Genomic DNA, 56,392 nt, shown 5'->3' on the forward strand with positions numbered 1-56,392 from the left:
TTTCCTTCTGGTTGTCTTTTTTTTATTGGTGTTCTGTATCCTTATTTTGTGGGGGGGGGGGGGGGGGGCGTCCCCCCCCCCCCCCCCCCCCCGGGGGGGGGGGGCCCCCCCGCCCCCCCCCCTTCCCCATGTCGTCAGGCGACCGGGGCGAAGCCGGGCAGCCAGCGCTCCAGGATGCTCCGGTAGGGGGCCTTCGCCTCCAACTGGCAGAGCACCCCGATCGACCCGAGCGTCACCCGGTGGATCAGCAGGTACGACGGTGGCAGGTTGAGCTGCCTGCTCAGCTGGTACGTGGGGGAGCGCGGGCTGGCCAGTCGGCCCGCCTCGGCCCGTAGCCAGGCCCGGGTGAACCGGAAGCCGTCCGCCGCGATGGGCTCCAGCATGGGGCGGATGAAGTCGAGCACCCCTTCGGCGTCGATCTCCTCGGCCGAGCCGATGAACCCCTCGGACCGCAGCCCCGCCACCACCTCGTCGGCATCGCCGCGCAGGGCCGTCGCGGCGATACGACCGATCGGCTCCGGGGTGCCCTCCGGCATCCGGGCCACCGCACCGAAGTCGATCACCCCGAGCCGGCCGTCGGGCAGCAACCGGAAGTTTCCCGGGTGCGGATCGGCGTGCAGCAGCCCGGCCCGCTGCGGCGCGGAGAGGTGCAGGGTGGCCATCAACCGACCCGCCTCGTCCCGATCCTCCTCGGTGCCCTCGCGGATGATGTCGGCCAGCGGGGTGCCAGTCACCCATTCGGTGACCAGCACCCGGGGCGAGGCATTGACCACCTCCGGGATGTAGATCTCCGGGTCGTCGGCGTACGCGGCGGCGAAGGTGCGCTGCGACTCGGCCTCCAACTCGTAGTCCAACTCCTCGGTGATCCGTTCGCGCAGCTCGGCCAGGAGCGGCTTGACGTCCAGGCCGGGCTGGATGGCCCGGAACATTCCGCCCAGTCGGGAGAGCTGCTTGAGGTCGGCGAGCAGGGCGTCGCCGGCCCCCGGATACTGGATCTTGACCGCCACGTCGCGGCTGTTCGGTTCGCCCGACTCGTCGAAGCCCGGATCGCGCCAGCGCGCCCGGTGCACCTGGCCGATGCTCGCGGCGGCGGCCGGAACGTCGTTGAACTCGACGAACAGGTCCCGCCAGTCGGGGCCGAGCTGCTCGGCCAGCACCTTGTGCACGCTGGCGACCGGCAGCGGTGGCGCAGCCTCCTGCAACTTCGTCAGCGCCTGCCGGTAGGGCGCGGCGATCTCCTCCGGCAATGCGGCCTCGAAGACCGACAGTGCCTGGCCGAACTTCATCGCCCCGCCCTTGAGCTGGCCCAGCACGCTGAACAGCTGCTCGGCGGTGCGCTGCTGAATCTCCGCGGAGATCACGTCGGAGGCCAGCCCGGTGACGCGCTTTCCCATCCCGAGAACGGTCCGGCCGGCGAAGCCGAGCGGCAGGGCGGCGAGCTTGGCGGTGCGGGACACGGCGCGGCGCGGGATGTCGGTCACCCGGTCATTGTTACCGACCGGAGGGCCCCGCTGCTGCTCTGCGGCCGGGCTGGTGCGGACACTCGGCCTCGCGAGCACCCACACGCCGGGTGTGGCGGCCAACCCCGACGACGGAAACAGCCGGCACCGGTGATCTCCATGGCACTACCCAGCGTCTCCGGTTGGCCGCCGTCCAGCTGCGTCAGCGCCTCGGCCAGGGCGTACCCGCAGGCGACGAGCAGCGTGCCTGTCGTTGCGGCGGCCGTCGGGTCGGCGGCGGCGAGTTGCGCGGCGAGCCGGGGCCAGTCCGGGTCGCGGTCGGCCCGGTGCAGCTCGACGCAGTGCAGGCAGGGTCCGGCGGGTGGGCGGACCAACGGCCCGATCACCGGTACGCCCTCGCGCAGCGTGACCAGCAGGTGTGGCTGCCGGCGCTGGGCGAGACCGGCGGCGAGCAGCGCCGGAGGCCGGTCCGTGCCGAGCTGGATCACCAGGTCGATCCGGCCGGCGCGGCTCGGATGGGTGCCGGTGCCCGGTGCGACGCGGTTGACAGCAGCCCGCACCGCCGGTGCCAGCGGCCGACCGAGTTCGGCGGCGGGGATGCCGGTGCCGATCAGGTCGACGGGGCGTACCGGGCCGGTGAGCTGGGGAATCACCTGCCCCACACCGGACTGGGCCAACGCCACCGTCAGCGGCCCGCCGAGCGCCCCGGCGCCGGTGAGCAGGACGCGGGCCGTCCGCCGCCTACGCAGGACCTGCGCTGGGGTGCCGGGCAGCCGGGCGGCGGCCAGGGCCAGCGCGCCGGCCTCCGCCGCGAGCCGGGCGCGGACCGGGCCGGTCAGGTCGCGGGGGAGCAGGCTGTGCGCGGCCACCAACAGGCCGGCGGCCCGCAGGGTGTCGAGCAGGGTACGCGCGTCGTCGGCGCTGACCTGGGCGGACGCCGCCTCGATCAGCACGGTCCGCTCGCTGCGGGTGCCGTCGAGCAGGTCGAGCAGGTGGGCGGCGCGGGGGTTGGCCAACTCCAGTAGGGCGGCCGGCCCAGGGCCGACGCCGAGTTGGAGGGTGTGCCGGTCCCGCCAGAGCCGGTTGAGGCCGGGCAGCAGGGTGGGGCGGGCTAATACGGTGCGGCTCATGGTCACGAATCGTGACCGCATCTTCGCGTTCAGTCGATCGTTGTCCACAGGCGGTCAGGCCGCTGTCCAGCGCTATCCACAGGATTTGACAGGTTTTCCACAGCCCCTCGCGCTCGTTGTCGGTCACCCGACAGGGGCTACCGCAGCGGTGGCACGTACTCCCGATCCGGCAACGGGGGTGGGGGGGGGGGGGGGGGGCCCCCCCCCCCCCCCCACCCCCGTTCACCCGTTCGGGTCAGACCTTGGCCTTGCCCAGGATGCGGTTCACTGTTGTACCGCATACCGGACACTTGCCCTTGGCCATGTTCATTCCGGTCTTCGAGACCTCGACGTGCCCCTCGAAGTCCCGCTTCTCCTTGCACTTCACGCAGTAACCGTTGTAGGTCGTCTGGGCCTGGTCGGCCACGGTGCCCTCCTCGTCTCGTCCGCCGGTCAATGCCGTCCCGGCGGGGTGCCCGGCGGCGGGCCACACGGGGCGCCGGCGCTGGGTCTCACTCCGCGGCCACCTTCGTGACCGCTGGTCCGCGGACCCTACCCAGGTCTGGGCGGTTCCATGTCAGCTGTGCATCGGCCTGTGAGCAAGTCGACGTCGAGAGTGTGCATGGCGAAATAGGTCGGATAAGTCAGTTTGGCGGGGACACGCCGACCAAACCCTGACAGCCACCCGTGCGAGTGCCCCTGCGGCGGCATTCGGGGCGGTGATCACCTACGGTGGAGACGTGCCGCGCACCGGCGCCATCGGCGTTCACCAAGGGTGACGAGATGGCGCGATGGCGCTACGGTCAAGAAATTTTCGGGACGCCTGGCGACCAATCACCATTTTCTGGGCGCGTGTCGTGCGGTTGACTCTTGCGGACCCCTGGTCAGTGGGCATTAGCTTTCCTTCGTGACACGTAGTCGAGGCTGCGCGGGCCAGTGATGGCGGGGACGCGCAAGCCGGTCGTCGAGGTGCGGCGCAGTCAGCGTCGACGACGCACGGTGTCCGCGTACCGTGACGGTGAGCGAGTGGTCGTCCTCATCCCCGACCAGTTCTCCCGTGCCGAGGAGAGCGAGTGGGTCGACCGGATGCTCGCCCGGCTCGCCGCCCGGGAGGGGCGCCTCGCCCGGTCCGACGCCGAGCTGCTGGAACGCGCCAATCGGCTCATCGACCTCTACCTCGCCGGATATGCCACGAAAGCGGTGCCGGCCAGCGTCCGATGGGTCACCAACCAGAACGGCCGGTGGGGCTCCTGCACACCGGCGGACCGCAGCATCCGAATCTCGCACCGCGTCCAGGAGATGCCCGAATGGGTGATCGACTACGTGTTGCTGCACGAGTTGGCGCACCTCATCGTGCCCAGCCACAACGCCCGGTTCTGGGCGCTGGTCGGTCGCTACCCCAAGTCGGAACGTGCCCGCGGCTACCTCGAAGGTGTCGCCGCCTCCTCCTGCGCACCGCTCCCCACCTGACCCACACCCCCCCGAGGCGCTGGCGCAGCCCGTCGAACCTTTCGGACGAGCGTCGTGTTCTTCGGGCCCCGCGTTCTTCGGGTGCCGCGCTCTTCGGGCGTCGGGCTTTTCGGGCCCTGCGTTCTTCGGGCCCTGCGTTCTTCGGGCCCTGCGTTCTTCGGGCCCTGCGTTCTTCGGGCCCTGCGTTCTTCAGGCGTCGCGCGTCGAGCCCCTGGGCGCCGCGCCGAGCGCCGACTGCTGTCTGACGCGCGATCGGCCTAGATCCACTCGCCTTCCTGAAAACCGCGCTGTCCAGGCTGCCGGGACACCGCGACTTCCATGAAGCCGAGTCGATCATGATGCCGAGCCGCACCGGGCCGCTCGGGGTGGGGTCGAATTGTCCGGGTCGGATGGTTTGCGTCGGGTTGGTCGGCCACGGGTTGGTGGGCCGGCGGGTTGATCGCCCTCGGACGGGTGGGCCCGCGGGTTGGTTGGCCCCGCCTAGGTGGGCCGGCGGGTTGGTTGATCTCGGGTGGGGTGGGCCGGCAGGTTGGTTGGTCTCGCGTGGGTGGGTCGGAGGGTTGGTTGGTCTCAGCTACCTGGGTCGGGCCGGGTGGGTGGGGTGGCCGGGTGGGGTGGCCGGGTTGGGCGGGGCGCTAGGGTCGGGGGATGGCGCGACGGGTGGTGGTGGCGATGCTCGGGCCGGTGCACTGGTCGCCGCCCGGGGTCGACCTGGCGCAATGGCGAGCGGCGCTCGCGGAAGACGTCATCGACCTGTTCGCCACGCTCAACGAGGTGGAGGTCGCGGTCGCGGTGACCCCGGCCGACCGGGCCCTGGCCTATGCGCTGGTGTGGCCCGGTACGGCGGTGTACGAGGTGGCCGAGCCGACGCCGAATGCCGTGTTCGCCGTGCTGGAGGGGTACGACCAGGCGGCAGTGCTGGTCGGGGACGTGCCTGACCTGCCCGCGCTGACCGTCGGCAAGCTGCTCCGCCCACTCAGCAGCAGGCCGGTCGCTGTGGCTCCGGTCGAGGGAGGCGGCAGGGGTCTGCTCGGGGTCGCAGTACGACTGCCCGCGCCGGAGTGGCTGCCGACGCTGGAGCTGGACACGGCGACGCCGGCCGAGGCGCGCGCCAACGCCCCGCGCCCGGGTGATGTGGCGGTCACCACCGGCTGGCGACGACTGCGCGGCCCGGCTGACCTGGCCACGCTGGACCCGGCCTTCGAGGGTTGGGAAGCGACCCGCGCCCTGCTCTCCGGGTCGGGCCGACCCACCTGAACGGTCGGCGTCGCCCGAACGCTGAACGGTCGGCACCGCTGAACCGTCGGCATCGCTGAACCGTCGGCATCGCTGAACCGTCGGCATCGCTGAACCGTCGGCATCGCTGAACGCGCCGCGGGTGCCCGCTGTGGATCTGTGGGCACCCGCGGCGCGGGCAGTCGATGGGCGGGGGTCAGGACTTGGCGTCGCCCTCGCCGTCGGTCTCGTCGGACGGACCAGGCTGACCCGTCTGACCCGTCTGACCCGACGGACCGGACTGACCCGACGGACCGGACTGACCCGACGGACCGGACTGACCCGACGGACCGGACTGGCCGGGGGCCTTCTCCTCCACTCCGCCGGGTGCGGTGAAGTCGAAGCTGTCCAGCTCGCTGAGGTCCATGTCGTTCATCGCGAAGGCGACCGGGTCGGCGAAGTCGTCGTCAGACGGGAGCAGGTCCGGGTGTCCCCAGACGGCGTCGCGGCCCTCGATGCCACGGTGCTGGGTGAGCGCGGCCCAGAGCGCGGCGGCCTCGCGCAGTCGGCGGGGGCGCAGTTCCAGACCGACCAGCGCGGCGAAGGTCTGCTCGGCGGGACCGCCGGCGGCCCGGCGACGGCGGAACGCCTCACCCAGCCGGACGACGTTGGGCAGCCGGTCGCTGGCGGCGCTGTCCACGACGTGGCACACCCAGCCCTCGACCAGGGCGAGTGCGGTCTCGAGGCGGGCCAGCGAGGCCTTCTGCGCCGGGGTGTCCTCCGGGGTGAAGATGCCCTCCAGGGCGATCGCCTGCATCGACTCGGGGTCGGTCGGGTCGACCCGGCCCATCGCCTCCTCGATCGCCTCCCGGTTGACCCGGATGCCCGAGGCGTACATCTCGACGGCGCTGAGCACGTGCCCACGCAGCCACGGGACGTGCTGGAACAGCCGCTGGTGAGCGGCCTCGCGCAGCGCCACGTAGAGGCGGACCTCGTCCTCGGGCAGTTCCAGGCCTTCGCCGTACGCCCGGATGTTGGCCGGGATCAGCGCGGCCGTGCCGGCCGGGCCGAGCGGCAGCCCGATGTCGCCGGCGGAGAGCACCTCGGCGGCGAGCGAACCGAGGGCCTGGCCCAGCTGACCGCCGAAGAGCGCGCCACCGAGGGAGGCCACCATCGACTGCATCGGGCCGAGCTGGGCGCGCGCCTCCGGTGGCACCAGGTCGCCCATGGCACCGACCATCCGGCTGGCGACGGGGTCGCACAGCTTGCGCCACACGTCCAGCGTCTTGAAGATCCACTCGTTGCGGTTCCACGCAACGGGGTTCTGGATGCCGGAGGGCCACGCCGAGGCGGGCTCCAGCCACAGGTCGGCGAGGCGCAGCGCCTCCTCGACCGCGTTGCGCTCGTACATTGAGACTGCCGGGTCACCGGCGGCCGCGAGCTGGCTGGCTGCTACCTGCCGGGCCAGGTCCCAGTTGACCGGCCCGCTGCCCGGCGCGGAGAGCAGGTGCTGCAACTGCGACATGAACTGCTGCATCTGCGCGGGATCGTTGGGGTCTGGTGGCTGCCCACCCGGGAGCGCGAAACCGAACGGAATATCAGGCACGACATCTACGGTACGCGGACCGCGCCCCAGGTAGCCGCCGCTGGCGTTGCGCTGAGGGCGAAGTCGCGCGGCGCATCCGGCGGATGACCCGCAGCTGGTCGGTACGCTCTGCGGCATGAGACGTCGTGGCCTGACGGTCCTGCTCGGTGCCCTGTTCACCGCCCTGCTGAGCATCGGGGTGCTCCGGGTGCCGATTCCGTACGTGGTGCTGGGCCCAGGGCCGACGGTGAACACCCTCGGCACGACCGACGGTAAGGAGGTCATCCAGGTCTCCGGTCGGGAGACCTCGACCTCGGCCGGCCAGTTGCGGCTGACCACGGTGGGGGTGCAACCCACTGTGCGGTTGCGGGGGGCGATCGCGGGCTGGTTCTCCGACGACGAGGCGGTGGTGCCGCGTGAGCTGGTCTACCCGCCGGGGGAGTCGACGGAGCAGGTCGAGCAGCGCAACGCCGAGGACTTCAAGGCGTCGCAGACCAGCGCGGAGACCGCCGCGCTGCGGGAGTTGGGCTTTCCGGTGCAGGTGGTGATCAAGACGGTGGCCGGGGACGGCCCGGCGGCCGGTGCGCTGAAGGCCGGCGATCTGATCACCTCGGTCGACGGCCAGCCGGTGCCGGTGGCGGCGAAGGTCACCGAGCTGGTCCGGGCCAAGCCGGCGGGCACGGCGTTGAGTATCGGCTACACCCGTGACGGTGTGCCGGCCACCGCGACGGTGACCAGCCAGGAGCAGGACGGCCGACCGCGGATCGGTGTCGAGATCGATCAGCAGCAGCCGCACCCGTTCACGCTCGGCATCGACCTGGGCGACATCGGTGGGCCGAGCGCTGGTCTGATGTTCGCCCTGGGGATCGTGGACAAGTTGACCCCGGCCGACCTCACCGGCGGCAAGGTCATCGCCGGGACCGGCACCATCGACGACGAGGGGGCCGTCGGCCCGATCGGCGGGATCGCCCAGAAGCTGGTCGGCGCCAAGCGCGCCGGGGCGAAGGTCTTCCTGGTCCCGGCGGACAACTGCGCGGAGGCGGTCCGCAACCCGCAGCCCGATCTGCCGCTGTTGCGGGTGGGCTCGTTGGACGAGGCGATGACCGCTCTGGAGACGTTGCGTACGGGTGGTCAGCCGACGCGTTGCTGACCGGTGTGACCGTGCCCCGACACGCTCAGGAACACCCCGTACTCTGGGTGCCTGGTCGGAGCCGATCATATCGAGCGTGCGGAGCCAACAGTGGTCATGCGTAGCAGCAGCCCCCTCCCGAGGATGAGCCGGCGCGGGCGCGTCACCATCGCGGTCCTGGTCGGGGTGTTCGTGCTCTTCACCCTGCTCGGCTGGGGCGTCCAGGCGTGGACCGACTGGCTCTGGTTCGACGAGGTCCGCTACACCGAGGTCTTCACCGGCGTCCTGCTCACCCGGCTGGTGCTCTTCCTCGCCATCGGCCTCGGCATGGCGGTGATCGTCGGTGGCAACCTCTGGCTGGCCTACCGGTTGCGCCCGCGACTGCGTCCGCACTCGGTGGAGCAGGCGACCCTGGAGCGCTACCGGATGGTGCTCAGCCCGCGGCTCGGCACCTGGATCTCGCTGACCGCAGCGGTGGTCGGGCTCTTCGCCGGTCTCTCCGCACAGAACCGGTGGAACCAGTGGCTGCTCTTCCGCAACGGCGGTGACTTCGGCATCAAGGACCCGGAGTTCGGTGTCGACATCGGCTTCTACGTCTTCCAACTACCGTTCTGGCGTTACCTGCTCGGGGTCGCCTTCACCGCTGTGGTGCTGGCCGTGATCGGCGCGCTGGCGGTGCACTACCTCTTCGGCGGGGTCCGCCTGCAGGGCGTCGGCGACCGGATGAGCAACGCGGCCCGCGCGCACCTGAGCACCCTGGTCGCGGTCTTCGTGCTGTTGAAGGCGATCGCGTACGTGTTGGACCGGCGGGCCATGCTGCTGGAGTACAACGAGGGCGCCAAGTTGTACGGCGCCGGTTACGCGGACGTCAACGCGTTGCTGCCGGCGAAGGAGATCCTCGCCTACATCTCGATCGTGGTGGCCATCGCGATCCTCGTGTTCTCCAACGCCTGGATGCGGAACCTGGTCTGGCCGGGGATCTCGCTGGCGCTGCTCGGCGTGTCGGCGGTTGCCATCGGCGGCATCTACCCCTGGGCGGTGCAGACCTTCGAGGTCAAGCCGAGCGCCAAGGACAAGGAAGCGCCGTACATCCAGCGCAGCATCGACGCGACGCGCGCGGCGTTCGGGTTGGGGGCCACCGAAACGACCCCGTACGCGGCGAACAACCTCACCCCACCGGGGAACCTGGCCACCGACACCGCTGTGGTGTCGAACGTGCGGCTGCTCGACCCGCAACTGGTCAGCGAGACGTACACCCAGCTCCAGCAGGTGCGTGGCTTCTACGACTTCGGTCCGAAGCTGGACATCGACCGGTACGGGGTGAACGGCAAGGTCTCCGACTACGTGGTCGGCGTCCGGGAGATCAACTACGGCGAGCTGACCGACCAGCAGAACACCTGGATCAACCGGCACACCGTCTACACCCACGGGTACGGGCTGGTGGCCGCCCCGGCCAACCAGGTGGTCTGCGGAGGGCAGCCGTTCTTCGTCTCCGGGTTCCTCGGCGAGAAGACCCAGGAGGCGTGCTCCTCGCAGACCGAGCAGATTCCGGCCAAGCAGCCGCGCATCTACTACGGCGAGCGGATGGCGGCCGACGACTACGCCATCGTCGGGCAGTCCGACCCGAACAAGAAGGCCGAGTTCGACAGGCCGGTCGGTGAGGGCGGCGGCGAGTCCTACACCTACACCGGTGAGGGCGGTGTGGAGATCGGCTCCTTCACCCGGCGACTGCTGTACGCCATCAAGGAGCAGGAGTCGAACTTCCTGCTCTCCGAGGCGGTCAACAAGGACTCCAAGCTGCTCTACGTGCGCAACCCGCGCGACCGGGTGGAGAAGGTGGCGCCGTTCCTCACACTGGACGGCGACCCGTACCCGGCGGTGGTCGACGGTCGGGTGCAGTGGATCGTGGATGGCTACACCACGGCGGCCTCCTACCCGTACGCGGAGAAGGTCAACCTGCAGACCGAGACCACCGACGAGTTGACCAACCGGGGCACCTTCCAGCTGGCCCGGGAAGACGTCAACTACATGCGCAACTCGGTGAAGGCCACTGTCGACGCGTACGACGGCACTGTGAAGCTCTACGAGTACGACGACACCGACCCGGTGCTCAAGGCGTGGAACAAGGCGTTCGGCGGTGACCTGGTGCTGCCGAAGGCGGAGATCCCGGTCGAGTTGAGCGAGCACCTGCGCTACCCGGCGGACATGTTCAAGGTGCAGCGCAACCTGCTGACCAAGTTCCACGTGACGAACCCGGGTGACTTCTACTCCGCACAGGACTTCTGGCAGGTGCCCAACGTGCCGGACGCCCCGGACAGCGGTCAGAAGCAGCCTCCGTACTACCTGTTCACCCAGTTCCCGGGGCAGGAGAGCCCCCGGTTCCAGCTCACCTCGGCGGTCACCCCGAACGGCCGGCAGAACCTCGCGGCGCTGATCTCCGGGTCGTACGTCGACGGGAAGCCTCGGCTGGAGGTGCTGGAGTTGCCGGATCAGACCCGGATCTCCGGCCCGGTGCAGGTGCACCAGCAGATGACGAACAACGCGAACATCCGTCAGCAGCTCAACCTGCTCTCCAGTAACCAGGCGCAGGTGCAGTACGGCAACCTGCTCTCGTTGCCGTTCGCCGACGGGATGCTCTACGTCGAGCCGGTCTACGTGAAGAGCAACCAGCAGGACGCGTACCCGCTGTTGCAGAAGGTGCTGCTCTCGTATGGTGACGGCGGCTCCTTCGTGGCTCTCGCCGACAACATCAACGATGGCATCAAGCAGTTGGTCGAGCAGGGGAAGAAGGCCGGGCAGGGCACGTCGCCGCCGCCGACGACAGGGGGCAACCCGACGACGCCCACGCCCACGCCGACGCCTTCGGGCTCGGCGACGCCGACGCCGACCCCGAGCGCCGGCACCCCGCCGCCGGCAGGTGACCTGGCTGCCGCCGCGGACCGGGTGCAGACCGCGATCACCGAGGTCCGGGCCGCGCAGACGTCGGGCGACTTCGAGCGGTACGGGCGTGCGCTGAAGGCCCTCGACGAGGCGCTCACCGCGTTCCAGCAGGCGCAGCAGGCTGCCGGTGCGCCTGGTGCCAGCCCGAGTGCTGGCGGCTGACCCGGCACCGCACGCAGTTCCTCCCCGAGCCCTCGTCGCTTGGACCGCATCAGGTCCGAGCGGCGGGGGCTCGGCCGTTGTCCTGATCTGTGGGTATCTGTCACGTCACCGACAGCACCGCCCAGGCCCGCAACCTGCGGCGCCGGTCCGCCGTCCTCATTGCAACGGGGTGGGGACGAGGGGGAACAGTCGTGCGGGACGCGCAGAGCTTCGATGACTTCTACCGCAGCACCGCCCGGCGGACGCTGCGGTACGGCTATGCGGTCGCCGGCGACCACAGCGAGGCGCAGGACCTGGTGCAGGAGGCGTACACCCGGGCCTGGCGGCAGTGGGGGCGACTGTCGTCGCATCCGGCGCCGGAGGCGTGGCTGCGGCTCGTGGTGGCCCGGCTGGCGACCGACCGCTGGCGGCGCCTGCACCGTTGGCGGGTGGTGCTGAGCCGCACCGGACCGCCGGCGGTGGCACCCCCGCCCAGCGAGGACGGGGTGCTCCTGGCCGGAGCGCTCCGGCAGTTGCCCGCCACGCACCGGCAGGCGCTGGCCCTGCACTACCTCTTCGACATGTCCGTCGAGGAGATCGCCCGGGAGACCGACGTCCCGGTCGGCACCGTGAAGTCCTGGCTGTCCCGAGGCCGGTCCCGGCTGGCCGCGCTGCTGCCCGACCTCAGCGCAGTGGAGTTGGAGGCGAACGATGTCAGTTGAACTCTCTGACCTGTACCGGTCGCTCAGCACCGTCGCGGACGGGCACGAGCTGAGCCATCCCGAGTCGCTTCGGCGGTTCGCCGACCGGCGGGCCCGGGCCCGGGTTGCCGGCTCGACGCTCGCGGTGGCCCTGCTCGTGGGCGGGGTTGTCGTCGGTGGCCGACTGGCGTACCCGGCGGACGGCTCCGCACCGCTGCCGCCGCCCGCCGACACCCCGGGCCCGCCGCCGACCGGGGCGACCGCGACCTCCCGGCCGTCACCCACGCCGACCCCGGCGTCGACGCAGTCGTCCCCGCCGCCGTCGCGGACCACCCCGAGCGGTACGCCGTCGCAGCCGGTCACCGGACCGGCGGTGCCTCGGCCGCCCACCTCGATTCCGGACCGCGCCTTCTTCCTGCTGGCGGCCCCGAATCGGACCGGACTGGAATCCTCGGGGGAGGGCCCGGCACTGCCGACGCTGTGCGGCGCGCGCCTGCCCAGCGACTCGGCAATGGTCCACCGCCGTGGTCGCTACCTGGCCTACAAGTTTTCGGAGACGCCGACGGGGCACGTGCCGGACGGCAGCTACCGGCACACCATCACCATCTACCGGGCGGGCCGTGCCGACGACGCGTTGCGGGAGTTGCGGCAGGCAGTGCGCGGCTGCCCCGACCAGAAGCTGCCCGGCGACAACAGGACGTGGCGACAGCGGCTGCTGGCCTCTGAGGTGTATGGGGACGCGTCGGTGCTGTTCGAGATGCGGGCCCCGATGCCGGACGGGATGGGCGAGCCGGGTACGGAGGAGGTTCGGCTGGTCCGGGCGGTCCGGGTCGGCGACGTGGTGACTGTGCTCTGGGAGCAGGGTTGGGAGCACACGGCGGCCGTTCGGTCCCAGGTCGACGCCGACAGTCGCCGGGCTGTCGCGGCGATCGAGAACTGGCTCGACTGACAACGCCCAGGTCAGAGCTGTCCGTGTCGGCGGTATCGGAGTCGCTTTGCGGTGTCCCGGGTCGGTGCGCTACGGTTATCGAACCGACGCGGGGTGGAGCAGCTCGGTAGCTCGCTGGGCTCATAACCCAGAGGTCGCAGGTTCAAATCCTGTCCCCGCTACGAGAGAAACACCAGTTCGAAGCCCGTCTCCGGTTCACCGGAGGCGGGCTTTCGACATTCCGGGATGCCGGCCACAGCGGATGCCGACCCCACTGATCATCGCCCGGAACGGGTGAGTTAGTCTTAACCAGTCGACGCGGGGTGGAGCAGCTCGGTAGCTCGCTGGGCTCATAACCCAGAGGTCGCAGGTTCAAATCCTGTCCCCGCTACCACTGAAAGTGATATGAGTCCGGCCCCCACAGTGTGGGGGCCGGACTTGTTTGGTGCCGCTGTCGTGATGAGGGGCCCGCAGGGGCCGGCACCTCGTCGGCGCCGGCCCCCGGCGGGTTCTACCGCAGGCCGAAGGCCCGGGTGACGGTCTGGGTGACGCCGCCGCCGTTGCGCTGCTCGGCGGTGACCCGGATCGACACGAAATCGGCAGAGCGTGGTGCGTTCAGCGACGCCTGCCAGGTTCCCTTCTTCTCCCGCAGGTCCTGCCGCCGCCAGGTCGCCCCGTCGTCGTAGGAGATCTCCAACCGGAGTGACGACACCGCGTCGCGGGCAGCGGTGCTGCCCACCACCACCGGCGTGATCGAGAAGTCGGTTCGGCGCTTCGTCCGACCCGCGACGTCCACGTCCGTTCCGTAGTCCAGTTGGACCAGCGGGATGGCCTGCACCTCAGTGCTGCCGCCGGAGACGAAGCTCCACTCGGTGTGCGTGGCGGTCGAGTACGGGCTGAACTCGGGCTTGCCCGTGGTCTCGACGACCAGCCGGTACGGCAGCTTCTCCGGTGACAGGTCACCCGCGCCGACCTCCGGCCAGCCGTTGAACTGGGTCAGCTGCTTGTCGCCCTGATAGAACGTGGCGATCTGCGACATGCTGGCCCCGCCGCTGTGGGCGGCGCCCGCGTCGCCGAACCCCTGGATGTAGGCGCTCATGGCGGTCTCGCCACGGAACGGGATCTCGGTGCTGAGCAGACGCGGCCGGGTGATGGGTCCGAACCAGCGGTCCTTCTGGACGCTGCCCGGCCGGTAAGCGATGGCCTCCGTGTTGGAGCGCGCCCAGTCGGCGACGTCGGCGTACTGCATCCACTTGATGCCGCCGCCCGCGGAGACCCAGTCGGTGCGTGGCCCCGGCGCGACCGGCTCGAACGGGAACGGCCGTGCCGCCCCGTACTCGTACGGCGGGAAGTCCATCCGGGTCTCGCTGGACTGCTTCCCCGGGGGCGGGGAGAAGGTGAGATCGATCCGGGCGAGGTTGCGCGGGTCGGTCTTGGCGGACGGGTCCTTCGGCACCCCGCCACTGTGGTAGTCCACCAGGTCGTACAGGTACTTCGCCCTGGGGTGGGCGACGACGACCAGTCGTAGCGGCGTACGGCCGGCAGCGCTGATCTTCTGGATCAACGCCTCGCCCTCGTCCATGGTCACCGAGGCCACCGGGACCGGTCCGGTCGTCACGGCGTCGGGGTTGCCGTACCAGTCGCTCTTGCGGCCCGCGCGGTCGTTGACCACGACGAGCATCGCCGCACCGGCGGTGTGCGCCGCCGCTGCCTGGTCCGTGGGGGGCACCGATTCGTTGCTGCGGACGACCACGGCCCTGCCGCGGGCGGAGACACCGGCGTAGTCGGCGTCGCCGCCGGCTCCCGCGAAGACGGCGTCCAGGCGTGAGGTGCCGTCGGGCAGCGGCAGGGCACCGGGCTGCGCGAGCGGGGCGCTGAGGTGCCGACCGTGGTAGCTGATCGCCAGCGGCGTCTGCTCGGCACGGATCCGGGTGGTGAAGACGAAGCTGCCCTTGCGCACCTTGCCACTGGTCGGCAGGGCCCACAGGCTGTCGTAGGCGGCGCCCGGCCAGAACGTCTCGCGCAGTGCGCTCCAGTCGGTGGGTGTCGGCTCGCTCGAGGTGAAGGAGCGGTAGACGTCGATTCTGCTGTTGACGACGGCGGTCGGCTGGGGAGTCGCCACCTTCACCTGGCGGGCCCGCGCCGCGTCGAGTTCCACGACCCGGTTGGTGGTCAGGTCGACCTCGGGGGCCGTCAGCATCGCGAGTCCGAGAGAGTGGGGCCCGTGCAGACCCTCCACGTCCGCCCCCGTGACGACTGTGTAGGAGCCGGGCGCCAGGCGGGCGGTGAGCTTTCCGTCCGGCACCCACATGAAGGCGGAGCCGGTCTCGGCGTTGACAACCTCGACCTCGCCGCTCATGGGCCGGCCGGCGCGGTCCTTCAGGTGGATGGTGAGGTCGTACTTCTTGGACTCGACGGCGACCCCGACGGCCGTGTGCACCTCGCCGGCGGCGAAGCGGGCCGTGACCTGGGCGGAGTACCTGCCGGCGGGAAGGCCGGCCGGGGCCACCACGACGTCGACCGTCGCGCTGGCCCGAGCGGGCACCGTGACACGGTCGGCGGTTGCCGTGAACGTCTGCGCCGGGGCGGTGCCGTGGTCGACGGAGACCTCCACCGCGATCGGGCTGTCAGTGGTGTTCGTGTAGGTGATCGTCCGCTTGATGGGTTGTGGTGCGGTGCCCCAGCCGACGAGCCCGGCGTCCACCGACCCGGACGCGATGACCTGGTCCTGGTGGTAGGCGGCGGCGACGTTCAACCGACCGCTACCGGCCTGGTAGGCGTCGTAGTCGGGCGTACGGGCGCTGGTGCTCATCAGCGCGTCCTTGATCTGCCGCGCGCTCCAGGTCGGGTGCTTCTGCACCAGCAGGGCGGCCGCCCCGGCGACGTGCGGCGCTGCCATCGAGGTGCCACTGTCGACGTAGTAGTAGCCCTCACCCCAGGAGATGTGCTGCGAGCGTGCCGCCAGCACGTCCACCCCGGGAGCGGTCATGTCGGGCTTGAGGGCCTCGTCGTTCATCCGGGGCCCGACGCTGGAGAAGCCCGCCAGGTGGTCGGAGGTGTCCACCGCGCCGATTGTCAGCGCGGCGTCAGCGGTACCGGGCGCACCGAGCGTGTACGGGTCTGGTCCGCTGTTGCCGGCGGCCACGACGAAGAGGGCGCCCGTCTCGGCGGTCAACTGGTTGACGGCCTGGCTCAGCGGGTCGTCCTGGGTGTGCCACGCGCTCACGCCGAGGCTCATGTTGATCACTTTGGCGTGCTCGGCCCGTGCCGCCCACTCCATGCCCGCGATGATCCCCGAGATGGACCCGCTGCCGTACTCGTCGAGGACCTTGCCGATCACCAAGTCGGCGTCGGGGGCCACACCCCGTTCCCTGCCGCCGGAGGCGGCGCCCGTCCCGGCGACTGTGGACGCGGTGTGGGTGCCGTGCCCGTTGCGGTCGATCACGTCCTGACCGGGGATGAAGCTCCGGGAGGCCACCACCTGATCGGCGAGATCCGGGTGGGTGGTGTCCACCCCGCTGTCCAGGACGGCGACCCGGACACCGCTGCCGGTGCCACCCGCGGCCCACGCGGCGGGCGCGCCGATCTGGGCGGTGGTGTCGGCCAGGGCGGCCTTCGCCTTGCCGTCGAGCCACACCTTGTCGATGCCGGCCGCGAAGGAGGGCGCCGGGGTGGCAGCGCTGCGGCCGGTCGTCGACCGTCCACTTGTGAGGGCTGACCAGAAGTCCGCGGCCTGCGATCGGCGGGTGCGGATCGCCTCACCACTGACGGAGGGAAGCGCCAGCGTGGTCTGCGCGCCCGGCAGCGTGGTGCCGGCCCTGAGCTTCGCCGCACCCGCCGTGCGGGTGACGATCAGGGGGAGTTCGGCGGTACGGGCGTCGTCGTAGCCCTGGGCGATGAGCTGGGTGACGTCGAACAGTTGCTTGTCGAGTCGACCGGTGGCGAGGTACGGCAACGCCTCGTCCGGGTACACGTAGGTGTCCCGACCCTCAGTGGAGACGCGTACGGCGCCGGTGGCGCCCGGGGCGCGCTTGACGTCCACCGAGGGGGTTGCGTCGTGGACGCCCGGGGTCACCGTCACCCGGTCGCCGGTGATCAGCGTGACAGTGACGGGTGTGCGGTCCGCGTTGCCGCTCGGGGTGGGTCCCGTCGGCGGCGGTGGGGGCGGTGGGGCGCCGCGCGCCGCCGTGGGGGTGAGGAGAGCGGCGACGATTGTGACGCCTACCGCTGCCGCCGCAGATCTTCGGGTGCGAGAGATCCGCGCACTGTCTACAGAGTTGGGCATGAGGCGAATCCGATCACCTCGAGAGATTCATGTAAAGATCATCATCTTTGCCGGGACGTTGCGAGCGCGTTGCGCGTCGGCCGGAGAGCTTCCGGACCATCCGGTCCCGTGATTCGGCGTGGACCGACGTGCCGAGGTTGCGCCCTTCGGCGAGGATGGGCACATGTCTTCATTCGGTAAGTGGTGGGGCCGCCTGAGCGCGGTCTTCGGTGCGGTCGTACTGGCGGTCTTCGTGCCCGTCGCGGCCTGGGCGTCCACGGGCACCGGCGAACTCGTGGTGGAGGCCGCCCGGCGGCGAGGCCGCAGCGGCTTCGGGGTGCTCCCGCTGCTCTGCTGCCTGGTGGTCGTCGCGATCGTCGTGTTCCTGGTGCTGCGGCTGATGCGCAACCGGCGAGGTGGCCCGCCGCGCTGACCGGGCCCGAGGCGCCGGCGGGTCACCAGCGGCCGGCTCCGGGCTGGCCGCCGGTGCTCCCAGCCGCCAGGGCCGCGATGGCCTGGGACAGGAAGCGCGCGGTGGCCTCGCGGGTGCCATCGCGCTTGACGCGGATGCGCTCGGCGGCGGTGACCAGCAGGGTGCGTACCTTGGCGTGCCCCTGGGGCGGCGGCGCCGGCGCCGGTCCGAGCAGGTCGGCGATGCTGGCGCCGAACTCGGCCGCTCGTCGCTGGGCCGGGTCGGTGATGCTGCCCTCGGTGTAGCGGCGGACCGCGGCGCTGGCGTTCAGCCCACGTTCGTGGCCGAGAACGGCGCCGGCCTCACCATTGGTGGTCAAAAAGTTGATCACGTCGGCGACCGCGGCCGGGTGGCGGGTGCCCCGGAACGCCGCCCAGTACATCGACGCTCGCGCCCACTGAGCCCCCGTCGGGCCGGGGAAGCCGACGATGCCCAACTCGGACTCGGTGAGTCGTTGCAGCTCCGGCAGCTGGTGCGACCAGGCGAAGGACGCCGCCGTCACCCCGTTCACCACGAGTTGCCGGGCCGGCTCGCCGCTGTCGGCCTGCTCGACCAGGGCCGCGCTCGGCGTGGCTCGGCCCCGGCGGGCCCGCTGCCACAACTCGAACCAGGCAATCAGCTCGTCGGCGCCGAAGCCGAGCTGGTTGCCCCGGTAGAACTCGCCGCCCTGCGACCGCAACCAGAGCCAGAGCGCCCGGTAGTCGCCCGACCCGTCCATGGTGCCGGCCACCCGGCGGTCGCTGGCCTCGGTGACCTGCGTGGCCCAGGAGATGTAGTCGGGCCAGGTCATCCCGGCGCGGGGCTCCGGCATCTCCAGCTCCCGCAGCAGGTCCCGGTTGAACACCACCACCGCGTGGGTCTGCCCGGCGGCCACCGCCATCGTCCGCCCCTCCACGGTGCCGTAGCGGATCAGACCCTCCGGCAGGCCCCGAAGATCCAGGTGGTGGTCGGTGAGATCGAGGATGACCTGACGCTGGGTGTACTCGGTCAGCATGGCGTCGTCGATCTGGATCAGGTCCGGTACGTTCCCGCCGCCCGCCTGGGTGGCCAGCCGGTCGTAGTAACCTTCGGCGCCCTGCCAGGTGACCCGGAAGGTGACCCGGGGGTTGCGATCCGAGTAGAGCCGCAGCGCCTTCTCGGTGAGCTCGGCCCGCTTGGCGCCACCCCACCAGAAGACCGACAGCTCGACGGGCCCGTCCTGGGTCGAGGTGGCGGCGCCGTCGCTGCACCCCGCCAACCCGCCGGACGCGAGCAGAGGCGCGCCGAGCAACGCGCCGAGCAGTCGGCGTCGGCCCGGGTCCGCGCCGAGGCGGTCGATCGGGGGTCGAACAACGGGCACGGCGCTCTCCTGGACCTACGGCGGTGGCGGTCGGACCATTCACGCAGGCAGCGCACGAAGGTGTCAACGTCCGTCCGGTCACCCTCGGCCGGGTGGTCGAATCAGGCCCTCCCATCTCGCGTGGTGTACTAGGGCGCGTGGAACTTCTGCACTCGGGCAAGGTCCGGGACGTCTACGCCGACGGCGACGACCTGATCCTGGTGGCCTCGGATCGCATCTCGATCTACGACGTGGCGCTGCCGACGCCGATCCCGGACAAGGGTCGCCTGCTCACCGCGCTCTCGCTCTGGTGGTTCGAGCAGCTCGCCGACCTGGTGCCGAACCACGTCATCTCGGCCACCGACGTGCCCGCCGAGTTCGCCGGGCGGGCAATCCGCTGCCAGCGGCTGGACATGGTCCCGGTCGAATGCGTCGCCCGCGGTTACCTGACCGGCGGCGGCCTGCGGGAGTACGAGCAGACCGGCGCGGTCTCCGGCGTGCCGCTGCCCCGCGGGCTCGGTGAGGCGTCGATCCTGCCCGAGCCGATCTTCACGCCGTCGAGCAAGGCGCCGGCCGGCGAGCACGACGAGCCCATCACGTACGACGACGTGGTGGCCAAGGTGGGCCAGGCCACCGCCGAGCGGCTGCGGCAGATCACCCTCGACGTCTACCGGCGCGGCGCCGAGCTGGCCGCCGACCGGGGCATCCTCATCGCCGACACCAAGATCGAGCTGGGTTGGGCGCCGGACGGCACCCTGGTCCTCGCCGACGAGCTGCTCACCTCCGACTCGTCACGGTTCTGGCCCGCCGAGTCGTACCAGCCGGGGCGGGTGCAGTTCTCCTACGACAAGCAGTACGTGCGGGACTGGGCCACCGGCAGCGGATGGAACAAGCAGGAGCCGGCACCGGACGTGCCCGTCGAGGTCGTCGAGGCGACCCGGGCCCGCTACGTCGAGGTCTACGAGAAGCTCACCGGCAACCGCTGGGAGTGATCGCCGCGGCGGCCGTCACTCCACCCAGTCGAGGGTGCGCTGCACCGCCTTGCGCCACTGGCGCAGCTCCTGATCGCGTAGCTCCGGTGCCATCGTCGACTCCCACTGCGCGTCGGAGCGCCACTGCGCACGCAGGGTGGCCAGGTCCGGCCAGAAGCCGACCGCCAGACCGGCCGCGTACGCCGCGCCCAGGCAGGTGGTCTCGGTGATCCGGGAGCGGACCACCGGCACGTCGAGCACATCGGCGAGGAACTGCATGAGCAGGCCGTTGGCGGTCATCCCGCCGTCCACCCGGAGACGGCGCAGCGCCACGTCCGAGTCGGCGTCCATCGCGTCGACCACCTCGCGGGTCTGCCACGCCGACGCCTCCAGCACCGCCCGCGCCAGGTGGCCCTTGGTGATGTAGCCGGTCAACCCGGCGATCACCCCGCGGGCGTCACTGCGCCAGTGCGGGGCGAACAGCCCCGAGAACGCCGGCACCACGTAGCAGCCGCCGTTGTCGTCGACGGTTCGGGCCAACTCCTCCACCTCGGCGGCCGTGGAGATCAACCCGAGGTTGTCGCGTAACCACTGCACCAGCGAGCCGGTGACCGCGATGGCGCCTTCGAGGGCGTACGCCGGTGGTTGGTCCTTGATCCGGTAGGCGACAGTGGTGAGCAGGCCGTGCGTCGACGGGACAGCTGTGGCGCCGGTGTTGAGCAGCAGGAAGCTGCCGGTGCCGTAGGTGCACTTCGCCTCACCCGGCTGGAAGCAGGTCTGCCCGAACAGGGCGGCCTGCTGGTCGCCGAGCGCACTGGCCACCGGCACTCCGGCGAGCACCCTGCCGGCCGTGCCGTACACCTCGGCGGAGCAGCGGATCTCCGGCAGCATGGCCGCCGGGACACCCATCGCGTCCAGCAGCTCCGGGGCCCAGTTCAGGCTCGTGAGGTCCATCAGCATGGTCCGGCTGGCGTTCGTCACATCGGTGACGTGCTCGCCGGTCAGCTTCCAGATCAGCCAGCTGTCCATGGTGCCGAAGAGCACCTCGCCGCGCTCGGCGCGCTCGCGCAGGCCGTCGACCTCGTCGAGCAGCCAGCGCAGCTTCGGCCCAGCGAAGTAGGTGGCCAACGGCAGGCCCGTGCGGGCCCGGAACCGCTCCTCGCCGTACGCCGACGCGAGCTCGCGCAGCAGCGGCCCGGTCCGGGTGTCCTGCCAGACGATGGCGTTGGCCACCGGGCGACCGGTGGCCCGGTCCCAGACGACAGTGGTCTCCCGTTGGTTGGTGATGCCGACGGCGGCCAGCCCGGACGCGTCGGTGCCGGCAGTCCGCAGCGCCTCGGCGACCACCTGCTCGACGTTGTCCCAGATCTCCTCGGCGTCGTGCTCCACCCAGCCCGGTCGGGGGAAGATCTGCCGGTGCTCGCGCTGGGCCACGGCGACGATGTCCCCGGCGGAGTCGAAGACGATGCACCGCGAGGAGGTGGTGCCCTGGTCGATGGCGGCGACGTACTGGGGGGTCACCGCAGCACCGTACCCGGGCGGCGGTGCGGCGCGACAGGCGTTCACCGCGGGTTCCGGCCCGCCGCCGTCGGCGGCCGTCGACTTCCCCTACGATGTGCGAACGTGCGCGACATCGCAGTTTTCAGTGGAACCGCCCATCCCGACCTGGCTGCCGAGATCTGCGCCCACCTGGGGGTGCCGCTGCACCCGGTGCGGGTCTCCCGGTTCGCGAACGACTGCCTGGAAGTCCAGTTGCAGGCCAACTGCCGGGAGCGGGACGTCTTCCTGATCCAGCCGTTGGTGCCGCCGGTGCAGGAGCACCTGGTCGAGCTGCTGCTGATGATCGACGCCGCCCGGGGCGCCTCCGCCGGCCGGATCACTGTGGTGCTGCCGCACTACGCCTACGCCAGGTCGGACAAGAAGGACGCGCCACGGATCTCGATCGGCGCTCGGCTCGTCGCTGACCTGCTCACCTCGGCCGGGGCGGACCGGGTGCTCGCGATGACCCTGCACTCGCCGCAGGTGCACGGCTTCTTCAGCGTCCCGGTGGATCACCTGCACGCGCTGCGGGAGCTGGCCACCCACTTCCGGCGCTACGACCTCAGCAACACTGTGGTGGTCTCGCCCGACCTGGGCAACGCCAAGGAGGCCGCGGCCTTCGCCCGGCTGCTCGGCACGCCGGTGGCGGCCGGGGCGAAGCAGCGGTTCAGCGACGACCTGGTCAAGATCAGCGCAGTGATCGGCGACGTGACCGACCGGGATGTCATAGTGCTGGACGACGAGATCGCCAAGGGCAGCACCGTGGTCGAGCTGATGGAGCATCTGCGCGGCCTGAAGGTCCGGTCGATCCGGCTCGCCTGCACGCACGGCCTCTTCTCCGGCGACGCGTTGCAGCGGCTCAGCGACCAGGACGGCGTCCTGGAGATCGTCTGCACCAACACGGTGCCCATCCCGGCCGCCAAGCGGGTCCCCAAGTTGCAGGTCCTGTCGGTGGCCCCCGCACTGGCCGAGGCGACGCGCCGAATCCACAACGGAGAATCCGTCTCCGCCCTCTTCGCCTGACCCGCCCCCGCCCCCGCCCCCGCCCCCGCCCCACGCCGCGCCCGCCTCCGTCGATCTTGCAGTTTCGGTCGTCAAAAAGCGTGGAATACCCCTTATGTCGGGGCACTAAGTGCAAGATCGCGGTGAGGTCCGGTCGATCATGGAGTTATGGTGCCTGGTTTAGGGCTATGCGGGGAGTTTGTCACCCACCACAACTCCATGATCGGCGGGGCGAGGTGCGGCGCGGGGCGGGGCGGGGCGGGGCGCGGGGCGGGGTGGGCGGCGCGAGGGGGTTAGCGGGGGGTGTGGTTGCGGGTCGTCAGGCCGGTGGAGATGCGGACTGTGGTGCCGGCGGTGCCGGTTGCGACCTCCATCGCGTCGGTCAGCTCGCGGGCCAGCCAGAGACCCCAGCCGCCGGCGGTGTCCGGGGCGGGCCGACTGCGGTCGCGCAACCGTTGCGGGGTGATCCCGTGCCCGTGATCGGCGACCTCGCAGACCAGCGCACCCGACTCGCGCCAGAGCCGCAGCCAGCCGCGCCCACCGCCGTGTCGCACCGCGTTGGTGATCAATTCGTTGATCGCGAGCACGAAGTCGTCAAGCCGTTGGCCGCTGAGACCCGAGGCATGCGCGCAGGAGGTGACCGAGTGTCGAATCTCGGTCACCTGGGCCTGGTCAAAGGCTTCGGCGATCAGGAGGGCAGGTTCGATGGGCACAACCGTACGCGGTGCGTGCGGATCTGCGTTCGTCATGGGCCCGTCCCGGCGGCGCATCTCGGAGTATTTCGCGGCTTTTCCACCGTACGTCAGGGTTTCCCGAACCGCACTCGCTGCTCGCCGTGCGCCGGCCCGGTTGTGGCATCCTGACCGCCATGCCGTCGCCACCGGGTGGGTTCGAGGTGCCGCTGTGGCGTGCGCTCACCGTGTTCAGGCTGGCCTCCCTGGCGTACGTCTGCGCGCTCGCGGTGCGTGACGCCGACCGGTACGCCCACCCGTACGCCGTCGGCGCCCTGATCGTTCTGATGATCGCCTGGACCGGCGCGACAGCGATCGCGTACGCCCGACCGGCCTGGCGGCGCTGGCCGCTGCTGCTGGCCGACCTCGGGGTGGTGGTGGCCATCGTGCTGGCCACCCCGTGGGTGGTCGGCCGGACGGCGCTCACCCACGGCGTACCCACCCTGGGTGTGGCCTGGATGGCCGGCCCGGTGCTGGCCTGGGCCGTCTCCGGTGGCCGGCGGCGGGGCACTGTCGCCGCGTTGCTGGTCGCCGGCGCGGACCTGGCCACCCGGGAGCGGATCGGCCAGTCCTCGTTCACCGGGGTGATCCTGATGCTGCTCGCCGGAGTGGTGGTCGGGCACGTGGCCCGGCTCGCGGTGAGCGCCGAGGAGCGGTTGCAACGCGCTGTGGAGTTGGAGGCCGCCACCCGGGAGCGGGAGCGGCTGGCCCGCGACATTCACGACTCGGTGCTCCAGGTGCTGGCGCTTGTGCAGCGGCGCGGCGCCGACCTGCCCGGGGAGGCCGGCGAGCTGGCCCGGCTGGCCGGCGAGCAGGAGGTCGCCCTGCGGGCGCTGATCGCCGGCGCCGGCCCGGCCGCCGCGAGCCTCCCGGACGGCGGCGAGGCGGTGGACCTGCGGACCCTGCTCGGCCGGTACGCCTCGGCGGCGGTGGCGCTCTCCGCCCCGGCCACCCCGGTGCCGCTGCCCCGACGGGTGGCCGGAGAGTTGGCCGCCGCGACCGGCGCGGCCCTCGACAACGTGGGGCGGCACGCCGGCGGGCGGGCCTGGGTGCTGATCGAGGACGAGGGGGCGACGGTGACCGTGTCGATCCGCGACGAGGGGCCGGGCATCCCGGACGGACGGCTGGACGAGGCGGCCGCCCAGGGTCGGCTCGGCGTGACCCAGTCGATCCGGGGCCGGGTGGCCGACGTGGGCGGCACGGTTCGGATCGTGTCCGCCCCCGAGGCGGGCACCGAGATCGAGCTGAGCGTGCCGAGGTGACAGCGGTGGACCCGATCCGGGTGATGGTGGTGGACGACCATCCGATGTGGCGGGAGGGCGTGGCCCGCGACCTGACCGAGGCCGGTTTCCTTGTGGTGGCGACCAGCGGCGAGGGACGACAGGCCATCCGGGTGGCCGCCGCCGCCCGGCCCGACGTCGTCGTCCTCGATCTGCAACTACCCGACATCTCCGGCGTCGAGGTGATCCTGGGGTTGCGCGCGGCTCTGCCCGCCGTACGGGTGCTGATGCTCAGCGCCAGCGGCGAACAGCAGAGCGTGCTGGACGCGGTCAAGGCCGGGGCCACCGGTTACCTGGTGAAGTCGACAGCGCCCGCCGAGTTCCTGGAGGCGGTGCACCGCACCGCGGCCGGCGACGCGGTCTTCACCCCAGGCCTGGCCGGGCTGGTGCTCGGCGAGTACCGCCGGCTGGCCGCCGGACCGGGGCGGGGGACCGGCCCGGCCGACGCTGCCGAACCCGCGACGCCCCAGCTCACCGAACGGGAGACGGAGGTGCTGCGGCTGGTGGCGAAGGGGATGTCGTACAAGCAGATCGCCCAGCGGCTCGGCCTGTCGCACCGCACCGTGCAGAACCACGTGCAGAACACCCTGGGCAAGCTGCAACTGCACAACCGGGTCGAACTGACCCGGTACGCCATCGAACGCGGTCTGGACGACTGAGCCGGCGTCAGACCGAGCGCGGCGGCTCCGTCTCGTGGATGGCCAGCTCCTCGGCTGTCGCTCCGCCCCCGGCCGATCCGGCGTCGTACGCCACCGAGTCGGTCTCCTGGTCGGTGTGCGACCCCTCGTCCGGTTCCACCAGCCGGCCCACTGTGGCGTCGGCCACGGTGCCGAGCTGACCGTGGTCGTAGAGGGAGACCGGTGAGTTCGGGTCCGAGGTCGGCCCGGGATCCATCACGTCGGCGTCCAGCTGAGCCTCCGCCGCGGCTTCCAGGTTGTCCGCCTCGAAGGCGATCTTCGGGTCGATGGTGCCGGCCAGCGGGTCGTCCGCCGGGCGCTCGTAGACCTCGCGGTCGAGCTTGTAGTCCAACGACTCACCGTCGAGCTGCTCCTCGGCGGTCGTTCCGAACCGGTCCACCGCCACCGGCGTCCGATCGCCGGGCAGTTGGGCCGGGTCCGGGCCGTCCGCCTCGCGCCCGGTGAGGACGTCGTCGTTGGCGGTCGAGTCGTCATCGGCGGTGTCGGGCAGCCCTTGCGCCTCGGTGTCGGACACGGGGGTCGGGTACTCGTTGTCGCGCATGTCTGATCACTACCCGCTGCCCTGCCGCCGTAACCGGGCGGCCTCCGGCGGTACGCCGCCGAACCGGTCGCCGATGGCGAAAGCCCCGTCAGGCGGCCTCGTCGTCGGGGTGCAGCACACACCAGACGACCTTGCCGTCCGGTACGGCGCTGCTGCCCCAGCGACGGGTCACCGTGTCGATCAGCAGCAGGCCCCGGCCGCCGGCACGGTTCGGCGGGGAGATCCCGGCGAAGGTCGGCTGACGCGGGGAGTGGTCGCGAACCGCCAGGTGCAGGGTGGTGTCCTGCGGCGCCAGCCGAACCGTCATCGGGGTCCGGGCGTGGGCCACCACGTTGTTGACCATCTCGGTGATCGCGATGCACGCCGGGTCGGTGAGCGTCGACATGCCCCAGCGCTCGCAACCGGTGGTGACCAGCTCGCGCGCCTGCCGAGCGGCTCCCACCGCCGGAGCCAGTTCGGCGTTGAGCACCGCCGCCAGCGGTGTCGCCGCCACAGCGGCCAGCGCCCCGTCGAGCGTCGGCCAGGCCGGCACCCCGGCGAGCGCGGCGTCCGGATGGGCGGGGCCGTCGACCGCCGGGTCACACAGCAGCAGGTCCGCTGCGGGCCAGTCGGCGACCTCCCGACGTACGTCGGCGAAGACGCCGCGCCCGACCGGGTCGACGACCCGCAGGCCGGTCACGTCGGCGACCACCGGGCCGGGCCGGGCCAGCAGGCGGGCGAGCAGCGCGCCGCGTACCGCCTCGGCACCAGCGGCATCGAGCACACCGGTCAGCCGAACCACCGCTGACGACTCGTCGATTTCCACGAGACAGCTCGACATGATCGCCCCATTGTGCGCGCCGGTGACGGTCAGCGCATTCGGGCGCTCGACATCGGCCATCAGCGATCCGACCGGGAGCGGCGGTTGATGGCCGCCAGGGTGCCGACGGCGGTGCCGGCGGCGGCCAGACCGAACGCTGCGGTCATCCGCACCAACTGTCGCCGCCGACCGTGCCAACCACCGTCCTGGCGCGCCTGAGCATCGCTGTGGAACACGTTGCCGCTGCTGTCCACCCGGGCGCCCGGACCGAACTGGGTGCGGTGGGCGTACCAACCGAGGGTGCGCTCCACCAGCGCGGGCGCCAACCGCCACTGCAGGCCGATCAGCCGGGCCGCGCCGCCGGCGTACGCCTCGCGGCGGGGCCGGCGCAGCAGCCGGACGATGGTCTCGGCGACCACCTCCGGCGGGTAGATCGGAGGGGGCGGCACGAGTTCCCGGCCGCTGTGGTTGCCGGTGTGCCGGAAGAACGGGGTGTCGATGGTGGCCGGCAGCACGGTGCAGACGGAGATGTGACCGCGACCGGTGACCCGCAGCTCCTGTCGGACGGTGTCGGCCAGCCCGCGGATGCCGTGCTTGGTCGCGTTGTACGCCGACTGGTACGGCATTGCCACCTCGGCCAGCACCGAGGCGTTGTTGACAAGCACCCCGCCACCGGCGGCACCGAGGTAGGGCAGGGCCGCCTTGATGCCGTGCACCGCCCCGAGCAGGTTGACCTCCAGCACCCGGCGGAACTCGGCGACCGGGATCTCGTCGAACAGCCCCACGGCGCTCACCGCGGCGTTGTTCACCCAGGCGTCGATCCGGCCGAACTCGGCCGCTGCCTGATCGGCCAGCCGCCGCACCGACTCCAACTCGGTGACGTCGGTCGGTACGACAAGCGCCCGGCCGCCCAACTCCCGGCAGCGCTGCGCGACCTGTAGCAGGGCGGGCTCGCTGCGGGCGGCCAGCACGACGGCGGCTCCCCGGCGGGCCAGTGCGTACGCGGTCGCCGTGCCGATCCCGCTGGACGCGCCGGTGATCACCACTGTCGAATCGTCGAGACTGCGGGTCAGCGGCATTCCTGAGCGGTACCCCCGGCCGGGCCTGGTCACACCGACGACGGCTTGTCGATCATCGTCGAACCGCAGTGTGTGCGGCGCGTGTGCTTGCCGTGGCGCAAGTTTCGGTGGCACTCGCGGGGACTCTTCCTGATCTGCCAGGTTTCGGCTCAGCGTCGCGGGGTTAATGGGACGCTCTGACCGGGAGGACCACCGCCGAGGAAAGATCGCAGGGAGGTGACCCATGCGCGTCGGCCTCGTCTGCGCGCACGCCAGTTCCTACCGCCACGCCGACGGGCCGCCGGTCGGCACCCGCCAGCACACCGCGCGGGTCGCCGCCGAGCTGGCCGAGCGAGGCCATGACGTCCGGCTCTACGTGCGCCGGGACGACCCGACGCTGCCGGCGACGATGAACGTCGACGGCTACCAGGTGCACCAGGTGCCCGCCGGCCCGCCCAACCCACTACCCACCGTCGAGCTGATCCCGTACGTGACGGAGGTCGGCCGCTGGCTGGCCGACGAGTGGTCGGGCGCCTGGCGGCCCGAGGTGGTGCACGGGCACTACTGGGTCGGTGGCCTGGCCGCCGCGCACGCCGTTCGGGAGACCGACATTCCGGTGGTGCAGACGTTCCACTCACTCGGCATCGAGCAACTGCGTCACCTGGGTGGCCACTACGACGGGCCGGGCCAGCGGATCACGCTGGAACGCGCATTGACCCGGGCGGTCGACATCGCCGTGGCCCAGTCCAACGACGAGGTCGACGAGCTGACCCGGATGGGTCTGCAACGCAGCTCGGTCGCGTTGGTGCCGGCCGGCGTCGACATCGACCTGTTCCACCCCGACGGCGAGGCGGCGCCCCGCGAACAGCGGCCCCGCATCCTCTCGGTGGGTTCGCTGGCCGCCGGGCACGGCCAGGAGGATCTGATCCGGGCGATGCGGCTGGTCGGTGACGCCGAGCTGGTGATCGCCGGTGGGCCACCGGCCGACCAGTTGGCCAACCACACCGAGGCGCGACGGCTGCGCGAGCTGGCCGAACAGCTCGGCGTCGTCGACCAGGTACGGCTCGTCGGAGCGGTGCCGCACGACCAGATGGCCACCTGGTACCGGTCGGCGGACGTGGTCGCCTGCACGCCGCACTACTCCTCGGCCGGGCGGGTCTCGCTGGAGGCGATGGCCTGCGGGGTGCCGGTGATCGGCTACGCGATGGGCGGCCTGGCGGACGCCGTCGTCGACGAGGTCACCGGCCGCCTGGTGCCCCCCGGTGACGTACGGGCACTCGGAGTGTCGATGCGCCGGCTGCTCGCCGACAACGCCGGCCGGTTCGCGTACGGGCACGCCGCCGTGGACCGGGTGCGCAGCAGCTACACCTGGGAGCGGACCGCCGGTGCGTTGGAGCGCCTCTACGAACGGGTGGTGAGCCGCCGCAAGCCGGTCGAGGCCTGAGTCGGCGGTACTGCGACACCTCTTGCCGTGGTGCGGTGCCGGGTGGTCAGCCCGGCCGACCGGCACCGACCATGGCCGGGTCCCGACGGCGTGCCACCGAACGGTGTTGCTGCGGTTCGGCGTACCGGGTCAGGCCGATCACCGCGGCCAGGGTCACCAGGAAACCGACAGCGGCCAGCCACTCCCGCCCCGGCCAGATCTTGTCGTTGAGCAGCAGCAGGCCGACGATCGCGGCCGGCACCGCGCCGGCGGCGTCCATCGCGGCGACCGCGGCGGTCGTCGAGCCACGCTGCATCGCCAGACCGAGCAGCAGCTGACCCACTATCGAGTGGGCGATCAACAGGTAGAACAGCGGGTCGGCGAGGAACGCCTCGGCGGACGGCGCGGATGCCAGTGGCCGGGCGGCGACCGCGGCCGAGCTGAACGCCAGCCCGGCCAGTGAGCCGAGGGCCACCGAACCCGGCGCCCCGTGCAGCCGGACGGCGAAGAAACCGAGCACCGCTATGACGCCCAGCGCGATCAGCAGGGCGATCGAGCCGGCGGTGCCGAGCTGCTTCGACGGCGCCGGCCGGGCGGACAGCACCAGCGCGGTGATCCCCGCGAAGAGCAGCGCCAGCAGCACCACCTCAGCCGCCGGCAGCCGCCACTTCAGCACCAGCACCCCGAGGATGGCGGTCACCCCGAGCCCGGCGGCCACGCTGGCCTGCACGAGGAACAGCGGCAGGTCCCGTCGGGCCAGGAAGGCGAGCACGAAACCGGCGATCTGACAGCCGAGACCGACCAGATACGTCCGGTGCCCGGCAAGGCGCAGCAGCAGGCCCGGATCGAAGGTGTGGTGGACAGTGGTGCGGGCCGCCGCCACCGACTGGAGCAGGTTGGCGAAGCCGTACGCGACGATCATCGCCGCGAGGAAGCACCAACCGGAGGAGACCACCTGGCGAGGATAGAGGTTGCCGGGGGTCAGCGCTCGGCTGGTCGATTGAGGCGGGCGAGGATGTCGGCGTGCAGCACACCGTTGGTGGCCACCACGCTGCTGTCGGTGCCCGGAGCGCCCGCGGGGGCCGGTTGTCCGGCCAGATCCGTGACCGTGCCACCCGCCTCCGTGACGATCGGCACCAGCGCCGCCACGTCCCACACTGACAACTCCGGCTCGACCATCACGTCCAGTGCCCCCTCAGCCAACAGCATGTAGCCGTAGAAGTCGCCGTACGCCCGGTTGCGCCAGCTGTCCCGCATCAGGTCGAGCACCGCGTCGAGCCGCCCGGCTTCCTCCCACCCGTTCAGGGACGAGTAGCAGAAGCTGGCATCCGCGACCCCACGCACCGCTGACACGCCGATCCGCTCGCCGGCCGCGGGGCCCGGCCCGGCGTACGCGCCAGCGCCCGCGCTGGCCCACCAGCGTCGTCCGAGCGCTGGTGCGGACACCACGCCGACCGCAGGCCGGTCGCCGTCGTAGAGCGCGATCAGGGTGGCCCAGATCGGCACGCCACGGACGAAGTTCTTGGTGCCGTCGATCGGATCGATGATCCACCGGCGGCCGTTCGGGTGGACCGGCGACTGCGCGCCGTACTCCTCACCGAGCAGCCCGTCCGCCGGTCGGTGCTCGGCCAGCAGGGCGCGGATCTCCCGCTCCACAGCGGTGTCCGCGTCGGAGACCGGGGTGAGGTCGGGCTTCGCCTCGACGCGCAGGTCGAGTGCGCGGAACCGGGCCGTGGCGATGGCGTCGGCCCGGTCGGCGAGCAGGTGGGCGAGGGAGAGGTCGTCGGCGTACCCGGTCATGCCGGCAACCTAGCCCACGCCCGTCGGGTCACTCGTCCGGGCCGCGCCGGTCACCCTCGCCCGGACCGCGCTGGTCGCTGTCGCCGCGCGAGTCACCCTCGCCGGCCCGGGAGGCGAGCAACCGACGGTACGAGGCCAGCCGGCGCGGGTCGGCCTTACCGGCGGCCACCCAGGCGTCCAGCCCACACTCGGCCTCGTCGGCCGTGTGGGGGCAGTTCGGTGGGCAGTCGACGGTGCCCTCGACCAGGTCCGGAAAGCCATGCAGCAGGCTGTCGGCCGAGACGTGCGCCAACCCGAAGCTGCGGATCCCGGGGGTGTCGATGATCCAGCCCGGGTCGGTGTCGATCCCCGGCACCGGTGGCAGCCGCAGCGCCACCGCGCTGGTCGAGGTGTGCCGGCCCCGGCCGATCGCGCTGACCACGCCGACAGCGCGCAGCGCGTCCGGAACGAGGCGGTTGACGAGCGTCGACTTGCCCACCCCGGAGTGCCCGACCAGCACCGACACCTTGCCGCTCAGCAGCGCACGGAGCGCGTCGAGGTCGGAGTCGGGGCGGTTGAGCACGTAGGGCAGCTCCAGCTCGGTGTAGTAGCCGAGCACCTCCTCCGGCCCGGCCAGATCGGCCTTCGTGAGGCAGAGCAGCGGCTCGACGTCCGCGTCGTACGCGGCCACCAGGCAGCGGTCGATGAACCCGGTGCGCGGCGGTGGGTCGGCCAACGCGCTCACGATCACCAACTGGTCCGCGTTGGCCACCACGACCCGTTCCAGCCGACCCTCGGCGGTGGTCTCGTCGTCGTCGGCTGTGCGGCGCAGCACGGAGCGGCGTTCCGCGATCCGGACGATGCGGGCGAGAGCGCCCTCCGCGCCGGACGTGTCACCGACCAGGCTGACCCGGTCACCGACCACCACCGACTTGCGGCCCAACTCGCGGGCCCGCATCGCGGTGACAGTGGGCAGTTCGGCGCCGACCACGCCGCGTTCGGCCCCGGAGAGCACACAGGTGTAGCGCCCCCTGTCGACGGCGATGACGAACCCGTCGACAGCGTCGGCGTGCTGCGGGCGGGTGCGCGTACGCGGGCGCGACGACTTTCCGGGCCGGACCCGCACGTCGTCCTCGTCGTACTCCCGCCGTTTGGTCGCCAGGACCTGTCCTCTTCTCGTCAGCTCACTTGCCCGTCACCATCGCTGACCATAGTGCCGGGAACTCGGGCATGGTCTTGGAGGTACACCCCACGTCGTCCACCTCGATGCCCGGAACGGCGAGCCCGGCCACCGCCGCGGCGTGCGCCATCCGGTGGTCGTGGTAGGTGCGGAAGGTCCCGCCGCGCAGTGGGCGGGGTCGGATCTCCAGCCCGTCCGGCGCTTCGGTGATGTCCGCCCCGAGGGCGGTGAACTCGCGCGTGAGCGCGGCGAGCCGGTCGGTCTCGTGGCCACGGATGTGCCCGACGCCGGTGAACACCGACGGCGAGTCGGCCAGCATGGCCAGCGCGGTCAGCGCCGGGGTCAGCTCGCTGACGTCGGAGAGGTCGGCGGTCAGGCCGTGCACCACGCCGGTGCCCCGCACCGTCAGCCCGGCGGTGGAGAGGGTGACCTCGCCGCCCATCCGCTGTAGCAACGAGCGGAGTTGCTCGACAGGTTGGGCGCTGCTGTGCGGCCAGCCCTGCAAGGTCACCTCACCGCCGGTGACCAGGGCGGCGGCGAAGAACGGCACCGCGCCGGACAGGTCCGGCTCGATCTCCCAGCCGCGCCCGGTGAGCGGGCCGGGCTCGACGGTCCACACGTCGGGGGTGCTGTCGTCGACGGCCGCGCCAGCGGCCCGCAGCATCCGCACTGTCATCCGCAGGTGCGGCGCGGAGGGGACCGGGGGGCCGACGTGCCGCACCACGACGCCCCTGTCGAAGCGCGGGGCGGCCAGCAACAACGCGGAGACGAACTGGCTGGACACGGACGCGTCGAGCACCACCTCGCCGCCGGTGACCCCACCGGTGCCGAACACTGTCAGCGGCAGGCTGCCGGTGCCGGTGACGTCGATCCGGACGCCCAGCGAGCGCAGCGCGCCGACCAGCGGGCCGAGTGGGCGGGTGCGCACGTACGGGTCACCGTCGAAGGTGACCTGCCCGTCGGCCAGGCCCGCCACCGGTGGCACGAACCGCATCACGGTGCCGGCCAGCCCGACGCCGACGTGGGCGGGGCCGGCCAGCGGGTGCGGTCGGACCAGCCAGCGCTCGTCGTCGCTGATCGAGACGTGCGCGCCCATCGCCCGCAGGCCGGCGGCCATCAACTCGGTGTCGCGGGCGCGCAGTGGCCGGGCCAGCGTCGACGGGCCGGCGGCCAGCGCGCTGAGCACCAGGGCCCGGGCGGTCATCGATTTGGAACCGGGCAGGCGCAGCGTCGCCGCCACCGGGTCGGATGCGGTCGGTGCGGTCCACGGCTGCGGCGGCCGGGTCGCGGTCAGGTTGCCCACCGTTACATTCTGCCGTGTCGGCGGGCGGGCGGCGTTGCCCGGCACTCGTACTCCCGGTTGGCGGGACAGCCGACGGCCCTCCGACGCGTTAGCGTGTGCCCCATGTGCGGGAGGTACGCGACGACCCGGAGCTCCGGCGAGCTGAGCGCGCTGTTCGAGTCGTCAGACGACTCCGACGGCCTGGTCCGGGCGGACCACAACGTCGCGCCGACCGACAGGGTGCCGCTGGTCCGGGTCAGCCCGGAGGGGCACCGCAGCCTCTGTGTCGGTCGCTGGGGTCTGCTGCCGCACTGGTCCCGGTCCGCCTCCGGCGCCGCCCGGATGATCAACGCGCGGGCGGAGACGGTGGCCACCAGCCGGGCGTACGCCGGTTCCTTCTCCCGTCGCCGTTGTCTGGTCCCGGCGGACGGCTGGTACGAGTGGGTGCGGCTGCCCGACGGCGGGCGACAGGCGTACTTCATGACTCCCCGGGACGGCTCGGTGCTCGCGCTGGCCGGCATCTGGTCGGTCTGGGAGTCCGACGCCGAGACCCGGCTCACCTTCAGCGTGCTGACCACCGCGGCGCTCGGCGACCTGGCCGAGGTGCACGACCGGATGCCGGTGCTGCTGCCACCCGAGCGGTGGTCGTCGTGGCTCGCGCCGACCGACGAGCCGGAGCGGTTGCTCACTCCGGCGTCGGCGGAGCAGTTGGCGGGGTTGGAGATCCGCCCGGTGGGTGCGGCGGTGGGAGACGTTCGTAACGACGGGCCACAGCTGACCGCGCGGGTGGCGGTGACGCCGCCGGTGTCACAGCAGGAGCTGACACTGTTCTGACGCCGCGGTGCATCGTCGGCCACCGATTTGCCAGGGTTCAGCGCGATTCGTCTCCTGGCTGTTCAGTCATGTTCCCGGCAGACCCTTGTCCCGGTGTTGCGAAGTGCGATAGAACACAGCGCCGGTAGTGGCTGTCGGTCCGCACGGGGCGGACGACGTCCACAGATTTTGCCGGTCCCACGGGGGAGGTGGGTGGATGACACGGGCACGTATGCCGCGTCCGCACGAGGTGGCAGCGGCGCGGCGAGATCCGCGACTGCTGCGGGCCGTGCGAGAACGGCGACAGGACGACGCATGGCGCACCAGAGGAACCTGCCAGAGCGTCGATCCGGAGACATTCTTTCCGGCACCGAACGAGCCGGCGGACGCCGCCGTCGCGCTGTGTCGCAGTTGTGACGTGCAGGGGTCCTGCCTGGCCTGGGCCCTCGACGTCGGTGACTGCCACGGCGTGTGGGGCGGCACCACGCCGCGGGAACGCCGGGCGATGCTGGTCGCCTGGCGCGGCGAGGTCGAACCCGATCCGGACGCCATCGACGACGCCGGCCCGCCGGTGCGCGATCGCCTGTTGGTCCTGGTCCCGCTGAGCTGATCGGCGGCCCGGTTCGCATCCGACGCCCGTCCGGCGGCGCAGAATAGGCCGGTGCCAGCCAGCAACGAGATCGACACCCCGCGCGGTCCGGCGTGGATCGACACCGACCTGCCGGTCCGCCCGGCCACCGCCCTGCTCGTCCTCGGGCACGGCGCGGGTGGCAGCGTCGACGCGCCCGACCTGCTCGCGGTCCGGGACGCGTCGGTGGCGGCCGGGCTGGCGGTGGTCCGGGTGACGCAGCCCTACCGGGTCGCCGGTCGGCGTGCGCCGGCACCGGCAGGTCACCTCGACGAGGCCTGGACAGCGGTGCTCGCCGAGCTGCGCGACCGGCACGCCGACGTGCCGACGGTGGTGGTCGGTGGGCGTTCCAGCGGCGCACGGGTGGCCTGTCGGACGGCCCGTGCGGTGGGCGCGGTGGGCGTGGTCGCGTTGGCCTTCCCACTGCACCCGCCCGGCCGGCCGGAACGCTCGCGCGCCGCCGAACTGGGCACCGGCCTGCCGACGTTGGTGGTCAACGGCGATCGGGATCCGTTCGGGACGCCGGAGCCGGGACCGGCCGTGCAGGTGGTGAGCCGTCCCGGTGAGACGCACGACCTGCGCCGCGATCCGGCCGGCACCGCCGCCGCCGTGCGCGACTGGCTGTCCGCCCAGGGCTGGGCGGCCAGCTGATCCGTCGCGGCCGGCTCGCCGGGGCGACCGTTTCCGGCGCGGGCACGGGTCGTTGCATCCGTTGGTGCCGCAGGCCCGAGCAGGGCCGGTGACACCAGTCCTCCCAGGCCCTTCCTGGTCCCAGCGCCGGCCGCCGTCGGGGCCGGGACCAGGAACGGGGAGGGTCGGCCGGAATGCCCCAGTGGTCATCTCGCGTTACTACCCCCGGACGACTTTTCTGCGAGGGGGGTGACCGGTGCCAACCGAGACACGAAGCCTGGAACGGGACGAGCGGGACGCCCGGCAGCTGAAGCGGCTGCTGGATGGCCCGGAGTGGCCCGCGACGGCGGGACCGGGCGGGGTGGGTGCGGTGAGCACGGGCACACCGGCCGGAAGTGAATCTGCGGGCAGGTCCGTGCGCGTATCCTCGGCGGGAAAGCATCCGACGCGAGGGGATGTGCGGTTGACCACCGAGAAGACGGACGAGCGCAGGGCCCGATTCGAGCGGGACGCGATGCCATTCGTCGATCAGCTCTACGCTGCTGGGCTGCGGATGACACGCAACCCGGCGGATGCCGAGGATCTGGTCCAGGAGACGTACCTGAAGGCCTACGCGGCCTTCCACCAGTTTGAGCAGGGCACGAACCTCAAGGCCTGGCTCTACCGGATCCTGACCAACACCTACATCAACTCCTACCGCAAGCGGCAGCGCCAGCCGATTCAGGCGCCCACCGAGGAGATCACCGACTGGCAGCTCGCCGAGGCCGAGTCGCACACCTCCAGCGGGTTGCGCTCGGCCGAGACGGAGGCACTGGACCGGCTGCCGGACAGTGACGTCAAGGAGGCCCTCCAGCAGTTGCCGGAGGAGTTCCGCCTGGCCGTCTACCTCACCGATGTCGAGGGCTTCTCCTACAAGGAGGTCGCGGACATCATGGGCACGCCGATCGGCACCGTGATGTCGCGTCTGCACCGGGGCCGTCGTAATCTGCGCAAGCTGCTCGAGCGTTACGCGGGCGAGCGGGGCTTCAGTGCGGCCCGCTCGGCGAAGGGCTCGACCGCCGCTGCCGGCCGGGAGGTGTGACGTGAGCTGTGGGGAGCCGCACGAGACGGACTGCCGCGAAGTGCTCGCGGAGGTGTATCTCTACCTGGATCTGGAGTGCGCCGACGAGCGTCGCTCGCTGATCCGGCACCACCTGGACGAGTGCGGGCCCTGCCTGCGCGAGTACGGGCTGGAGCAGGAGGTGCGGGCGCTGGTGGCGCGTTGCTGTGGCAACGAGACCGCGCCGGATCAGCTGCGTGAGCGGCTGCGGGTCAAGCTCACCGAGTTGGTGGTCTTCGAGACCAGCGACTCCCGTGAGCTGGCCGACTGAGCGTCTGAGCTGGCCGACCGAGCGTCGGCGCCAGCTGGCAAGACCGGTGGCCCGGGTCGATGTCGACCCGGGCCACCGGTGTACCCGGCCTCGGCCGGCTGAGCGGCGACGGGCGGTCGGCCCGTCGACCCGTTCAGGAGTTGGGACGCTTGCCGTGGTTCGCGGCGCTCTTCTTACGAGCCTTCTTCTTCCGGGACTTCTTCGCCATGCTGACCTCCTCGTGATGGGTCGGATCCGTCCTGCGCACGACCTCGGCGCGGATGCGGCCACCGGCGGTCCGGCGTCGGGTCCGACCCGCTGATGGTAGTGCTGTCGACACCCGCCGCCTTCCCCAGGGCGGACCTGTCATCCCGGCTGCGCCGCTGCCCGCCCATCGCCGGTCGACGCATGATTGGATACATCGGCAGGCACGTCGCGAAGAGGGAGGGCCTGGACATGGCCGAGGAGATCCGCGCCGAGATGGTGGCCAACGTCTGGAAGGTCGTCGCCACGGCGGGTGACACGGTGACCGAGGGCGACACCCTGGTGATCCTCGAGTCGATGAAGATGGAGATCCCGGTCGTCGCCGAGTCCGATGGTGTGCTCCAGCAGCTCGTCGTCAACGAGGGCGACGTCGTGCAGGACGGTGACCTGATCGCCGTGATCGCTTGACCGGGTTGCGGGTCCGTCCGGCCGAGTCGGTCGACTTCCCGGCGGTGGCCGGGCTGACGGTGGCCGCGTACGAGGCGGACGGCCAGCTCAAGGGCGAACACGGGTACGGCGAGGTGCTGGCCGACGTGTCGACCCGAGCCGCCAGCGGCGAGGTGCTGGTCGCTGTCGACGAGGTGACCGGGGCGGTGCTCGGCTCGGTCACGTTCGTGCTGCCGGGCACCCCGTTCGCCGAGCTGGCCGGGCCGGGCGAGGCGGAGTTCCGGATGCTCGCTGTCGACCCGGGCGCTCAGGGGCGGGGTGTTGGTGCCGCGCTGGTCGAGGCGTGTGTAGACCGGGCGACCGGGTCGGGTTGCACGGCGGTGATGATCTGCGTCCGGGCCGGGATGGCCGATGCGGCGCACCGGCTCTACTCGCGGCGTGGTTTCGTCCGTTCGCCGGAGAAGGACTGGTCACCGGCGCCGGGTGTTGACCTGCTCGGCCTGCGGTTGGAGCTGACGCGCGGCTGAGGCCGGCGACCGACGAGCCTGGGCTGGCGCGATCATGCCCGGTCAGGCGTCGGGCTGCGTGCCGATGGCGGCCAGCAGTTCGTCGGCCACCTCCAGGGCGAGCTTGCGGCGTTCGTCGTCGCTGATGTGCGGCGCGCGGACCGCGAACCAGCTGGTGTGCACCGCGAACAGCGACAGCGCGGCGCGTAGCTGGGCGGCGGGGGAGTCGTCTCCCCGGCAGAGCGCCTCGGCCAGCTCCATCATCCGACCGCGCATCTTCTGCCCGGAGGAGAGGCTCTTGAGCGCTGTCTGGTTCTGCTCGAAGAAGCGCATCACCGACGGCTGGGTGCCGTCGAACATCGTGTCGGCGTACCGGGAGATCAGCTCGCGTCGGGTGGCCAGGGTGGCGGGTTGGGTGGCGGCCCAGGCGGTCAGCGCGTCCATCCGCTCCAGCCGGTCCTCGACGAAGCTGGCGACGATGTCGTCCTTGCTCTTGAAGTGGTAGTAGAGCGCGGCCTTTGTGACGTTGAGGCGCTCGGCGATTTCCCGGAGCGAGGTCTTCTCGTACCCCTGCTCGGTGAAGAGTTCGAGCGCGACGGCCTTGATCCGTTCCCGCGTTCCGCCGCCTGTGCTCTCGCTCACGCACACCCTCCAAATGGCTTGACCGTTGCTTGTACCCAACTTACCGTGCGGCTAGTAAGGTGACTAGCCGGGCGGCAAGTAAGTACGGCAATCTTCGGGGGGAGCTTACCCATGACTCAGGCAACCCAGGCCGGCACGAGACCCAACAACATCCGGGTCGTGCTGTTCGGGCTGATGATCGCGATGATGCTCGCGATGCTCGACAATATGATCGTCAGCACCGCGTTACCGCGGATCGTTGGCGAGTTCGGCGGGCTCAACCACTTCACCTGGGTGGTTACCGCGTACGTCCTGGGCACCACCGTCTCCACCCCGATCTGGGGCAAGCTCGGTGACCTCTACGGCCGCAAGTCGGTCTTCCTGACCTCGGTCGTCGTCTTCCTGGTCGGCTCCGCCCTCTGTGGCATGGCCGGCTCCGGGATGTTCGGCGGCCCAGAGGACGGCATGGTCCAGCTCATCGCCTTCCGGGCCGTGCAGGGCCTCGGCGCCGGCGGCCTCATGGTCGGCGTGATGGCGATCATCGGTGATCTGGTCCCGCCCCGCGAGCGCGGTCGCTACCAGGGCATGATCGCCGGCATCATGGCCATCGCCATGGTCGCCGGTCCGCTGGCCGGCGGATTCATCACCGACCACCTCTCCTGGCGCTGGGCGTTCTACGTGAACCTGCCGCTGGGCGGAATCGCGTTGCTCGTGCTGATCACCACCATGCACCTGCCGAAGTACCGCACCGAGCACCGGATCGACTGGCTCGGCGCCGGGCTGCTCTCGGTCGGCATCACCGCGATCGTGCTCATCACCACCTGGGGTGGCAACGAGTACGACTGGACCTCGCCGCAGATCCTCGGCCTGGCAGTGCTGGCCGTCGTCGCGTTGGTGGCGTTCGGCCTGGTGGAACGCCGGGTCCAGGAGCCGATCCTGCCGCTGGCGCTCTTCGCCAACCGCAACTTCGCGCTGATCTCGGTGATCGGCTTCCTGCTCGGCTTCGCGATGTTCGGCGCGATGAACTTCCTGCCACTCTACCAGCAGACAGTGCAGGGGGCGTCGGCCACCAACAGCGGTCTGCTGCTGCTGCCCCTGATGTTCGGCATGCTTGTCGTCTCGCTGGTCATCGGCCGGGCGATCACCCGTAACGGCAGATACCGGGCGTACCCGATCATCGGTGGCGTGGTGATGACGGCGGGCATGGCGCTGCTGTCCATGCTCGACACGGACACCAGCAAGCTGATGTCCTCGATCTACATGATCGTGCTCGGCATCGGCATGGGCTTCCTCATGCAGACGTCGATGCTGATCGCGCAGAACAGCGTGGAGCAGAAGGACCTCGGCGCGGCCAGCGGCGCGGCCACCTTCTTCCGGTCGATCGGCGGTTCGTTCGGCATCTCGCTGTTCGGAGCGATCTTCGCCAACCGGCTGGCCAGCTCCGAGGGTGGTCGGGCCTTCGGTGGCGGCGAGGCCGGCGCCGGGATGGACCTGGAGAAGCTCAAGGAACTGCCCGCTCAGGCGCGCGAGGCGGTGCTCGGCGGTCTCTCCGACGCCATCTCGCACGTCTTCCTCTGGGCGGTGCTGTTCACCATCGTGATCCCGGTGCTCGCCTGGTTCATCAAGGAGATCCCGCTGCGCACCGCGAACGAGGCGCCGCCGCAGGCCACCCCGGAGGAGGACGCCGAGGTCGCCCTCGGCAAGGCCCCGGTCGCCTGACCCAACCCCAACCCCCAACCCCCGCGATCTTGCACTTTGGGCGCGTGCATAAGCCCTGTTTCCGGCAAAACGGCGACAGTAAGTGCAAGATCGCGGGGGTGGCGGGGTTCGCGGGTTCGCGGGGGAGTTAGCGGCGGATCAGGCGTTGCCAGAGGCGGCGCAGGGGGTTGCGGGGGCGGGGAAGCCTGGGGGAGTGGGCGGCCAGCAGTTCGGTGGCCAGTGCCGCCGTCGCCGGATCCAACTGCGGGGCGGCGAGTGCCAGGTGAGCCAGCGAGGCAGCGATCGGGACCGGTCGGCTCCGCGCCACGGCAGCCGCGTCGGCCAACCGCTCCGCCACCACCCGGGCCACGTCCGACCGCACCGAGGGGTCCACCCAGGCGGCGGTGACCAGGGCGAACAGCGCCGCCTCGGTGACCCAGTCCTCGACGCCCCAGATCAGGTCGAGCAGCACCCGGCGCCGGGTACTGCCCTCCCACGGCTCGTCGGTGCGGTGGTGCAGCAGCCCCAGACAGGCCCACACCTGCACTCCACGAACCCAGACCGACGGGTCGTGGGCCGCCAGCAGCCGACCCACCGCGTTGGCCGGCGCCGCCGGCGGATGCACCAGCAGGCCGAGCAGGTCGCCCAGGTCGAGGCCGGCCAGACCCACCGCCGCGTCGTACGCCGCCGGTGGGTGTGCCCACGCCGGGTGGGCGATCTGCCCGATCCGTTCGACAGCCGTCGCCGAGGGCGCCGCCAGCGCGGGCGTCGGGACCGTGTCCGCGTAGTGCCACAACCGCTGAGCGGACTCCCGCCGGGGCTCGCGTGGGTCGGGCTCCGGCGTGCCGACGACCTCGATCCGTAGCCCGGGGGCGGTGGAGATGGCCGTCCCGACCGCGCTCGGCGGGGCGGCGGCCGGTAGGCGTACGGCACCGCCGAGACCATTGTCGTCATCGGCCACCGCCTGGCGGATCGCGTCGACCAGGGGCCCACCGGCCGGGGTGAGTTGGCCGAGCCAGGGTCGACCTCGGCAGCACTGGGCCAGGTCGCCGTGCTCGTGGCTGTCGTCCGGGTGGTCCCGCACGAAGTCGGCGAGCGCGACAAGGTGGGCGAGGTCACCGTCGCGCAGGTGCCGCAGGCGGTGGGCGGTGTGCACGGCGCAGTCGAACGACGGATCGCGCGCCAGCGCCCGCTCGGTCCACTCCAACGCCTCGTCCAGCCGGCCGATCTCGGCCAGTGTGCCGGCGATGTCCGCGTAGATCGCCAGGTCGTCGGGGTCCAGCTCGACGGCCCGACCGAGGGCCGCGAGGCCGTCGCGGGTCCGGCCCGAGCTGCGGTACGCGTACCCGAGCCACACCTCGCCCATCTTCGAGGGCTGTGCGCGTACCCCTCGGGTGGCCCAGCGGACCGCCAGCTCGACCTCGCCGAGGCGCCGGGCCAGCGCGGACGCCGCGCCCAGCAGCAGGCCGTGTTCGGGGTGCACGGTGGCCGCGTTGCGGGCGAGGGTGAGGTACGGGGTCAGCGGGGCCCGCCCGATCCGCGGCACCGGGTCGGGCAGTGCGGCGCAGACCTGCATGAGGACGCGGGCGATGTGCTCCGGTTCCAGCCGTTCGGCCAGCTCGGGCGCGGTGACCCAGGGCACGCCGGCCCACTCGGTGCCGGGCGCGTACGACGTCGCAGCGGCCAGCAGCTCCAGCCCTTCGGCGGGGCGTCCGGCGGTGGCGAGGAGGTGGGCGCGGGCGACGACAGCACCCACGAAGGTGTGGTGGTTGATCGGGAAGAGGTCGAGGCCGCCGCCGCTCGTTGCGGCCAGCCGGGCCAGCGTCTCGTGTACCTCCGGCAGGGTGGGGGCCTGCGCCAACGCGCCGGCGAGGTGGCCGGCGGCGTGGTGCAGGTCGCCCTCGTCGAGTGCCAGCCGGGCCAGCGCCAGCTCCTCCGTCGCGGAGAGCGCGGGATCGTCCGTTCCCTCGGGCACGTCGTCCTCTCGTGGCAGTTAGACCGGGTGCAACGGGTAAAGCTTAGTTGATATTGAGATCAACTGGTGATCATCTGCGCAGTCCTGCTCGTTCAATTGCTGAGATACGCTCAAAAGTGCAAGACTGAGCAAGAATCGCGCGGCAACCGCGCAGGGGAGGGGTTTCCGTGACACGTGCAGGGGCTGGAATGGCCGCCGACATCGACGAGCAGCCGGCTGGCTACGCGCGCCTGCTCTCCGCCGCCAACGCCGCCGAGATCGCCCGGGTGGCGGCGGTCATCGCGCAGCGTCGGCCACGGCACGTGGTCTTCACCGCACGGGGCACCTCCGATCACGCGGCGCTCTACGGGGCCTACCTGACCGAGATCCGGCTCGGCCTTCCCGCCGGGCTGGCCTCGCCCAGCGTCGTCACCCTGTTCGGGGCCCGCCCCGACCTCTCCGACGCGCTCGTCGTCGGGGTCAGCCAGAGCGGCGGCTCGCCCGACCTGGCCGAGGTGCTGCGCGCAGCCCGAGCCTCCGGCGCGCTGACCCTCGCGGTGACCAACGCCCCCGACTCGCCGCTTGTCGACGTGGCCGAGCTGAGCGTCGACATCGCCGCCGGGCACGAGCGGGCGGTGGCCGCCACCAAGACGTACACCGCCGAGCTGCTGGCCCTGCTGATGCTGGTGGAGGGGATCCGGGCCGGCGACGGCGTGCTCCCGAAGGCCGAACGGGACGCGCTCGACGCACTTCCCGAACTGGCCGCCCGCACCCTGGCCGACGGCACTCCGGCCCAGCTCGCCCCGCGCTACCGGTTCGCCCGTCAGCTGGTCACCACCGGCCGGGGCTACGCCTACCCCACCGCCCGGGAGGCAGCGCTGAAGCTGATGGAGACCTCGTACCTGCCGGCGCTCGCCTTCTCCGGCGCCGACCTGCTGCACGGCCCGCTCGCGATGACCGACCCGGAGGTCCCGGTGCTCGCCATTGTCGGCTCCGGCCCCGGCGGCCGGTCGATGGGTGAGGTGCTGCCCCGCCTCGGCGAACGCCGCGCCGACGTCGTGGTGGTCGGCTCCGCCGACGTGCCGGGCGCCACCCGGCTGGCCGTCCCCGAGGTCGACGAGCGGTACGCCCCGCTGCTGGACATCCTGCCGATGCAACGGTTGGCCCTGGCCCTGGCGCTGACCCGAGGCGAGGACCCGGACGCGCCGCGCGGGTTGAAGAAGGTCACCGCGACGATGTGAGGCGCGGCGTGGCACCCTGGTCACCGTGTCCACGCTGCGCGACCTCGCCGAGGAGCACACCCATCTCCGTCCGGCCGACATCGACCATCTGCACCGGATCGCCGGCGACTGGCAACTGCTCTCCGATCTGTCCTTCGCTGACCTGCTGCTCTGGGTGCCGGTCGACGCCGACGGCACGTTCCTCTGTGTCGCCCAGGTGCGCCCGACCACCGCACCGACCGCCTATCAGGACGACCAGGTGGGTCGGATCGTCGGCGGGTCGGAGGTGGCCCACCTGGGGGTGGCGTACTCCCAGGGGCGGATCTGGCGTGAGGGCGACCCGGTCTGGTACGGCGACGTGCCGGCCCGACACGAGGCGATCCCGGTTCGGCTGCGTACCGTCGAGGGGGAGGCCGGCGAGGTGATCGCCGTGGTCGGGCGGGACACCAACCTCTCCACCGCGCGTACGCCCAGCCAACTGGAGCTCAACTACCTCACCACCGCCGACGACCTGGCGCAGATGATCGCCGACGGCACCTTCCCGCCGCCGCGGCATCCGGGCGAGACCACCTCCGCGCCCCGGGTCGGCGACGGCCTGGTCCGGCTCGACGCCGGCGGCAAGGTCACCTACGCCAGCCCGAACGCCCAGTCCGCGTACCGCCGACTGGGCTACGCCTCGCACCTGGTGGGGGAGGACCTGGCCGCGTTGCACCGCCGGTTGGCCGGTGACCCGCTGGACGGCACCGAGGCCTCGAACGGCATCCTGGCCGCGCTGCGCGGTGAGGCGCCACCCCGCCGGGAGATCGACGCACGAGGCGCCACGATGCTCACCCGGGCGCTGCCGCTGATGCCGGCCGGGGTGCCGATCGGAGCGTTGGTGCTGGTCCGCGACATCACCGAGGTCCGTCGCCGGGACCGGGCGCTGATCACCAAGGACGCCACCATCCGGGAGATCCACCACCGGGTGAAGAACAATCTCCAGACGGTGGCCGCGCTGCTGCGGTTGCAGGCCCGCCGGGTGGCGATGCCGGAGGCCCGGGTCGCCCTTGAGGAATCGGTCCGTCGGGTCGCCTCGATCGCCCTGGTGCACGAGACACTCTCGATGTCCAGCGACGAGGCGGTGGAGTTCGACGGCATCGTCGACCGGGTGGCCAGCGCGGCGACCGAGGTCGCGGCGACCGAGGTGAGCGTCGGCATGCGTCGGCGGGGCAGCTTCGGCGTACTGCCGGCGGAGATCGCCACCTCGTTGGTGATGGTCCTCAACGAGTTGCTGCTCAACGCCGTCGAGCACGGCTTCCCGCCGGCCGACGAGACGGAGGAGGCCCCGGTGGCCTCCGCCTCCGGCATGGTGCCGGTTGCCGCTCCCGAGGTGGACCCGTCGCTGCGGCCCGAGGTGGTGGTCTCCGCGCACCGGTTCCGCAAGATGCTGCACGTCTCGGTGACCGACAACGGTCGTGGCCTGCCGCCGGACTTCGACGCCGAACGCGGCAGCCGGCTCGGCCTCCAGATCGTTCGGGCCCTGATCACCGGGGAGCTGCGCGGCACCATCGAACTGCGCGCCGGCGCCAACGGCGGCACCGAGGCCATGCTGGTCATCCCGCTGGCCCGCAACACCCACGACGGCCGCTCGCAGCCCTGACCGCCGCGCGCGGCCACCTCGCCGTCCTACTGAGTCAGCAGGGCGACGGTGAGACCGGGGCGCTGCCAGACCTGGGTGACTGTGAAGTCCGTGCGCAGCGCGTCGCCCTTGGCGCCGGGCACGGCGGCCAGCGGCTCGGGGTGCCGGCCGGAGACGACGAGCCAGACCCGCGTCGTACCGGCCAGGCACTGCGCCGGCTGGGGGCACTCGGCGGCCCACAGGTCGCCGCGGCGCACCTCGTCCTCGGTGACCAGCACGTCACGTGGTGGGTCGCCGAGGTGGTACTCGATACCGAGGTCGAGGAAGAGCCAGCTGTGCCGGGGCGAGTAGACCACCGCGTCCCCCGGGCGTTGGCCGTCGGCGATCACCCGCGCCGCCCCGGAGTAGTCCACCGGCGCGCTGCGTGGCCACTCGTGGGTCCGGCGCAGCGCGGCCTGGTCGGGTAGGCCGAGCAGCCCGGCCAGCACCACAACGACGAGCGCGGCCGGTGCGGCTACGGCGGCCAGCGCCGCGCCGGCCAGCAGGCACGCGAAGGGCACCACGAAGACCAGGTACCGGGGCACCCACAGCGGTACGACGGTGCCCGCGGCGAAGAGCAGCAGTACGGGCAGCAGCACCGCGCCGACCGGCAGCAGGGCGCGTCGCCCGAGCCGGGCCGCGCCGAGCGCCGCGACCCCGAGCAGCAGGCCACCGACCACACTGCTCTGGGTGACGCCGCCGGGCAGCGCGGTGAGGTCGTCCAGTCGGGCCAGGTGGACCCAGTCCAACTGCCGGGACTGCTGGGTCCGGGCCTTGACCAGCAGCGGGCCGGCCAGCAGCGCGACCGGCACCATGGCGACCAGCCACCGCCACACCCGACGGTCCCGTTCGGTGCCGGGCTGGGCCGGGGTGGCGACGCCGGCCGCGGCTGGGCCGCGCCACCGGGCGATGAGGACGACCAGCGCGTGGGCGGCGAGCAGTGTGAGTGCGATCAGGTGGATGAGCCCGAGGGCGGCGACGGCGACGGCGTAACCGGCCCAACGGGCCCAGCTCGGTCGACGCAGCGCGGTCACCAGCAGCAGTGTGGCGAGCACGGCGAGCATGGTGGCCAGCGCGTACGGGCGAGCCTCCTGCCCGTAGCGGGAGGTGCCGGGGAGCACCGCGAACAGCAGCCCGGCGAAGAGGCCGCCGCGCCGGTCGACGAGTTGCGTGCCGAGCACGGCGAGCAGCCCGGCGGCCACTGTCATCGCCAGCACCGCCGGCACGCGCAGGGCGATCGTGGAGTCGCCGAAGACCCTCGTCCAGACGTGCATCAGCAGGTAGTACGGCCCGGTAGCGGCGTCGATGGTGCCGGCCAGCCGGAGCAGGTCGCCGGGCGAACGGGTGGCCGCGCTCCACGTCGCCAGCTCGTCGCGCCAGAGCTGGGCGGAGCCCAGCCCGGTCACCGTCACCGCCAGTGTCAACAGTGCCGGGGGGAGCCAGACCGGCAGGCGGCGCAGGTGCTCCCACGCCGCCCCGGCCGACCTCTCGGACAATTGCCCCACGGTCCGAGCCTGCCACGGCCACCCCCTGCGCGGGCGTCAGCCGGCCGCAGGTGGTGGGCGCCAGGCGGACATCACGTCGTTCGGGCGGGCGGTCTTCGCCGGATCACGCTCCACCAGTTCGTCGAGCACGGCGTCGATCCGGGCCATCAGCTCGTCGTCGAGCCGTACCGTGGCGGCCTTGGCAGTCTCGGTGAGCTGCTCGGGCCGGGACGCGCCGACGATCGCGCCGGCCACCGTCGGCCGGCGCAGCACCCAGGCCACCGCCAACTGGGCCATCGTGCAGCCGGCGGCCTCGGCGACCGGTCGGAGCTGGCGTACCCGGGAGAGCAGCAGATCGGAGGAGTAGCGGGCGATGAACGAGCCACCGAAACCGTCGGTGGCCCGGGAACCGGCGGGTGGACGTCGGCCCGGCTCGTACCGACCGGTCAGCACGCCCATCGCGAGCGGCGACCAGGCGAGCTGGCCCAGGCCGAGGTCGGCGCAGGCGGGCGACACCTCGGCCTCCACGACCCGCCACAGCATGGAGTACTGCGGCTGGTTGGCGATGAACGGGATGTGCAGCTCGGCGGCGAGTCGCAGGCCCGCGCGCAGCTGCGGGGCGGTCCACTCGGAGGCGCCGACGTAGAGCACCTTGCCCTGGCGGACCAGGTCGGCGAAGGCGAGCATCGTCTCCTCCAGCGGCACGCTGTCGTCGTACCGGTGTGCCTGGTAGAGGTCGAGGTAGTCGGTGCCCAGCCGGCTCAGCGAGGCGTGGCAGCCCTCGATGACGTGCTTGCGGGACAGCCCGGCGTCGTTGGCTCCCGGCCCGACCGGCAGGCACACCTTCGTGCACAGCTCGATCGAGCTGCGTCGGACGCCGCTCAGCGCCCTGCCCAACGCCTCCTCGGCCCGCCCCTGGGCGTACCGGTCGGCGGTGTCGAACGTGGTGATGCCCGCATCCAGGGCGGCGGTCACGCACGCGGCCGCCGCGTCGTCGTCGAGCTGGTTGCCGTGGGTGACCCAGTTGCCGTACGCGACCGCGCTGACGCGCAGGCCCGACCGGCCCAGTTGCCTGTACTCCATGACGAGAATCGTCGGGCCGCCCCGCGCTGTCGCCGAACCGTTCGAACGTGGTCGAATCCGTGGGTGATCGAGGTTCGGTTCTCGCCCGACGACCTGAGCCGGGTCCGGTTCGTGCACTCGCCCCTGGCCGAGCTGGTGGCCAGCTCCTGGGCGTTACGCAAGCCGGAGAAGTACTGGATGCACCGTCCGTGGCGGCAACGCGCGGAGCGGCTGCTGCCGGACGCCGGCCTGGAACCGCTGTTGGCGGTGCTCAGGTCGTCCAACGGTTACGTGCCGGATTTCCTCACCCCGATCGGAGTGGCACCGAACCTGGCCGCCGAGCTGCGGGCGGTCGCCGGCACCGACCCGTCCCGGATGCGCCGGCAACTGGAGCGGGCCGGCGCACCCCGGCTGACCTCGGACGAGTTGGTCGCCCAACTCCACAGGTACTTCACAGTGCTGATCGCACCGGACTGGCCCCGGCTGCGGGCGCTCGCGCTGGCCGACATCCGGCGGCGGATGCTGCTCGCCGCCGAGCAGGGCGGGCGCACCCTGCTGCGCGAGGTGCACCCGTTGATCCGCTGGGACGGCGCGGCGCTGCGGGTCGCCGTCGGCACGACAGTGCCGGCCGACCTGGACGGGCGCCCGTGGACGCTGCTGCCCACCGCGTTCTCCGGGCCGACTGTGCACGCGATCATGGAGGGCGACGCCGGGCCCGCCCTCTGCTATCCGCCCACCGGACTGGGCGGGCTGTGGGATTCGCCCCCGCCCAGCGCGGCGCTGGGCGCCCTGCTCGGCGGTACCCGGGCGGCGGCGCTGTCCCTGCTGGACTCGCCGCTGAGCACCGGCGAGGTGGCCGCGATGCTGGGTCTCGCGCCGGCGACGGCGTCGCACCACCTCACCACCTTGCGGGACAACGGCCTGATCGCCGGCGTACGACAGGGGCGGGTGGTGCGTTATGCCCGAACTATCCTCGGTGACCAGCTGGTCGGCTGAGCCTCGGCCCGTGATGTGGGATCCAGCACGTGGACATTGGCCGGCCCCCTTGGGGTGTGGCAGCATGGGCCCATGACCGCCGCAGTCGTCCGCCGCTTCGTGGCACGTCGCCACGTCGATTACGGCCGCGTGCGCAGCGCGATCTGTCCGGCCTACTGACGACGCCCGACCAATCTGTCTCGGGCGCGCTCCGCGCCGGCTGTCTCAGACACCGTTGTCCCGCCCGCTTCGCCGGGCCGGCCGCCGCGCCCCGCGTATCCCGAGGCACAGCAGACAACGGAGGACGCCGCGATGGCGGTCAGCAGCATCCCGGCCCGTTCCGAGGACCCGACGGCTCGCCCGACCCGAGCGCCGCGCCGGCCACGGGGTGAGGGTCAGTGGGCGCTCGGCCACCGCGAGCCGCTCAACCCCAACGAGCGGATCAAGAAGGACGACGACCCGCTCAACGTCCGGGCCCGCATCGAGAACATCTACGCGCACGGCGGCTTCGCCTCCATCGACCCGCAGGACCTGCGGGGCCGGTTCCGCTGGTGGGGCCTCTACACCCAGCGCAAGGCGGGCATCGACGGCGGACGCACCGCCGTGCTGGAGCCGCACGAGCTGGAGGACGAGTTCTTCATGCTCCGGGTCCGCATCGACGGCGGCCAGCTCAGCCTGGCTCAGCTGCGCGTGATCGCGGACATCTCCCGGGAGTTCGCCCGGGACACCGCCGACATCACCGACCGGCAGAACATCCAGTACCACTGGATCCGGGTCGAGGACATGCCGGAGATCTGGCGTCGGCTGGAGTCGGTTGGCCTGCAGACCACCGAGGCGTGCGGCGACTGCCCACGGATCGTGCTGGGCAGCCCGGTCGCCGGGGTGGCCCGCGACGAGCTGGTCGACCCGACTCCGGCGATCGACGAGATCGTCTCCCGGTACGTGGGGGACAAGCAGTTCTCCAATCTGCCCCGCAAGTTCAAGACGTCCATCTCCTGGCTGGTCGACACCCCGTACGAGTCGAACGACATCGCCCTCCTCGGCGTCGACCACCCCGAGCACGGGCCGGGCTTCGACCTCTGGGTCGGTGGCGGGCTCTCCACCAACCCGATGCTGGCCCAGCGGCTTGGCGTCTGGGTGCCGCTGGCCGAGATCCCCGACGTGTGGGCCGGCGTGGTCGGGATCTTCCGCGACTACGGCTACCGCCGACTGCGCAACCGCGCCCGGCTGAAGTTCCTGGTGGCCGACTGGGGCGTGGAGCGCTTCCGTGAGGTCCTGGAGAAGGAGTACCTGGGCCGTACGCTGCTCGACGGCCCCGCCCCGGAGCTGCCGGCGAAGCCGATCGACCACGTGGGCGTGCACGAGCAGGCCGACGGGCGGCACTACGTGGGCGCGGCTCCGGTGGTCGGGCGGGTCTCCGGCGCGCAGCTCAGCCAGTTGGCCGACGTGGTCGAGGCGCACGGCAGCGACCGGGTGCGGCTCACCCCGTACCAGAAGCTGCTGGTGCTCGACGTGCCGTCGGAGCGGACGGAATCGCTTGTCGACGCGCTACGCGGGATCGGTCTGGAGGCCCGGCCGTCGGCCTGGCGGCGCGGCACGATGGCGTGCACCGGCATCGAGTACTGCAAGCTCGCCATCGTCGAGACGAAAGCCCGCGGCGAGGAGTTGGTGGCCCGGCTGGAGCAGCGGCTGCGCGACTTCGACGCGGACATCTCGATCCACATCAACGGCTGCCCGAACGCGTGCGCACGCACCCAGGTGGCCGACATCGGGCTCAAGGGTCAACTGGTGGTCGGACCGGACGGCCAACAGGTCGAGGGCTTCCAGGTGCACCTGGGCGGCGGGCTGGGCATGGCCCAGGGGCAGACCGCCGGTTTCGGCCGCAAGCTTCGCGGCCTGAAGACCACCGCCGACGAACTTCCGGAGTACGTGGAACGGCTGGCCCGTCGCTACCTGGCCGGTCGGAGCGAGGGCGAGACGTTCGCCAACTGGGTGATCAGAGTCGACGAGGAGGAACTGCGGTGAGCAGCGAGAACCGAGCGGCACCTCTGTACTGCCCGTACTGCGGCGAGGAGGACCTGCGGCCGCACGAGGCGGGTCACGGCGCCTGGGAGTGCCACGCCTGCACCCGGGTCTTCTCGGTGAAGTTCACCGGGTTGCTGAGTCGGGCGGTGACCTCATGAGTCTCGTCTCGGCCGCGAGCCTGCGCCTGGTGGGCCCGGGCGGCTCGACGCCGGCCGACCCGGCCCGGCGCGACCCGGACGAGCTGCGGACCCTGGCCGAGCAGGCCGCTCGGGACCTGGAAGGCGCCCCGGCACTGGAGATCGCCCGCTGGGCGGCGCAGACCTTCGGTGAGCGGTTCTGCGTGACCAGCTCGATGGCCGACGCCGTGCTGGCGCACCTGGTCTCCCGGGTGGCCCCCGGGGTGGACGTGGTCTTCCTCGACACCGGCCTGCACTTCCCCGAGACGCTGCGGGTACGCGACGAGGTCGCCCGGACGCTGCCGGTGAACGTCCGGTCCATCCGGCCCCGGCTCACCGTCGGCCAGCAGGACGGCCAGTACGGCCCCCGGCTGTTCAACAAGTCGCCGGACGACTGCTGCCAGTTGCGCAAGGTGGAGCCGCTGGAGCGCGCGCTGACCGGGTACGACGCCTGGGCTGCCGGTCTGCGCCGGGACGAGTCGCCGAGCCGGGCCAACACACCGGTGGTGACATTCGACGCGCGTCGGGGCAAGGTCAAGGTCAACCCGATCGCGGCCTGGTCGCAGAAGGACGTGGACTCCTACATCGCCCGGTTCAACGTGCCCGTCAACGAGCTGTTCAAGCAGGGTTACGGGTCGATCGGCTGCTGGCCGTGCACCCGCCGTACGAAGGCCGGCGAGGACGCGCGGGCCGGCCGGTGGGCCATGTTCGAGAAGACCGAGTGCGGGCTGCACGTCTGACCTCCCCGGCGACGCCCCTGACCGGCCTCGGTGCGGCTGGCGGGGCGGACCCGGTGGTGCTGGTCGCGCACGGCAGCCGTGACCCACGGGCGGCCGATGCCACCCGGGCGCTGGCTCGGGCGGTGTCGGCGGCCCGGCCGGGCACACCGGTGTGGGCGAGTTGGCTGGACCACACCGAGCCGGGGCCGACCGAGGTGTTGCGCGACCTGGCCGTGGCCGGTCACCGTCGGGCGGTGCTGGTGCCGTTGCTGCTGACCGCCGCGTACCACCATCGGGTGGACATTCCGGCGGCGGTCGCCGCGGCGGCGCGGTCCGGGCCACAGCTGTCGGTACGGGTGACCGATGTGCTCGGCCCGGCGGACGACACGCCCGATCCGGGGCTGCTGGCCGGGCTGTGTCGACGGCTGGGTGAGACGCGTCCGGGTCGTTTCGACGCGTTGGTGCTGGCTGCGGCGGGCACCAGGGACGCGCGGGCGCGACGATCGGTGGGCCGGGTCGCCGACGCGCTCGGTGTGGAGTTCGGGGTGCCCTGCCGGGTGGCGTACGCGTCGGCGGCTCCACCGGCTGCCGGTGCGGCGGTGTCCCGGTTGCGGGCGTCCGGCGCGCGCCGGGTCGCGGTGTCCGCGTACTTCCTGGCGCCGGGGCTGTTCCACGACTCGGTGACCGAGGCGGCCGGGGCGGCGGGTGCGGTGGCGGTCGCCGCCCCGTTGACCGACGCGCCGGAGTTGGTCGAGTTGGTGCTGCGTCGGGTCGACGGCCGGCCGGTGCTGGCGCCCACCGGCTGACCCGTGCCGGCACTGTGTGCTCCGGTGCCGGACAGCAGGACGCCCCGGCGGGCGGACCCACCGGGGCGTACGGCTGTGTGTTGGGAATCAGGCGGAGTGAGCGCGCAACACCCGGAGACCGCCGCGCCGCTTGACGGCGCGCCGCTCCTCTTCGCTCATTCCGCCCCAGACGCCAGCGTCCTGACCTGACTCGAGTGCCCACTGCAGGCACTGGTCGGTCACGGAGCAGCGCCTGCAGACGGCCTTGGCCTGCTCGACCTGCAGGAGAGCCGGACCGGACGTCCCGATCGGGAAGAACAGCTCCGGGTCCTCGTCACGGCAGACACTATGGTGACGCCAGTCCATGGCGGCAACACTCCTCATTCTGGATGGGTGGCAACAATTGCTTGGTCGTGCTTTTCCTATATGCATCCGCGTGCCGATGGTGACAGTTAGCGTCCGTCCATTCGGCAGTGCGTGAGCAGGCAGTTAGCGCCCGGGGACCTGCTGGAACAGCTCAACCTGCCGAGCATATCCAGGCACTGTCCCGGTAACTCAAGTTCGCTTGTGAATACTTTCACGAACAGTCGTGATGTCAAGGGTGACGCTCGGAAAAACTCCGGGCGGTGAGCAAGACCACAACCCATTTGTCCGGATACCAGTGCTTTCCTGGTTACCCGCCGTGCCACAGTCGAGGATCAATATAGTACAGTCCGCGTGACATTGCTGACATTTCCGGCACCTGTCCTCGGTGTGGCGGCGACCGTGTCGGCCGGTTGTGGCCACCGCTTCAACCAAGGGCAGTACCCGAGACCTAGCAGATTACTCTCAGTGCGGCCGGAACGGAGGTGAATCTGACTTTCTCCCGCTCGCCGAGATAGTCCCCGTCGAGCTGGAACGCCTGCGGACGGCTGGAGACCAGCGTGAACTCCGCCGTGTCATGGAGTCGTAACACCTGCCGGCCGCGTGGATCCGGTTGCCGGGACAGGAACTGCGTCACTGTCCGTGTTGTGCTAGCCACCCGGAGCTGACGCAACGCCAGCACATCCAGCCCGAGATCGAACGACGCCGCCGGGTTCGGGTTGACCTCCCGGTCGCCCAGGTACGTCCACGGTGCCGTGTTCTGGATGATGACGGTGGCCAGCTCGGCCTCCGCCGGCTCGCCCGGACGCTCCAGGACGATCGCCGGGTGCCGCCGGTCCGAGGCGAAGAAGTACTGATTCATGATCGAACGCAGATAGAGCGACGGCGTGGAGACCCGCCCCTTCCGCCGGGCCTGCTCCACCCGGTGGATCACCGCGGCGTCCAGCCCGAAGCCGGCGCAGAAGGTGAAGTAGCGGTCGTCGGCGAGGCCCAGCCCCACCGTCCGGCTCCGGCCCAGCCGCAGCCCTTCCAGGATCATGCTGGTCGCCTCCGGCCACTCCCGGGGCAGACCCACAGCGCGGGCGAACACGTTCGTCGAGCCACCGGGGACGGTCGCCAACGCGGGCAGTCGCTCGGCCATCGGCGCGTCGCCGGCGCGAGTCGGCGGTTCGGCAGTCATCAGGCCGTTCACCACCTCGTTCACAGTGCCGTCGCCACCCAGGGTGACGACCAGGTCGACGCCCTCAGCGGCTGCCTCCCGGGCCAGCGCCACGGCGTGTCCACGGCGACGGGTGTAGCGCACACTGAGATCGACTTCGCTGCGCAGCGCCCGGACGAGCACGTCCCGGCTGCGTTCGCTGGTGGTGGTGGCCTTCGGATTGACCACCAGGACGGCCCGCATGGGCGGCACTGTACCTTCCGGCAGCCCGGGTATCGTGGCGCGCGTGACCATCGACTCGGACCCGATCCCCGTCACGCTCCGCTGGGCGGTCCGGCTGCTGTGGGCGGAGGCGGCCGTCGTCGGGCTGATCGCCGTCTGGCTGGTCTGGGCCGATCTCACTGCCACCCGCACCGACCTGCTGGCGGCATTGCTGGTGACCGTGTTCGCCATCGGGGCGGCCGTCGCGCTCTGGGCCCTGGGTCGCGCGCTGCTACGCCGTCAGGCGGGCGCACGAGCCCCCGCGATAGTGCTTCAGCTGATGCTGCTGCCGATCGGGTGGTTCATGATCCAGGCCGGCCTGGGCTGGCTGGGCGTGCCGCTGATGGCGCTCGGCCTGGGCGTGGCCTGGCTGCTGATCTGCCCTCCGACGACCCGCGCCCTCGGCTTCGAGTGACAGCGCCGATGGGTCGGATCGGTCAGTAGCCGCCGGAGCGTCGGGTGAGCAGCGCGATCGTGGCCCGATCGCCGGCGGAGGTGGCGGACGCCGAGGTGGTCAGCGCGGTGAGCACCTTCCAGGCGAAGGACGACTCGGCGGGCAGCGTGGCACCGCGCACTGTCGGCACCGTCACCTCGACGGTCAGCGCATCCTCGGTGACCGCGAAGCGGCACTCCAACTCGGCGTCGCGGGTGGCGATGGCGAGCAGCATGGCGCACGCCTCGTCGACAGCGATCCGTAGATCCTCGATCTCGTCGAGCGCGAACTGCAACCGGGCCGCGAGACCGGCGGTGGCGGTGCGGAGCACGCCGAGGTAACCGCCGTCGGCAGGCACAGTGAGGTGCACCACGTCGTCGTCGGTCGCTGGCTGGCCAGTCAGTTGAGTCACGCCTCATCCCCCCGGTCGGGGACTCTACCCGGTCAGTCGCCCATACGCGTGCCGGCGGTGGTGGCCTGCTCGGCCAGCTCGCGGAGCGCGGCGTCGCTGAGCCGGTAGGGAACCCACTCGCTCATCTGTTCGGCGCCGACCGAGGCGTAGAAGCCGGCGGCCGGATTCCAGTCGATCATCGACCACTCGAGCCGCTGGTAGCCGCGTCGTACGCAGATGTCGGCCAGCGCGGCGAGCAGCAGTCGACCGGCGCCGGTGCCCCGTGCGGCCGGCCGGACGTAGAGGTCCTCCAGGTGGATGCCGTGCACGCCGGCCCAGGTGGAGAAGTTGAGGAACCACAGCGCGAAGCCGACCGGCTCGTCGTGCTCGTCCACCGCGACATGACCAAAGAGCGCCGGAGCGGTCGTACCACCGCTCCAGCTCGGCGCGTCCGACCGCAGGTCACGACCTGGGGGAGCAGTAGCGAACAGGGCCGAGGTCAGCTGCTCGGTGGTGAGGTGGCACTGCTCCGGGGCGCGCTCGTACTCGGCCAACTCGTGCACCATGGCGACGACGGCCGGCACGTCCTCGGGACGTGCCGGCCGGATCGTCGGGATGACCGGAGAGGTCACGCCTTCTTGGTCTCCCAGAAGATCTTCGAGATCTCGTCGATCTTCGCGAGCAGCTTGTCGGCGGTGGCCGGGTCGAGGCTGCCCTTGACGCCACCGGCGCCGGCGAGCTTGGTGGCCTCGTTGAACAGGCTGTGCAGGTTCGGGTACTTCTCGAAGTGCGGCGGCTTGAAGTAGTCGGTCCACAGCACCCAGAGGTGGTGCTTGACCAGCTCGGCGCGCTGCTCCTTGATGATGACGGCGCGGGTGCGGAACTCCGGGTCGGTGTTCGACTGGTACTTCTCGCAGATCATTTTGACCGACTCGGCCTCGATCCGGGCCTGAGCCGGGTCGTAGACACCGCACGGCAGGTCGCAGTGAGCGCTCGCGGTGACGCGGGGCGCAAGGATGCGCGGAAGTCGCATCGGGATCCTCCATGGGAAGTTTGCGATGATCAAAGGCGACATTACTCCTGGGGATGCTCCCCGAACCGGGTGGAGGTGAAACCAGTGGTCGCCGATCACCCGGCTGAGGTGCCCCGGTTGCGGAGGCCACTGACCGCCGTTCTGGTGACCGGCCCGTCCATGGCCCCTACCCTGCGACACGGCGACGCGGTGTTGGTCCGTCCCGGCGGCCGCCCGATCCGAGCCGGCGACGTGGTGGTCGCGGTCTTCCGGACCCGGCCCGATCTGCTGGTGGTGAAGCGTGCGGTCCGGCCGCAGGACGGCGGCTGGTGGCTGCGCGGCGACAACGACCTGATCACCGATGACTCCCGGGCGTACGGGGTGGCCGACGTACGCGGACGGGTGGTGGCCCGCTACTGGCCGCGCCCCGGACGGGTACCTCGTCGTCAGTTATGACCCTGCTCACATCCGGGGGGTGGTGCCGACACTATGCTCGGAAAGTGCCCGGGTGACCCCCCGCACCGCGTGCCACAGCTCGCCGCCCACCTCGCGGCGGGGCCGGCCGCCTCACATCTGCTCGACAGATCCTGGAGTCACCACCATGTCTTCGTCCACCGTGGACCCCGCTGATCCCGTCTTCCTGCTGCACCGGGGCGGCAAGATGGCCGTCACCTCGACAGTGCCGCTCACCAGCCGGGAGGACCTCTCCCTGGCGTACACCCCGGGGGTGGCCCGGGTGTGTGAGGCGATCGCCGCCGACCCTGCCCTGGTTGACGAGTACACCTGGGTGTCGCACACGGTCGCG

General features: G+C 71.6%; 54 protein-coding genes, 2 tRNA genes and 1 pseudogene (1 of these 57 cut by a window edge). 33 read left to right on the top strand and 24 right to left on the bottom strand.

Going from position 1 to position 56,392, the window contains the following annotated elements:
* Window positions 1–134: 134 nt before the first annotated feature.
* The 3 genes from AB0B98_RS23970 to AB0B98_RS23980 all read right to left on the bottom strand — a co-directional run bounded on the left by AB0B98_RS23970 (window position 135) and on the right by AB0B98_RS23980 (window position 2,996).
* Window positions 135–1,481, bottom strand: coding sequence for an AarF/ABC1/UbiB kinase family protein (locus AB0B98_RS23970; protein ID WP_357365448.1), 1,347 nt, complete (start codon window positions 1,479–1,481; stop codon window positions 135–137).
* Entirely contained in the window at window positions 1,478–2,590 is a 1,113-nt protein-coding gene (locus tag AB0B98_RS23975) for a hypothetical protein (protein ID WP_357365450.1), read from the bottom strand. The genes AB0B98_RS23970 and AB0B98_RS23975 overlap by 4 nt, the downstream gene beginning before the upstream one ends.
* A 235-nt stretch (window positions 2,591–2,825) precedes the next feature.
* Window positions 2,826–2,996 (bottom strand): DUF5679 domain-containing protein, encoded by a 171-nt coding sequence (locus AB0B98_RS23980; protein ID WP_167457767.1) that lies wholly within the window; start codon window positions 2,994–2,996, stop codon window positions 2,826–2,828.
* Window positions 2,997–3,508: 512 nt separating this feature from the next.
* Between AB0B98_RS23980 and AB0B98_RS23985 the strand changes: the two genes are divergently transcribed.
* Complete coding sequence (locus AB0B98_RS23985) at window positions 3,509–4,039, top strand: M48 family metallopeptidase (protein ID WP_357365452.1); 531 nt, start codon at window positions 3,509–3,511, stop codon at window positions 4,037–4,039.
* A 648-nt stretch (window positions 4,040–4,687) separates the two neighbouring features.
* Entirely contained in the window at window positions 4,688–5,296 is a 609-nt protein-coding gene (locus tag AB0B98_RS23990) for a hypothetical protein (RefSeq protein ID WP_357365454.1), read from the top strand.
* 310 nt (window positions 5,297–5,606) lie between these two features.
* On the opposite strand, the pseudogene AB0B98_RS23995 reads toward AB0B98_RS23990, so the two are convergent.
* Window positions 5,607–6,791, bottom strand: a pseudogene (locus AB0B98_RS23995) (zinc-dependent metalloprotease); the annotation flags it as partial.
* A gap of 184 nt (window positions 6,792–6,975) precedes the next feature.
* On the opposite strand from AB0B98_RS23995, the gene AB0B98_RS24000 reads away from it, so the two are divergent.
* The 6 genes from AB0B98_RS24000 to AB0B98_RS24025 all read left to right on the top strand — a co-directional run bounded on the left by AB0B98_RS24000 (window position 6,976) and on the right by AB0B98_RS24025 (window position 13,072).
* On the top strand, window positions 6,976–7,989 hold the full coding sequence (locus AB0B98_RS24000; RefSeq protein WP_357365456.1) for a PDZ domain-containing protein: 1,014 nt from the start codon (window positions 6,976–6,978) through the stop codon (window positions 7,987–7,989).
* A 96-nt stretch (window positions 7,990–8,085) separates the two neighbouring features.
* On the top strand, window positions 8,086–11,070 hold the full coding sequence (locus AB0B98_RS24005; RefSeq protein ID WP_357365458.1) for a UPF0182 family protein: 2,985 nt from the start codon (window positions 8,086–8,088) through the stop codon (window positions 11,068–11,070).
* 191 nt (window positions 11,071–11,261) lie between these two features.
* Window positions 11,262–11,771: a SigE family RNA polymerase sigma factor gene (locus AB0B98_RS24010; RefSeq protein ID WP_357288081.1), complete on the top strand. Its 510-nt coding sequence runs from the start codon at window positions 11,262–11,264 to the stop codon at window positions 11,769–11,771.
* Window positions 11,761–12,699: a hypothetical protein gene (locus AB0B98_RS24015; RefSeq protein ID WP_357365460.1), complete on the top strand. Its 939-nt coding sequence runs from the start codon at window positions 11,761–11,763 to the stop codon at window positions 12,697–12,699. Before AB0B98_RS24010 ends, AB0B98_RS24015 begins: the two co-directional genes overlap by 11 nt.
* Window positions 12,700–12,786: 87 nt before the next feature.
* Window positions 12,787–12,860, top strand: a tRNA-Met gene (locus tag AB0B98_RS24020).
* A gap of 135 nt (window positions 12,861–12,995) precedes the next feature.
* Window positions 12,996–13,072 (top strand) — tRNA-Met (locus AB0B98_RS24025).
* A gap of 117 nt (window positions 13,073–13,189) precedes the next feature.
* On the opposite strand, the gene AB0B98_RS24030 is transcribed toward AB0B98_RS24025, so the two are convergent.
* Complete coding sequence (locus AB0B98_RS24030; RefSeq protein ID WP_357365462.1) at window positions 13,190–16,963, bottom strand: S8 family serine peptidase; 3,774 nt, start codon at window positions 16,961–16,963, stop codon at window positions 13,190–13,192.
* Window positions 16,964–17,126: 163 nt separating this feature from the next.
* Between AB0B98_RS24030 and AB0B98_RS24035 the strand changes: the two genes are divergently transcribed.
* Window positions 17,127–17,375, top strand: coding sequence for a hypothetical protein (locus AB0B98_RS24035; protein WP_030336617.1), 249 nt, complete (start codon window positions 17,127–17,129; stop codon window positions 17,373–17,375).
* A 22-nt stretch (window positions 17,376–17,397) separates the two neighbouring features.
* Here the strand turns inward: AB0B98_RS24035 and AB0B98_RS24040 are convergent, their stop codons facing one another.
* On the bottom strand, window positions 17,398–18,753 hold the full coding sequence (locus tag AB0B98_RS24040; RefSeq protein ID WP_357365464.1) for an extracellular solute-binding protein: 1,356 nt from the start codon (window positions 18,751–18,753) through the stop codon (window positions 17,398–17,400).
* A 137-nt stretch (window positions 18,754–18,890) separates the two neighbouring features.
* On the opposite strand from AB0B98_RS24040, the gene AB0B98_RS24045 reads away from it, so the two are divergent.
* Window positions 18,891–19,724 carry a phosphoribosylaminoimidazolesuccinocarboxamide synthase gene (locus AB0B98_RS24045; protein WP_357365466.1) on the top strand — a complete coding sequence of 278 codons (834 nt, stop codon included), beginning with the start codon at window positions 18,891–18,893 and terminating at the stop codon, window positions 19,722–19,724.
* Between the two features lie 15 nt (window positions 19,725–19,739).
* Here the strand turns inward: AB0B98_RS24045 and glpK are convergent, their stop codons facing one another.
* A complete protein-coding gene (gene glpK, locus AB0B98_RS24050; protein WP_357365468.1) occupies window positions 19,740–21,224 on the bottom strand; it encodes a glycerol kinase GlpK in 1,485 nt (494 codons plus the stop codon).
* 102 nt (window positions 21,225–21,326) lie between these two features.
* Here glpK and AB0B98_RS24055 point away from each other — a divergent pair, with 102 nt between their 5' ends.
* Window positions 21,327–22,265, top strand: coding sequence for a ribose-phosphate pyrophosphokinase (locus AB0B98_RS24055; RefSeq protein WP_091406120.1), 939 nt, complete (start codon window positions 21,327–21,329; stop codon window positions 22,263–22,265).
* 272 nt (window positions 22,266–22,537) lie between these two features.
* On the opposite strand, the gene AB0B98_RS24060 is transcribed toward AB0B98_RS24055, so the two are convergent.
* Window positions 22,538–22,993, bottom strand: a complete 456-nt coding sequence (locus AB0B98_RS24060) for an ATP-binding protein (protein WP_238668204.1) — start codon at window positions 22,991–22,993, stop codon at window positions 22,538–22,540.
* A gap of 119 nt (window positions 22,994–23,112) precedes the next feature.
* Here AB0B98_RS24060 and AB0B98_RS24065 point away from each other — a divergent pair, with 119 nt between their 5' ends.
* Complete coding sequence (locus tag AB0B98_RS24065) at window positions 23,113–24,237, top strand: DUF5931 domain-containing protein (protein ID WP_357365471.1); 1,125 nt, start codon at window positions 23,113–23,115, stop codon at window positions 24,235–24,237.
* A gap of 23 nt (window positions 24,238–24,260) precedes the next feature.
* Window positions 24,261–24,914 (top strand): response regulator transcription factor, encoded by a 654-nt coding sequence (locus AB0B98_RS24070; RefSeq protein ID WP_357365625.1) that lies wholly within the window; start codon window positions 24,261–24,263, stop codon window positions 24,912–24,914.
* A gap of 7 nt (window positions 24,915–24,921) precedes the next feature.
* On the opposite strand, the gene AB0B98_RS24075 is transcribed toward AB0B98_RS24070, so the two are convergent.
* The 3 genes from AB0B98_RS24075 to AB0B98_RS24085 all read right to left on the bottom strand — a co-directional run bounded on the left by AB0B98_RS24075 (window position 24,922) and on the right by AB0B98_RS24085 (window position 27,372).
* Complete coding sequence (locus AB0B98_RS24075; protein WP_112583682.1) at window positions 24,922–25,494, bottom strand: DUF5709 domain-containing protein; 573 nt, start codon at window positions 25,492–25,494, stop codon at window positions 24,922–24,924.
* Between the two features lie 88 nt (window positions 25,495–25,582).
* Entirely contained in the window at window positions 25,583–26,374 is a 792-nt protein-coding gene (locus tag AB0B98_RS24080) for an ATP-binding protein (RefSeq protein WP_357365472.1), read from the bottom strand.
* Window positions 26,374–27,372 carry an SDR family oxidoreductase gene (locus AB0B98_RS24085; RefSeq protein ID WP_238668201.1) on the bottom strand — a complete coding sequence of 333 codons (999 nt, stop codon included), beginning with the start codon at window positions 27,370–27,372 and terminating at the stop codon, window positions 26,374–26,376. The genes AB0B98_RS24080 and AB0B98_RS24085 overlap by 1 nt, the downstream gene beginning before the upstream one ends.
* Before the next feature lie 223 nt (window positions 27,373–27,595).
* Between AB0B98_RS24085 and AB0B98_RS24090 the strand changes: the two genes are divergently transcribed.
* Entirely contained in the window at window positions 27,596–28,795 is a 1,200-nt protein-coding gene (locus AB0B98_RS24090; protein WP_238668200.1) for a glycosyltransferase, read from the top strand.
* Window positions 28,796–28,841: 46 nt separating this feature from the next.
* Here AB0B98_RS24090 and AB0B98_RS24095 read toward each other — a convergent pair whose 3' ends face one another.
* From AB0B98_RS24095 to aroA, 4 genes are read right to left on the bottom strand one after another with little or no spacing between them, the layout of a single operon-like run.
* Window positions 28,842–29,696, bottom strand: coding sequence for a hypothetical protein (locus tag AB0B98_RS24095; protein WP_357365626.1), 855 nt, complete (start codon window positions 29,694–29,696; stop codon window positions 28,842–28,844).
* Between the two features lie 59 nt (window positions 29,697–29,755).
* Window positions 29,756–30,574, bottom strand: a complete 819-nt coding sequence (gene hisN, locus AB0B98_RS24100) for a histidinol-phosphatase (RefSeq protein ID WP_357365475.1) — start codon at window positions 30,572–30,574, stop codon at window positions 29,756–29,758.
* A 28-nt stretch (window positions 30,575–30,602) separates the two neighbouring features.
* Window positions 30,603–31,679: a ribosome small subunit-dependent GTPase A gene (gene rsgA / locus AB0B98_RS24105; RefSeq protein ID WP_091406102.1), complete on the bottom strand. Its 1,077-nt coding sequence runs from the start codon at window positions 31,677–31,679 to the stop codon at window positions 30,603–30,605.
* Between the two features lie 58 nt (window positions 31,680–31,737).
* Window positions 31,738–33,036, bottom strand: a complete 1,299-nt coding sequence (gene aroA / locus AB0B98_RS24110; protein WP_357365477.1) for a 3-phosphoshikimate 1-carboxyvinyltransferase — start codon at window positions 33,034–33,036, stop codon at window positions 31,738–31,740.
* A gap of 102 nt (window positions 33,037–33,138) precedes the next feature.
* Here aroA and AB0B98_RS24115 point away from each other — a divergent pair, with 102 nt between their 5' ends.
* The 8 genes from AB0B98_RS24115 (at window position 33,139) to AB0B98_RS24150 (ending at window position 37,613) form a co-directional block, all read left to right on the top strand.
* On the top strand, window positions 33,139–33,849 hold the full coding sequence (locus tag AB0B98_RS24115; protein ID WP_357365479.1) for an SOS response-associated peptidase: 711 nt from the start codon (window positions 33,139–33,141) through the stop codon (window positions 33,847–33,849).
* Between the two features lie 196 nt (window positions 33,850–34,045).
* On the top strand, window positions 34,046–34,438 hold the full coding sequence (locus AB0B98_RS24120; RefSeq protein ID WP_238668196.1) for a WhiB family transcriptional regulator: 393 nt from the start codon (window positions 34,046–34,048) through the stop codon (window positions 34,436–34,438).
* A gap of 51 nt (window positions 34,439–34,489) precedes the next feature.
* Window positions 34,490–35,107: an alpha/beta family hydrolase gene (locus AB0B98_RS24125; protein WP_357365481.1), complete on the top strand. Its 618-nt coding sequence runs from the start codon at window positions 34,490–34,492 to the stop codon at window positions 35,105–35,107.
* A gap of 235 nt (window positions 35,108–35,342) precedes the next feature.
* Complete coding sequence (locus AB0B98_RS24130) at window positions 35,343–36,167, top strand: sigma-70 family RNA polymerase sigma factor (protein WP_112583674.1); 825 nt, start codon at window positions 35,343–35,345, stop codon at window positions 36,165–36,167.
* Window position 36,168: 1 nt separating this feature from the next.
* Window positions 36,169–36,456 carry a mycothiol system anti-sigma-R factor gene (rsrA, locus tag AB0B98_RS24135; protein WP_030490399.1) on the top strand — a complete coding sequence of 96 codons (288 nt, stop codon included), beginning with the start codon at window positions 36,169–36,171 and terminating at the stop codon, window positions 36,454–36,456.
* Between the two features lie 59 nt (window positions 36,457–36,515).
* Complete coding sequence (locus tag AB0B98_RS24140) at window positions 36,516–36,680, top strand: hypothetical protein (protein WP_357365483.1); 165 nt, start codon at window positions 36,516–36,518, stop codon at window positions 36,678–36,680.
* Between the two features lie 205 nt (window positions 36,681–36,885).
* Complete coding sequence (locus AB0B98_RS24145; protein WP_181518367.1) at window positions 36,886–37,107, top strand: biotin/lipoyl-binding carrier protein; 222 nt, start codon at window positions 36,886–36,888, stop codon at window positions 37,105–37,107.
* Window positions 37,104–37,613 (top strand): GNAT family N-acetyltransferase, encoded by a 510-nt coding sequence (locus tag AB0B98_RS24150; RefSeq protein ID WP_357365485.1) that lies wholly within the window; start codon window positions 37,104–37,106, stop codon window positions 37,611–37,613. Before AB0B98_RS24145 ends, AB0B98_RS24150 begins: the two co-directional genes overlap by 4 nt.
* A gap of 42 nt (window positions 37,614–37,655) precedes the next feature.
* On the opposite strand, the gene AB0B98_RS24155 is transcribed toward AB0B98_RS24150, so the two are convergent.
* Window positions 37,656–38,240, bottom strand: coding sequence for a TetR/AcrR family transcriptional regulator (locus AB0B98_RS24155; protein ID WP_238668192.1), 585 nt, complete (start codon window positions 38,238–38,240; stop codon window positions 37,656–37,658).
* A 105-nt stretch (window positions 38,241–38,345) separates the two neighbouring features.
* On the opposite strand from AB0B98_RS24155, the gene AB0B98_RS24160 reads away from it, so the two are divergent.
* Window positions 38,346–39,932 (top strand): MDR family MFS transporter, encoded by a 1,587-nt coding sequence (locus AB0B98_RS24160; RefSeq protein WP_357365487.1) that lies wholly within the window; start codon window positions 38,346–38,348, stop codon window positions 39,930–39,932.
* A gap of 127 nt (window positions 39,933–40,059) precedes the next feature.
* Here the strand turns inward: AB0B98_RS24160 and AB0B98_RS24165 are convergent, their stop codons facing one another.
* A complete protein-coding gene (locus tag AB0B98_RS24165; protein ID WP_357365489.1) occupies window positions 40,060–41,886 on the bottom strand; it encodes a tetratricopeptide repeat protein in 1,827 nt (608 codons plus the stop codon).
* Between the two features lie 188 nt (window positions 41,887–42,074).
* Here AB0B98_RS24165 and AB0B98_RS24170 point away from each other — a divergent pair, with 188 nt between their 5' ends.
* Window positions 42,075–43,106: an SIS domain-containing protein gene (locus AB0B98_RS24170; protein ID WP_357365491.1), complete on the top strand. Its 1,032-nt coding sequence runs from the start codon at window positions 42,075–42,077 to the stop codon at window positions 43,104–43,106.
* A 25-nt stretch (window positions 43,107–43,131) separates the two neighbouring features.
* Complete coding sequence (locus AB0B98_RS24175) at window positions 43,132–44,724, top strand: histidine kinase N-terminal domain-containing protein (RefSeq protein ID WP_357365493.1); 1,593 nt, start codon at window positions 43,132–43,134, stop codon at window positions 44,722–44,724.
* Between the two features lie 26 nt (window positions 44,725–44,750).
* Here the strand turns inward: AB0B98_RS24175 and AB0B98_RS24180 are convergent, their stop codons facing one another.
* Together AB0B98_RS24180 and AB0B98_RS24185 are read right to left on the bottom strand one after the other, a co-directional pair.
* Entirely contained in the window at window positions 44,751–46,247 is a 1,497-nt protein-coding gene (locus tag AB0B98_RS24180; protein WP_357365494.1) for a glycosyltransferase family 39 protein, read from the bottom strand.
* 36 nt (window positions 46,248–46,283) lie between these two features.
* Complete coding sequence (locus AB0B98_RS24185; RefSeq protein WP_357365496.1) at window positions 46,284–47,309, bottom strand: aldo/keto reductase family protein; 1,026 nt, start codon at window positions 47,307–47,309, stop codon at window positions 46,284–46,286.
* Window positions 47,310–47,372: 63 nt separating this feature from the next.
* Between AB0B98_RS24185 and AB0B98_RS24190 the strand changes: the two genes are divergently transcribed.
* The 5 genes from AB0B98_RS24190 (at window position 47,373) to AB0B98_RS24210 (ending at window position 51,989) form a co-directional block, all read left to right on the top strand.
* Window positions 47,373–48,284, top strand: coding sequence for an ArsR family transcriptional regulator (locus AB0B98_RS24190; protein ID WP_357365498.1), 912 nt, complete (start codon window positions 47,373–47,375; stop codon window positions 48,282–48,284).
* A gap of 291 nt (window positions 48,285–48,575) precedes the next feature.
* On the top strand, window positions 48,576–50,288 hold the full coding sequence (locus AB0B98_RS24195) for a nitrite/sulfite reductase (protein WP_357365500.1): 1,713 nt from the start codon (window positions 48,576–48,578) through the stop codon (window positions 50,286–50,288).
* Window positions 50,285–50,446 carry a hypothetical protein gene (locus AB0B98_RS24200; RefSeq protein WP_165435836.1) on the top strand — a complete coding sequence of 54 codons (162 nt, stop codon included), beginning with the start codon at window positions 50,285–50,287 and terminating at the stop codon, window positions 50,444–50,446. Before AB0B98_RS24195 ends, AB0B98_RS24200 begins: the two co-directional genes overlap by 4 nt.
* A complete protein-coding gene (locus AB0B98_RS24205) occupies window positions 50,443–51,204 on the top strand; it encodes a phosphoadenylyl-sulfate reductase (RefSeq protein ID WP_357365502.1) in 762 nt (253 codons plus the stop codon). The genes AB0B98_RS24200 and AB0B98_RS24205 overlap by 4 nt, the downstream gene beginning before the upstream one ends.
* 17 nt (window positions 51,205–51,221) lie before the next feature.
* The gene (locus AB0B98_RS24210; RefSeq protein WP_357365628.1) at window positions 51,222–51,989 is read left to right on the top strand and encodes a CbiX/SirB N-terminal domain-containing protein; all 768 of its coding nucleotides are present in this window, start codon (window positions 51,222–51,224) and stop codon (window positions 51,987–51,989) included.
* Window positions 51,990–52,076: 87 nt separating this feature from the next.
* Here AB0B98_RS24210 and AB0B98_RS24215 read toward each other — a convergent pair whose 3' ends face one another.
* Window positions 52,077–52,334 (bottom strand): WhiB family transcriptional regulator, encoded by a 258-nt coding sequence (locus AB0B98_RS24215; RefSeq protein ID WP_088950012.1) that lies wholly within the window; start codon window positions 52,332–52,334, stop codon window positions 52,077–52,079.
* 448 nt (window positions 52,335–52,782) lie between these two features.
* A complete protein-coding gene (locus tag AB0B98_RS24220) occupies window positions 52,783–53,733 on the bottom strand; it encodes a diacylglycerol kinase family protein (protein WP_091406065.1) in 951 nt (316 codons plus the stop codon).
* Between the two features lie 43 nt (window positions 53,734–53,776).
* On the opposite strand from AB0B98_RS24220, the gene AB0B98_RS24225 reads away from it, so the two are divergent.
* Entirely contained in the window at window positions 53,777–54,166 is a 390-nt protein-coding gene (locus AB0B98_RS24225; protein WP_124853891.1) for a hypothetical protein, read from the top strand.
* Window positions 54,167–54,188: 22 nt separating this feature from the next.
* Here AB0B98_RS24225 and AB0B98_RS24230 read toward each other — a convergent pair whose 3' ends face one another.
* The 3 genes from AB0B98_RS24230 to sodN are packed head-to-tail and all read right to left on the bottom strand — an operon-like array spanning window position 54,189 to window position 55,608.
* Window positions 54,189–54,596, bottom strand: a complete 408-nt coding sequence (locus AB0B98_RS24230; protein ID WP_238668182.1) for an ATP-binding protein — start codon at window positions 54,594–54,596, stop codon at window positions 54,189–54,191.
* 32 nt (window positions 54,597–54,628) lie between these two features.
* The gene (locus AB0B98_RS24235) at window positions 54,629–55,207 is read right to left on the bottom strand and encodes a GNAT family N-acetyltransferase (RefSeq protein WP_357365504.1); all 579 of its coding nucleotides are present in this window, start codon (window positions 55,205–55,207) and stop codon (window positions 54,629–54,631) included.
* Window positions 55,204–55,608, bottom strand: coding sequence for a superoxide dismutase, Ni (gene sodN, locus AB0B98_RS24240; RefSeq protein WP_030490383.1), 405 nt, complete (start codon window positions 55,606–55,608; stop codon window positions 55,204–55,206). Before sodN ends, AB0B98_RS24235 begins: the two co-directional genes overlap by 4 nt.
* Window positions 55,609–55,692: 84 nt before the next feature.
* Between sodN and AB0B98_RS24245 the strand changes: the two genes are divergently transcribed.
* Both AB0B98_RS24245 and AB0B98_RS24250 read left to right on the top strand, forming a co-directional pair.
* Complete coding sequence (locus tag AB0B98_RS24245) at window positions 55,693–56,043, top strand: S24/S26 family peptidase (RefSeq protein ID WP_238677854.1); 351 nt, start codon at window positions 55,693–55,695, stop codon at window positions 56,041–56,043.
* A 145-nt stretch (window positions 56,044–56,188) separates the two neighbouring features.
* Window positions 56,189–56,392, top strand: partial view of an NADP-dependent malic enzyme gene (locus AB0B98_RS24250; RefSeq protein WP_238668179.1) — the 5' end (the start) only. It continues 975 nt past the right edge of the window; 204 of the gene's 1,179 nt are visible here — the first part of the coding sequence; its start codon is at window positions 56,189–56,191; its stop codon lies off the right edge, out of view.

It is taken from the genome of Micromonospora sp. NPDC048947, from assembly GCF_040649495.1.
Taxonomy (GTDB): domain Bacteria; phylum Actinomycetota; class Actinomycetes; order Mycobacteriales; family Micromonosporaceae; genus Micromonospora; species Micromonospora alfalfae.

Coding starts and splice junctions, on each gene's coding strand:
- AB0B98_RS24015 (WP_357365460.1), top strand. CDS start 11,761: ATGTCAGTTGAACTCTCTGACCTGTACCGGTCGCTCAGCACCGTCGCG.
- AB0B98_RS24205 (WP_357365502.1), top strand. CDS start 50,443: ATGAGTCTCGTCTCGGCCGCGAGCCTGCGCCTGGTGGGCCCGGGCGGC.
- AB0B98_RS24070 (WP_357365625.1), top strand. CDS start 24,261: ATGGTGGTGGACGACCATCCGATGTGGCGGGAGGGCGTGGCCCGCGAC.
- AB0B98_RS24095 (WP_357365626.1), bottom strand. CDS start 29,696: ATGATCGTCGCGTACGGCTTCGCCAACCTGCTCCAGTCGGTGGCGGCG.
- AB0B98_RS24195 (WP_357365500.1), top strand. CDS start 48,576: ATGGCGGTCAGCAGCATCCCGGCCCGTTCCGAGGACCCGACGGCTCGC.
- AB0B98_RS24220 (WP_091406065.1), bottom strand. CDS start 53,733: ATGCGGGCCGTCCTGGTGGTCAATCCGAAGGCCACCACCACCAGCGAA.
- AB0B98_RS24030 (WP_357365462.1), bottom strand. CDS start 16,963: ATGCCCAACTCTGTAGACAGTGCGCGGATCTCTCGCACCCGAAGATCT.
- AB0B98_RS24090 (WP_238668200.1), top strand. CDS start 27,596: ATGCGCGTCGGCCTCGTCTGCGCGCACGCCAGTTCCTACCGCCACGCC.
- AB0B98_RS24075 (WP_112583682.1), bottom strand. CDS start 25,494: ATGCGCGACAACGAGTACCCGACCCCCGTGTCCGACACCGAGGCGCAA.
- AB0B98_RS24065 (WP_357365471.1), top strand. CDS start 23,113: ATGCCGTCGCCACCGGGTGGGTTCGAGGTGCCGCTGTGGCGTGCGCTC.
- AB0B98_RS24140 (WP_357365483.1), top strand. CDS start 36,516: ATGTCGACCCGGGCCACCGGTGTACCCGGCCTCGGCCGGCTGAGCGGC.
- AB0B98_RS23975 (WP_357365450.1), bottom strand. CDS start 2,590: ATGAGCCGCACCGTATTAGCCCGCCCCACCCTGCTGCCCGGCCTCAAC.
- AB0B98_RS24185 (WP_357365496.1), bottom strand. CDS start 47,309: ATGGAGTACAGGCAACTGGGCCGGTCGGGCCTGCGCGTCAGCGCGGTC.
- AB0B98_RS23990 (WP_357365454.1), top strand. CDS start 4,688: ATGGCGCGACGGGTGGTGGTGGCGATGCTCGGGCCGGTGCACTGGTCG.
- AB0B98_RS24005 (WP_357365458.1), top strand. CDS start 8,086: ATGCGTAGCAGCAGCCCCCTCCCGAGGATGAGCCGGCGCGGGCGCGTC.
- AB0B98_RS24085 (WP_238668201.1), bottom strand. CDS start 27,372: ATGCCGCTGACCCGCAGTCTCGACGATTCGACAGTGGTGATCACCGGC.
- AB0B98_RS24080 (WP_357365472.1), bottom strand. CDS start 26,374: ATGGCCGATGTCGAGCGCCCGAATGCGCTGACCGTCACCGGCGCGCAC.
- AB0B98_RS24060 (WP_238668204.1), bottom strand. CDS start 22,993: ATGACGAACGCAGATCCGCACGCACCGCGTACGGTTGTGCCCATCGAA.
- AB0B98_RS24160 (WP_357365487.1), top strand. CDS start 38,346: ATGACTCAGGCAACCCAGGCCGGCACGAGACCCAACAACATCCGGGTC.
- AB0B98_RS24115 (WP_357365479.1), top strand. CDS start 33,139: ATGTGCGGGAGGTACGCGACGACCCGGAGCTCCGGCGAGCTGAGCGCG.
- AB0B98_RS24170 (WP_357365491.1), top strand. CDS start 42,075: ATGGCCGCCGACATCGACGAGCAGCCGGCTGGCTACGCGCGCCTGCTC.
- AB0B98_RS24000 (WP_357365456.1), top strand. CDS start 6,976: ATGAGACGTCGTGGCCTGACGGTCCTGCTCGGTGCCCTGTTCACCGCC.
- sodN (WP_030490383.1), bottom strand. CDS start 55,608: ATGCGACTTCCGCGCATCCTTGCGCCCCGCGTCACCGCGAGCGCTCAC.
- AB0B98_RS23985 (WP_357365452.1), top strand. CDS start 3,509: ATGGCGGGGACGCGCAAGCCGGTCGTCGAGGTGCGGCGCAGTCAGCGT.
- hisN (WP_357365475.1), bottom strand. CDS start 30,574: ATGACCGGGTACGCCGACGACCTCTCCCTCGCCCACCTGCTCGCCGAC.
- AB0B98_RS24215 (WP_088950012.1), bottom strand. CDS start 52,334: ATGGACTGGCGTCACCATAGTGTCTGCCGTGACGAGGACCCGGAGCTG.
- AB0B98_RS24035 (WP_030336617.1), top strand. CDS start 17,127: ATGTCTTCATTCGGTAAGTGGTGGGGCCGCCTGAGCGCGGTCTTCGGT.
- AB0B98_RS24120 (WP_238668196.1), top strand. CDS start 34,046: ATGACACGGGCACGTATGCCGCGTCCGCACGAGGTGGCAGCGGCGCGG.